A 56,263-nucleotide genomic window follows, 5' to 3' on the forward strand; every position below is an offset into this window, starting at 1 on the left:
CGCCGTACTCCCGAAGGGGTTCCCCGACCGTGCTGCCCTCGGCGCCGAGCCGGACCGCGGACTGCGCCAGCAGCGCCCCGAACACGACGGCGAGCGCGCCGACCAGGTAGCCGCGCCGCGACGGCGGCCGGTCCCGGCGGGGCAGGCGCGCGCCGGCGGCGTACCCGGTCAGCGCGCCGGCCACCGCGAGCGCCAGGCCGCCGAGCAGCGCCCGCCCCCAGCGGGCCTCGCCGGTCAGTGGCACCACCCAGCGGAAGAACGCCAGCGACGCGCCCAGCAGCACGGCCGTGACCGGCGTGGCGACGGCCACCGCGAGCGCGGGGCCGGCGACGCCGCGGCGGTGGGGCTGACCGGCCGCGACCAGGGCGGCGAGCACCGGCGACGCCAGCACCGGCCACCACAGCGCGGGAGCGAGCGGCGGGTCCTCCTCCCACCGGTGCGTCACCTCGAAGAAGAGCAGCGGGACCGGCACGGTCGCCAGCAGCCACGCCGCCAGGACGCCCGGACCGGGCCACCGAACGCTCATCCACCGATCCTCGCACGCCGTTCATCGACGCGACGGCGTGTGCCGTCCGAAAAGGATTGGTCACCGACGGTAGGATGCTGGCGAGACAGTCGAACTCCACGGGGGAAACGATGTTCGAGCGACTGGGCAGATTCGTCGTCGGCAAGGCGTGGTGGGTGATCGGCGGCTGGGTCCTCGCCGCGATCGCCGTGATCGTCACCAGCCCGTCGTTGAGCGACATCACCTCGGCCGACCAGGAGAGCTTCCTGCCGCGCTCCTACGAGTCGGTGCAGGCCACCGAGCTGGGTGCCAAGGCGTTCCCGCAGGCGGCCACCGCCACCGCCACCATCGTGGTCAAACGCGGCGACGGCACGCCGCTCAGCGCCGCCGACGAGGCACGGGTCGGGCAGCTCGCCGCCGCGCTCAAGGGGCGCGACATCCCGCAGACCTCCGGCTACCTGACCGGCCCGCCGGCCGTCGCGCCGGACCGGTCGGTGCAGATCATCTCCGTCGGTCTCGACGCCGAGACTCCGGGCGACCCGAAACTGCTCGACGCCGTACGCGACCTGCGCGCCGCGCTCGGGCCGGACCTGGCCGGCAGCGGCCTGACCGCCGGGGTGGCCGGCGACGTGGCCAGCTTCGTCGACAACGAGGACACGTTCAACTCGGCGTTCGCGATCGTCGGCGTCGCCACCATCGTCCTGATCATCGGGCTGATTCTGATCATCTTCCGCAGCCCGATCGCCGCGCTGCTGCCGGTCGTGGTGATCAGCGTGGTCATGTCCGTCACCACCGGGTTGGTCGCCGCCGCCGGCAAGGCGTTCGACCTCAACGTCAGCCAGGACCTCCAGACCATCCTGCTGATCGTGCTGTTCGGCATCGGCACCGACTACATCCTGTTCCTGCTGTTCCGCTACCGCGAACGGCTGCGCGCCGGCGACGACAAACGCACCGCGATGATCGTCTCGGTGCAGCGGGTCGGCGAGGTCATCACGTCCGCCGCCGGCGCGGTCATCGTCGCGTTCCTGGTGCTGCTGCTCGCCTCGCTCGGCTTCTTCGGCTCGCTCGGCCCGGCGCTCGCCATCGCCGTCGGCGTCATGCTGGTCACCTCGCTGACCCTGATCCCGGCGATCGTGTCGCTGCTCGGCCGCTGGGTGTTCTGGCCGTCGAAGGCGTGGCAGCGCCAACCGAAGGCGACGCTGTCCCGGCGGCTCGGCGCCGCAGTCGGCCGTCGACCCGCCGTGGTGGCCGCCGCGTCCGGAGCGCTGCTCGTCGCGCTCGCCGCCGGCGTGCTCAGCTACCAGGCCGACTACGACTTCAGCGCCGGCTTCCCGCAGGACACCGAGTCGGCACGCGCCGCCAAGGACCTCCAGCGCGGCTTCGCCGCCGGCGCGCTCGCGCCCACCGAGGTCTACCTGACCACCGGCAACGGCACCCCGCTCACCGACCAGCAGGTGAACGCGTTCGCCGCCGCGTCGGCCGACGCGCCCGGCGTGGCCCGGGTGCAGCCGGCCGAGCGCAGCACCACCGACCCGAGCGTCGCCCGGATCAACGTGCTGCTCGACGAGAACCCGGTCTCCAACGAGGCGATCGCCCTGGTCCGTGACGACCTGCGGGACGCGCTGCACGCCAAGGCCCCACAGGGCACGAAGGCGCTTGTCGGCGGCCCGACCGCACTTTTCGCCGACATCAACTCCGCCAACAACCGCGACCTGTCGGTGATCCTGCCGGTCGCCGCCGCCCTGATCGCGCTCATCCTCGGGCTGCTGCTGCGCAGCCTCGTCGCGCCGGTCTACCTGGTGATCGCCGTGCTGCTCAACTTCGCCGCCACGCTGGGCGCGACCGTCTACCTGTTCCAAGGGCTCCAGGGCAAACCCGGCGTCACGTTCCAGCTCCCGATCATCCTCTACCTGTTCGTGGTGGCGATCGGCACCGACTACAACATCCTCATGATCGCCCGACTCCGCGAGGAGGCCCGCGAGGGCCACGAACCACACCGGGCCGCCGCCATCGGCGTGGAACACGCCGGCCCGACCATCGCCGCGGCCGGGCTGATCCTGGCCGGCACGTTCGGGGTGCTGATGCTCGCGCCGATCTCGTTCCTCCAGCAGATGGGCTTCGCGGTGGCGATCGGGATCGTGCTGTCCGCGTTCGTCATGTCGATGTTCTTCGTGCCGGCGTTGACCGGGCTGATCGGGCACAAGGCGTGGTGGCCGGGGCACGGCGACGAGCGGCGCGATGGTGGAGGACGGCATGCGGAGGCAGCGATTGCCGCGCAAGTCAGACAGGAGATCGTCCGTTAGAAGCGTTCACGATCCGCGGTTCCGTGCCCAGAGCGTGTGAACAGACACGACAGTGCCTGTCGCTGCCAGCAAAGCCATCTCCCCCGCTTGTGTGTATACAACAGCAGCAATGATCAGCGTGCCCAGTAGCGCAACCAGGTCTAGGACCCGTTCGCTCGGCTTCGTGTCAGCGTGTCCTAGAGTGCGACGGCGGGCAGGAAGGGGGCTCTCGTTCGGCATGGGCCCGACTCCATCACGCGTTCGAGTCTGGTTTCAACTTCTCGAACGATTTCGAACATCTTCGAACGTTTCTGGATTAAGACCCGCGGTCGGCGGCGGCACTCGGCTTTGTCTGAGCGTGTCATCATGAATTAGGCTCAGGAAGTGACGCAACCCTCTCAGGCGGAGGCATTGCAGCAGCTCGCCGCGGATTTGAAGGCCTTCCACCTCGCTTGTGGACGCCCTAGCTATAAAGAGGTAAGCAGGGCGGCGCGGGCTGAGCAGCTATCGTTGGCCCCGTCAACGATCAGCACTATGCTCAACGGTAAGCATACTCCTAAGTGGGCGCAAGTTCAGACCTTTGTGCGAATTATCGTCAAGCTGCGAGACGGGCAGAACTTCTCTTCAGAAAGGTGTGAGGAGGAGGTTCGCGGTTGGCTTCAGCGTTGGACTTCCGCCCTGGCAGCTTCGCCTGCGCCACCAATCGTGGAATACAGCGGCACTTCCAATTCATCCTCTTCCTTTAGTCGTCCTGCCGATGCCAGTGGCGGTGCTGCGAATCGGGATGAGCGGCGGGCTGGGCGGAGTGTTAGTGGCGAACCTTCCGTCGACCCCGGGATTAAGCGGCCCAGGCGGATCGAGATTCTGGCGCCGCACTTGCGCAGCTTCCATAATTTTCTGAGCCAGGCGCTTTCCGCCAAAGACGAAGAGGGCAGAGTGTGGAGTGCTGCGAAGTATGGATGTTATGCATTCTACGACGTAAGTGGGGATGCGATTTGGATAGGCAGCACCACTGACCGCCTGCGTTCTCGTATTGCCCGGCATCTGACGAGCTTGCGTAGCGATGCCGTCGCTGCTGGCCTTCTTGATGTTCGAGAGGTGGCTGAGCTGGAGCTTTGGCCACTGTGGGGATTGGAGAAGGCTACTCGTCTTGATTCTGATGTTCGACAAGTATTGGCTTCTGTCGAGTCTCAAATCTATCGCCTCGCTGAGTTGCGCAATAATTCTGGGCCGCCGCTAAGTTCTCCGCCGTATGCGACGGGGCCGCAGGCGGAGATTCCGCCCTCTAGCCGCTTCGGGCTCCTCGATGAGCCTCTCTATGCCGAAATGAGTCATCCCGACGTTCGCATCAGGAGGTATGCCGAGAATCTGGCTCAACTCACGGCTGGCGTGCTGGAACGAGGTAGTACTAGTATGGAAACGAGGCGAGCTATTGTAATTCGAGCAAAGCGCTTGACTGCGGCTGTCGATGAGCGATTCCGGTATGTTGCAGGCGGGGATATCTCGAATTTTGATTGAAGTAGCGTGACGGGCAACAATTTTTGTTCGTGATTATATTATTGGTGGTTGTGATGCATGTCGGTCCCTTTGTTTGGTTGTCATTGTGCTTCGCTTGGGCAGTGTGAAGGCACGCGCCCGGGCGGTTGAATTAGGCGGCGATCGCCCGAGCGGAGGCGTACACGTCGGCAGGCAAGGGATGCCGCAACGCCCAGAGGATTCGCATCGGTCTGTCCCCGCCGTGCTCCCGGTACGTCATCGGCCCGGCGTACAGGTACGGAGGCGCGCCCAGATCGCGGTCGGCAACCCGCGTCTCCCGCACGAACAGGTGCACCGTCGAGCCCTGCGCGACGTGGTTGACGTACCGCCGTCCGGTCGCCGACGCCGCCGATGTGGTGCTCTGCGACTCCCACTGGAACAACCGATCGGTGATGGCCCGGTCCGCGTACATCGTGGTGGGGGAGTAGTGCTCCGCCGACTTGACCAGCGTGACGAAGAAAAGATCCGCCTGCTCGTCCGGCAACCACTTCACGCCCTCGCGCAGCGATCCCGGGTTCGCCATGCCGAACGCCGCGCACGCCTCGTTTCGGCTGTAGCGGGCGTGTACCCGCAGCGGCACCCGTCCCGAAGCCGGCCGCTCGGTGACGCGGTGAATCCGATCGCGCAGCACGTCGGCCACCTGCTGTAGCTCCGCGCATCGCGCCGGCTGCGCCCAGAGCCGCTTCAGCCGGGCGTCGCGCTCGGTCAGCGGCACCGCCGGCCCCCACAGGCTGAAATGCAGCATGTCGAGCAGCCGCCCCGACGGCGGCTGCTGGCCGGCCGCCACTCGACCAATCAGGTCCAGCCGATCGACGTCGTCGACATGCAGCATCCGCCCGATGGCCCGACCAAGGTCGCGGTCGTCTGGGTCGCCGCCCGATGCGTCGAGCCCGGCCAGGCGTCGCAGCCCGGCCCAACCGCCGAGGTTCGCCGACCGGTAGACATCCTCGATCTCCAGGCCGGTCTCGTGCAGGAAGTCGGACAGGCTGACGTCGCCGAGCTGCCGCAGCTCCGCCACCAACGCGTTCTTCGATGTGGGGAGCGCCGACTTCAGGTTGGCGAGCACGATGTCCTTCGCCACCCGGTCCAACTCGATGTGGCAGCCGCTGGGAAGGGACGGGAAGTCCTCCCGGACGGCCGACTCGACGGCCCGTCGGCTGACGCCGGCCAGTGCCCGCCAGCGTAGGTCGAAGCGGAAGTTGGCGTGTTGGCCGCCGATGAAGTCGAGGACGGTCAGGCACGGCTTGTCGTCGTCCAGCCGCAGTCCTCGACCGAGTTGTTGCAAGAAGATCGTGGCGCTCTCGGTGGGCCGCAGCATAAGGATCGTGTCGACCATCGGCAGGTCGACACCCTCGTTGAACAGGTCGACCGTGAACAGCACCCGCAGCTCCCGCTTCCGGAAGCGGTCGATCAGCGCGTGCCGCCCGGTGCGGTCAAGCGTCGACGTCACGGCCGCCGACGGCACGCCGTGGCGGGTGAACCAGTCAGCCATGAACTCGGCGTGCCCGATGCTGACGCAGAAGCCGAGCGCCCGCATCCGCCCCACGTCGGCGATACGGTTGACCGCCTGAAGAATGAGCCGCGCCCGAGCGTGGTTGCCGGTGTAGACGCCATCCAGGTCGCCCTTGTCGTAACCCTGCCCGCGCTTCCACCGCACCCGCGTCAGGTCCACCTCGTCATGCAGCCCGAAGTATTGGAACGGCGCGAGCAACTGCCGCTCCAACGCCTCCCACAGGTGCAACTCCACCGATGCGCGGCCGTCGAACCACCGACGCACGTCGCCGCCGTCGCTGCGGTCGGGGGTCGCGGTCAATCCCAGGAGTACGCGCGGCCGAAGCCGCTCCAGCAGGCTCGTGTACGTCGGCGCTTCAGCGTGGTGGAACTCGTCGACGATCACCATGTCGTACGCCTCGGGGTCGATGTCCTGCCGGTGCAGCGACTGGATGGACGCGAACACGTGCTTCCAGCCGTCCGGCCGGTCGCCGCCCACCAGGGTTTCGCCAAAGGTGCCATCGCCCATCACCTGGCGGAACACGGATCGGCTCTGCCGCAGGATCTGCTCCTGGTGCGCGACGAAGAGCAGCGAGTCGACCTGCCCGGCCCGCTGGAGCCGGCGGTAGTCCAGCGCCGCCACCACCGTCTTTCCGGTACCGGTCGCCATCACCACCAGGTTCCGCCAGCGCCCGTGTACCAGTCGCTCGGCGTCGAGGTCGTTCAGGACCTCCTGCTGGTACGGGAACGGCCGCACGTCGAGGTTCGCGATCTCGGTCGGTGCCTCGTCGGCGCGTTCCCCGCGCAGCGCGACGCGCAGCCGCTCGGCGTCCTGCGCCGGGTCGTACGCCTCGAACGCCGAGTCGTTCCAGTAATCGGCGAACGTGGCTTCGAACGTGTCGATGACGTGCGGCTGCTCCAGATTCGAGATGCGCACGTTCCACTCCACGCCGTCGATCAGCGCGGCCTTCGACAGATTGGACGAGCCGACGTACGCGGTGGTGGTGCCGTTGTAGCGCCGGAACAGCCAGGCATTGGCGTGCAGGCGGGTGGTCCGCGTCTCGTAGGAGACCTTGACCTCGGCGCCCAACTCCACGAGCCGGTCCAGGGCGCGCTGGTCGGTGGCGCCCAGGTAGGTGGTCGTGATGACGCGTACCCGGCCGCCTCGGTCGATCAGCTCCCTGATCGCCGGCTCGATGATGCGCAACCCGTGCCACTTGATGAAGGCGCAGAGCAGGTCGACCGCATCCGCCGACGCCATCTCGTGGCTGACCTCGTGCCCGATCCGCGGCTGGTGCCGACCGTTGACCAGCAGCGCGCCGGTGGAGAGCGGTGTGGCGGGGCGGATCGGAAAGACCGGCGCGGCCGGTGGGATGGGATGGGCGGCAATGGCGTGCAGGAGACGTTGGGCATCGGCCACCTGGTCGTCGGTGGTGACGGCACGAGGTTCGGCCTCAGCGATGTGTGCGGCGATGCGGTTCGCCAGGTCCACCTGTCGGGCCAGCTTGTTCTCGCCGCCGCCGACCGCCAGCAGCGCTCGTCGCGTGAGTGCCGCGATGTGGCGGGTCAGTAGTTCGTGCGAGTCGGAGGGATCGAGCTTCTCGTCTTGGACAAGCGCACCTTCAATGTCCCGAAGGCGCGCTGCCAACTCGTGCGTGACGATGTGTTCGTAGATTCCTGCATCGAGGCCCATCGCCGCACACAGTAGTGACAACCGAAGTCGCCGATGCCATCGAACCCGGCACAACGGTGTTCAACGTCGGACATCTGACGGAAGCTCATGCATCATTGACCGCAAAAAGGGCAAAAGTTGCTCTTCGCCTCGATGCGGGGATCGGCAGAGGCATAACATGAAGGGCCTTATTTGCGCTTATCTGATCGTAATCGAGTGGGAACCCGATGGTGACGAGTCTTGAGGTGTCCGCGACGCGAGCGTTAACGCGAGCCCTGAGTGCACTTTCCAGACGAATGCTTGTCGCGTGGCGCTCCGAAAGGCTTCGCGACTCGGCGCGGCCCGCATTGTCGGTGAAACTGTCGTCTGAGTTGCTGGAAGAACTCAGCGGAGATCAGCTTGCAGGGCTCCAGCGCTATGTATCGTCGCCGGACTTCGACGAAGTTGCCCTTCACGTGACTTTGGCAGAGTTGCTTCCCAATCAGGATCCGGACGAAGTGCGGTCTGCCGTGCGGTCTGAGATTGTCGAAGGTATTCGGCACTTCGCGAGCCTCGACGCGCGCCAGCGGCTGAGTATCGCGGATCTCCTGGAGGGCTCGCTTGGGGCGGCCGTCTCCGAACAGGCTGGCCGCTTTTCGCGGCCCCTTGTCGACGCGGCGTCCGCCGCCGGAGTGGCGCATCTGGCATCCATGGCCGCTCGTAAGGGCGAACTCCTGGCCAAAGTGGAAAATCTGCACGCATTCAATGATTTTGCAAGATCGCTGCAAAGTCAGGTTGTGGAGCTGCACGGGGAACTTCAACTTCCACACCTGGGTAACCGAAAGACGGTTCCCTACGATCAGCTGTATGTCGATCCTCCGCTCGAACCGCAGGAAGCGGGCGTGGCGGGGAGGCCGCTGCTGGAGCTACTCGCGTCGTCTCGGCGGCTGATAGTGCTCGGCAACCCCGGAGCTGGTAAGTCGACGATGGCCGCTAAGCTCGCCTTTGACACTGCTGCCGATTCTTCTGGAATCGGTAGTGAGCTGGTTCCGTTCCTGGTTGTTCTGAGAAATCACATGAACCGGCTTAGTTCGGGTGGTCGTACCTTGATCGACTATCTGAAGATATGTGCTGCTGACCCGCACAACCTCGTGCCTCCCGCGGATTCCATCGAGTACCTGGTGACGGTGGGTAGAGCGGTGGTTATTCTTGACGGGCTCGATGAACTGATCGAGGCGGAATTGCGCCGTCGCGTGGTTAAGCTCATCGAGGGTTTCGCCAGTGCATACCCGTTGGCGATCATTCTCGTTACTGCCCGGTCGGTCGGATACGACGACGCTCCGTTCAATTCCCGCCAATTCTCACATGCTCGCGTCTGCGACTTCGATGACGAGCGGGTGACTCAATATGTCCAGCGATGGTTCGCCTTGGATGAACATACGCCCGAAGCGGAGCGGCGCCGGTTGACCGAGAGCTTCCTCCGGGAGAGTTCGAGCGTGCCTGACTTGCGGCGAAACCCGCTGCTGCTGTCGCTCCTCTGTGGCATGTACTCATCCGAAGGATACATTCCCCAAAACATGGTGGAAGCGTACGAGCACTGCGCCCTTCTTCTCTTCAGGTATTGGGACAATCTGCGCGGCATCAAGGGTTCTTCGGAATTCCATGCGCGACTCCGAGGCGCGGTTCAGTATCTCGCCTTCGAACAGTTGGGGGGCGCGTCGAACTTTGGTTCGAGTAGTGCCATTCCTAGGCGTCGGGTGGTCGCTTCCATCGCCACGTACCTTACGGCCAAGCACTTCGATCACGATGAGGCGGTAAAGACGGCGGAGGAGTTTCTCGACTTTTGCACGGGGCGCGCCTGGATTCTTTCGGATGTCGACACCATCAACGGCCAGCCGGCTTATGGCTTCACCCACCGCACGTTCCTTGAGTATTTTGCAGCCGAGTACATCGTGCGGACCCGGGGGAGTCTCAGTGAACTGCACTCGTTTCTCCGGGACAGGATTTCAGGAGGTCGTTTCCATGTAGTCGGTCAGATCGTGCTTCAGCTATTCGACAGGGTAACCGACGACGGGGCCGACGAGTTGATCCGACTATTGATCGGTCGGATGCCGAGCGGCGAAGCCGGCGAAGCTGCCCTGGTGGCATTCGCTTGTCGGGCGCTTTCCCACGTCATGCTCTCACCTCACACCATGAAGATGATCATCCGGGCGGCGATCCTGATCGACGTGCGGGAGCGTCTCGCGCGTAGCGGGCACAGGTCCAGCCCGGCGCTCGGGGCTGGGGCGTCCTATGGGCTGCTGCAGTCAGCGATCAGTTCGGTCATCCTTGATGGGATGCCCGCTAACGCCCGCCACATCACCTCCGCGATCGAGACGGTACTCGCGGAATCCGATACATCGAGTGGGCTTGCCGCATTCATCGTCCAGGAGCTTTCGCGGCGAAAAGGTGCCATTGGGCGACCCTGACCGGGCCCACTGGTGGTATCACATCAGAAGCCCGGCTCGTTGTGCTAGCGGACGCAGCCCTGGCGTCGCCGCTCGTCTCTCCTTGGTCATGAGGTCCAGCAGGATCGCCCGGGCTTGAACGTTCGCATGTACCTGCTCGGCGGCTACCCGCTCGGCTTCCAGCAGGTGCAGCACCGCAGTGGACCTGTCCGCCGACGACATGAACGCGGCTGCGGCCAGGTCGATGTGCACCTGCGCCCGCCGCCCGACGATGATGGGCGGCAGCCGCGAGGTGTCTAGGCGTGACCCAAGTTCTAAGGCATGCTCGGCCTTCCGGGACCGGACGGCGGCGGAGACGGAATGGATGGCCACGTTCGTCGGGCCGAAGGCGGTCCACAGCCGGTTCCGTTCCGCGCCGAGGTCGGCTGCCAGCCGCTCGGCCCGCGACAGGTACTGGGCAGATTCTCTCGTGTCGTCCTGCCCGGCCGACATGACGGCGGCGAGAAGGAGCAGGGCTCCCTGTGCTGACAGCAGGTCGGGATCGGCCGTCGGGTTGCCGGCGGCGAGGTGGTCGATGCTGCTGCGCGTGATCTCCTCAGCTTCACCTGCTCGGCCGGGCATCCGCAGGAGGCCGCACGCGGCCTGGTATGCCGCGATCGCCACGAGAGCCTGGTCGTCGCTGATTCTCGCGGCGATCGCTGCTCGGTCGGCACTGAGCAGCGCGGTTTCTCCGTCGCCGACCTTGGCCGCGAGCTTGGCTGCCGCGAGGTAGCCGGCGGCGAGTAGGCGGAAGGCATCCCTGGTTTGGTGCCCCGAGGGGTCGTTGGTCAGTTCGGTTGCCTGGCGTAACACGTCAGGCAGCAGGCGGGCAGCAGATGAGTAACTCGCCCGTTGGTAGAGATCGTGGATTCGCCGGACGGACCGTCGAAGCTGGGCGAGGGACTGGGCTGGCTGGGCCGGCGGCGTGAGGTAGTCGGTCAGGAAGCTCCGCACGCCACTCAAAAGCTCTGGCCGGGCAGCACTCGCGCTGTTGGCGTCGTGGTCCTGAGTTCCGTCTCCCATAGCCTGCCCTCGGCGCTTGGCCACCGAAACGTCGGCGAGCATGTCGTCGACTTGTTCGAGCGTAACGCCCAACGCGAAGGCGATCCGGGTTCTGTGCCAGGGATGCGGGTCCGTCTCGGCGTTCTCCCACCTCACCACCGTGGACCGCTCCACGCCCAGGATGTCGGCCAAGCGCTCCTGGCTGTATCCCAGCGCCTTGCGGCGCTGGCAGAACCGGTGCCGCTTCAAAGTCATGCTCGGCCTCCCTCCGTTCTGTCGTCAATGTAGTCACAGTGCGTTGAGCTGGTGGGGCGGCGTATGCCTCATTTCTGCGTCATACGGGCTCCGTCGGCGCTGTAGTTCCGCGTCTCTTCGCGCTCGAAGCTGGTGGCACGGCCCGGGGCGGGTGCTGGCTCCGGCGGTGCCGCGCCCCCGATCGTGGCTTGACCGCCGCTCCCGCCCGCCCCGGCGCCGCTACCCAAAACCCCGATTCCGGAGGCGCCCACCGATGCCCGCCGTACCCGTCGACTTCCCCACCTGGCCCCGCTCGCCACCCAAGACCCGCCGACCGTGCGCGCCCCGGCGTCGCCAAGCCACCCCACGTCCGTCCCGTACCCGGGTCACGTGACGGCGTACGCGGCGGGCGTGGGGCGGCTGTCGTGATCGACGAGACGGCGGGTCGGTTCTGGGCGGCGATGCAGGACCGCTGCCCCGGTCAGCTGCCCGAGCGGGACGCTGCGCTGCTGCACGCCACCCTGCTGCGCCTGCTCGACGGCGGCGAAGACCGGTCGGCGCGCCTGGCGTCGCTGCGGGTACTCGGCTGCGCGTACCGCGATCTCGGTTGGCGGCCCTGGCACGCGGCGGCGCTCGGCGGCGCGTTGCTGGCCGTGCCCGGCGTGCGGTGGCGGCGGGTGTGGCGGCTGGTCGAGCGGACCGCGGCCCGGGTGGGTGACGGCCCGGCCTGGTGGCCGGCCGAGGTGGTCGACCACGATCGCGCCGCCGAGGGCGTCGCGGCGCTGACGGTACGCCCGTGGCGGCGGCTGCCGCACCGGCCCGGCCAGGCGGTGCCGGTGTGCACGCCCCGCCACCCTGGACGGTGGCGGTGGCTGTCGCCGGCCAACGCGCCGCGTGCGGACGGCACCGTCGAGTTCCATGTCTGCGCCGTGCCCGGCGGGTCCGTCTCCGGCAGCCTGGTCCATGGGGTACGCCCCGGCGAGCTGCTCCACCTCGGCGCGCCCGCCGATTCCGGGCTGGAGTTGGCCGGTGGGGACGACGATCTGCTGCTGGTGGCCGGTGGCACCGGGCTGGCGCCGCTGCGCGCCCTGGTCGAACAGGTCGCTGGCGCATCGACTCGTCGGCGGGTGACGCTGATCGTCGGGGCGCGCACGTTCGCCGACGTGTACGACGCGATCGCGTTGGACAAGCTCCAGCAGGCGTACGACTGGCTGACCATCGTGCCGGCGTTCTCCGACGACCCGGACGCTGAGCCGGCCGAGCAGGGCACCGCGATCGGCCTGGCGATCCACCACCACCGGCCCGGCCAGCACGTGTACGCGTGCGGGCCGCCCGCGATGCTCGCCGCCGCCCGCCGCTGGCTGCCCATCGCCGGCGTGCCCGCCGACCGCCTGCACCTGCCCACGCTCGGGCAGCGATGACGGGCCGGCCGCCGCATCGTGAACATCGAAAATCGACGTGGCGAAAGTGCAGGCCGCAATTGGCAGTCGGAAAGAACCGGCGCTGGAAATTCCACCGCAGCGGTCACCGATTGCGCGGCGGTGAAAATATCGGCATGGCGACAGGTGTGTGCGCCGCCACCCCTGGTGATCAGGGAAGATGCCTTCCTATTCTGGGTGGACAGAGGGGATTATCAATGTCTAGCGGGGGTGTGGAATGGCGATTTCACGTGCGTACCGAATGGTTTCGGCCGCCGTCCTCGGCGTTTTCCTGATCGTTTCCGGCGGCCCCGCGCCAGGGATGGCGGCGGCGAAGCGCGAGATGACCGACTACCTGGCGGCGCATCCGGGTGGGGTGCCGGTGAGTGCCAACGAGATCAGCTACGGCGACGGCGCGGTGCTGGTCACGCTGCGCGCACCCGTCGGGGCCTACGCACTGGCCGACTGCCCCTACGGGTGGTACTGCTTCTACGACCGGCCCAACTTCGGCTATCCCCGGGGCAAGCTCTCCGACTGTGGTCGGCAGAACCTCGCGACGTGGCAGTGGCAGTTCCGGGTGGCGTCCGCGCACTACAACATCTCCAGCGGATCGGTCACGTTCTACTACGGCACCACCGCGTTGTTCAGCGTCGGCGCCGGCAACCGGGTTCGTGCCGACGCCGCGCCCTATCGGGACTGGGCCAACTACGTCAACCGCCCTTGTTAGTCGGCTTCGGATCGGCGCACGGCCGGTCGACGATGGTCGAGGTTCGCCCGCTGTCCAGGAACAGGTAGGAGGCGAGCGTCTCGTTGCCGGCGCCGATCTTCTCGTGACTGAGCAGCCGGCCGGTCTTCTCGTCGAACTGCAACGTCTCGCGTTGACCTTCGCCGTTGTCGGCGCTGATCGCGTACCCGTCCCGGCCGGCGCGGTCGGGGTAGCTGCCACTGTCGATGGTGCCCTCGGTCCTGGCGAGCAACCGCAGCAGCGTCACCCGCTGCGGCACCGAGAGCGGCCAGAACCGGTGGAACTCGGCGACCAGTTCCAGCAGACCGGCCGCGTTGCGCAGCTCCGGCGACTTCGCGTCCAGCAGGCTGGCGACCTGCGCGCGCAGTTCGGCCGGATCCTCCGACGGCGCTGGCGGCACGTCGGTCAGGTCGCTCGGGCCGAGCGCGGAGACCTTCGCCCGGGACCGCCGGCCGTGCTCGACGGCCTGGACCGTGCGTCGACCGGTGCCCTCCCGGGTCCACCAGAACCGCTCCTCGCGGAACCGGTCCGGCCTGTCCGAGTGCGGCTCGAGGTCGTTCGGTGACCACACCCGCAGGCAGATGTGGGCGTACCGGCCCCGGCTCGGCGGCTCCGACCGCTGCGCCACCCGGGCGGCGATCCGGTCGAGCTGCACGCCCGGGCCCACCGGCTCGAACGGTGTGCCCGCACGGTCGTCGTCGCGGCTGGTCGGCGGCGTCTCGGTCCGGTTGGACGGCGTCACCGGCGGCCGGATGCCCCGGTCCGACGGGCCTTCCGCCGCCATCAACGGCAGGAGGCTGGTGCCGAGCACGGCGAGGGTCACCGGGACCATGATCCGACGCCGGGTGCCGTTCCCGGCCGATGGCCGGCTGGCGCGTGCGCGCCACATCCCGCCGACCAGGTCCGCCGCGGCATTCCGGTTGCGCTGCGGGGGCAGCTTCCCGACCGGGCCCGGGTCGAGGGCGGGGGCCGCGTTGCGCGGCTGAGCCGGCATGGCGCGGTGCCGCCCCGGTCTGCCCGGATCGTGCCCCTCGCCGGGATGCTGGTACCAGCCGGTGGGCCGGGACGTGTCGAGTGGCCTGGGCGACGGTACGCCGACGCCGGAGGGCTGCGGTGTCACCGTCCGGTGGTGCTCCTCGCGGTGTGCCTCCACCAGGTGAGCGGCCAGTCGGAAGCACCACCGGGCGGCGTCCGGCCGCACGTTGTCGTAGGTGGTGGCGACGAGTGCCTGCACGGCCAGGGACAGCCGGAACTGCGTACGCCACTCCGGCCGCCAGTTGCCGTGCTCGGCGTACGCCACGCCGGCGTCGTGCGTGAGCCGCACGATGTCGGCCAGCGCGCGCGGCAGTTGGCTCGGCGCGGGCTGGTCCGGCCGGACCAGGTAGCGCAGGAGCGGCTCGGCCTGTCGGGGTGGCAGGCCGGGCGGCCACGCACCGTCCGGACCGGGGCGTGGTGCCACCCACCGCAGGACCATGGACATCAGCAGGGCCGCCGGGTCGCGGGTCAGCGACGCCAGGCTCTCGTACGACTCAAGGTCGATCATGAAGAACGTGTGGGGACGGGGAGTGCCGTCGACGGTCGCCGGGATCAGCAGATTCCCGCCGTGCAGATCGCCGTGGCTCCGGCCCCGCAGGTAGCTGATGAGAAGGGAGCCGAAGAGCCCGCCCTGCTCGGCCAGCCGTAACGGGTTCGGCAGCATCCTGCCGTCGATGTCCAGCCAGTCCCCGTCCAGATCGCCGAGTTCGAGCCCGGCGGCGGCCGGGCGGATCGCCCCCAGCGCCTTCGCCACCGTCAACTCGCGCTCGACGTATTGGCGCACGGTGGCGGAGGCGGTGGATGGCCCGCCCCTTCCCGTCGGCGGGTTCCAGAGCGTCAGCAGGGCGACAAGCGCCCTCCGGTGGGCCGCGACGAGGAGATCGTCCTCCTCGATCTCGTCCATGGCGACCACCGGGTCGCCGCCGTTCGCCACGTCCTGGAAGGAGAGGTGGCGACCGTCGCCGACCGGATGCCAGCCGTGGTGTTCCCTGACCATGTGCCGCTCGGCGAAGCCGGGCGCGTCGTTCCGCGCCTGGATGTGCCGGCCCGACTCCGGCGGGCCGTCCCCGCCCACGGGATGCACCTTGACCAGCTTCTTGTGCTCCTTGGTGAGCCCCGAGCCGGTGGGGATCACCAGACTGGCGGGGAACGCATAGGCGCCGGTGTATCCGCGTAGGGGTGCGTCCTGCTTCAGCGCCCGCGCGGTGCCGCCTTGGCCGGCCGCCCATTCCCGCAGTGCCGCCAGCACGGGCGCGTCCTGCCGGAGCCACCGCGGTGTGGCATCGAGACCTTCGTCCATCGTGGTCGTTGAACTTTCTGCTGATGAGGGATGTGGTCGGAACTTGAGTCCTGGCTCAACCTACCGGAACTCCGACGAAGCATCCGCTAACTCACGCCTCAGGGCGAAAGTGTACTTATCGGTAGTTCAGTGATCACGGTAAGATGTGATCAAGAAGCGGAAAGTAACATCTAGCGGCGTAGATGTAAGCTCGGGGCGGCGGACCGGGAGGTTGACGTGACGGACCGGACTGATTCCCTGCTCAGGCGTCAGGTCGACCCGGCCATGATGTCGCTGCTGCGGTCCATGTCGGTCTGCCACTCCCGCGCCCAACGCCTCGACGCGCTGCGCACCACGGTCTCCGTCGTCATCGCCGGCGCCGGCGCGACAGTCGCCTTCACCGGCGTGTCGGCCACCGCCGTCACCGCGCTCGGCGCGCTCTGGGCCGTGGTCAACGCGCTCGGGCTCGCCTCCTGGTCACGCGGTCAGCTCCGGCGGGCCGCCACCATCCAGGAGATGTTCGACGTCGACCTGTTCCGCCTACCGTGGAACGCGGTGACGGCCGGCGACCGGGTCGCCGCGCACGAGATCAGCCGGCTCGACCGCGCGTTCCGGGGGCACCGAGCGCTACCTGCGCGACTACTACGAGATCCCGGAACTGCCCGCCCCGTACGACGTCCTCGCCTGCCAGCAGCAGAGCCTCGGTTGGGGCGCCCGGCTGCGCCGCCGCTACGCGTACACCGTGCTCGTCGCGGTGGCGACCTGGACGGCGGTCGGCGTCGGCTACGGGGTGCTCGCCGGCCTGACCGTGGCGCACCTGCTGCTCGCCTGGTTCGTGCCGTCGCTCGGCGCGCTGCTGCTCGGCGTCGAGATCTACCGGGGGCAGCGCGAGATCGCGGTCGAACGCGACCGGGCCATGACCATCGTCGAGGGCCACATCGCCTCGGCCGTCCGCGACCCGGCCGCTGACGCCGGTGACCTGCTCACCGTGGCCCGCCAGGTGCAGGACCTGCTCTTCCGCAGCCGCTGCACCCAGCCCCGCGTGCCGAACTGGTTCTTCCGACGGTTCCACGCCGCCGACCGGGTCGACTTCCAGTCCACGATGGTCGGTCTCGGCCAGGTGCTGCACCCGCCCGCCCCGGCGACCCGACTCGACGGCTGAGCGCGGGGCCGCGCGGGGCCGCGCGGAGCGCCCGACGTCGGTACCCTCCTCCGGTGCCGCACACCGAAGACCTGCTGGCCGGGTTCACGCCGGCCCGGGCGTACACGAAGGATGTCGTCGCCGACGCGCCCGCCGCACCCGGCGTGCACCTGGTGCTCGACGGCGGCGTGGTCGCCTACGTCGGCCGCACCGGCAACCTGCGCGCCCGGCTGCGGCAGCACCTCACCGGCAACCGTGACTCGTCGGTGCTGCACGAGCAGGTCGGCCAGCTCCTCGACACGCCGGGCCGCGCCGCGACCCGCGACGACATCGCCGGGTGGCTGGGGCGGTGCGAGGTCCGCTGGCAGGAGACCGACAACCCCGAGGGTACGAAGGAAGCACTGGTGCTGGCGCTGCGTCCCCGTTTCAACCGTCAGGTGCCCCGCTCCCGCTGATGTTGGAGATTCACTTCAGTTCGCGAAACTCGAAGGCGCCACCGATTTCACGCTGGCTATTCTGAGTGCTCGATTCGTGACTCTGAGGAGTTGATGATGGCTGGTCGATGGGAAGCCGAACCCGCTGCGACGTTCGCCCGTCGGCTCGGACGATCCGCCGCCGAACTGGGCGAGAGCGGCGGCACGACCACCTGCCCCGACATCTGGGAACTTTCCAACGGTGACGTGGCCGTCATCGGCCGTGACCTCACCACCGCGTACGACGGACGCCTGCCGGAGGGTGTCAGCGTCGGTCCCGACGAGCGACTGGTCGTCATTCCGCGCAGCATGATCCGGGCCGCCAAGCCGGACATCCCGGATGCGTGACCTGCTGCGGGCGGCGTCCGCCCGACAACTGAGTCTGCCCGAGTACGAGGCCGACTTCTACGCCACGGTGGAGACCGTGGACGAAGTGATCCTCAAGACCGAACGGGCCCAGACGTTCCGGGAGCCGGACAGCCCCAGTTGGGAGGCGTTCGCGGCCGGTCGATGGGACGACGCGCTGCGGATCGCCGCTCAGCCCAATCCCGAGCTGGCCCAGTTCTTCGCCCGCCTCGACGAGCTGGGCTCGGGGCTGCACCGGCTGAGGATCGTGGAGCTTCCCCTGACGCCATACCTGATCTGGGAGCTGAACTTTCTCCGCTACCGCGCCCAAGCGGGTGAGCGGATCGGCGTGCTCGTCGCAGAGGCCGTCGCGGAGCGGGAGCGGGACCATGGCCGGATTCCCGAGCTGATGGTGGCCGGCAGCCGGGCCGTCTACGACGTCCGGTACGACGAGACGGGGCTTCCGGTCGGCGCGGACAAGGTCGTCGAGCCCGGGGTCGTCGAGGGCTGCAAGTCCCAGATTCTGGCGATGCTCGATCAGGCCGAGCCGTTCGAGTCGTTCTTCCGTCGGGAGGTCGACGGCCGGACGCCCTCCACCGCCCACCTGTAGTAGCCTGCCCGCACCAGCGACCGTGAGGCAGGCGTGCCCCGACTGCGGATGGTCACCGGCCTGGCCCGTCGATCGGCGGCGCCAACCGCGCTGCTGCTCGCGGTGCTGGCCATCCTCGCCGCGGTGCTCTTTACGCCGATCGGACTGCTCTGGATCGGGGACCGTCCCGGCTACGACTGGCCCCTGCTCGGCAACGTCGGCCAGGCCTATGGTGCCGCCTCCGCCATCCTCGCCGCTCTTGCGTTGATCGGCGTGGTCGTCTCCCTGATCGTGCAGGCGCGGGAGGCCAAGGCAGCTCGGGAACAGGCGCTCCGCGCGTTGCACACCGACCTGCTCAAGATGGCCATCGACGACCCCGGGCTGCTGGAGTGCTGGGGCCCGATCGAGGAGTCGACGGATCTGCGCTGGTTCCGTAAGCACGTCTACAGCAATCTGATCGTCACCCACTGGCAGCTCATGTGGGAGGTCGACGCGCTCAGCGAACCCCACCTGGAGGTGCTGGCCGACCAGTTCTTCGCGGGCGCCGCCGGGCGACGTTTCTGGGCGGAGGCGAGGGGCCCGCGCATGAAGGCCGAGACGTCGCGGCGGGCCCGTCGCTTCACTCTGGTCATGGACCGGCGCTACCAGATGGCCGTCGCGGCGGGCCCGGCAGCCGACGCGGCGCGTGCCGTGCCGGAGCCGAGCGAGCCGGAGCCGCACCGTCCCGCTGTCTACCTCGTGAGAGGTGCCGTACTCGGCGGGGGAGCGGTATTCGCCGCTCACCACCTGCTGCGGCGGCTCACCGCTCGTCGGGATTCGCGGTAGCGGGGCGGGCCGCGCGCAGCGCGTCGACCACCACCGCCCACCGGCTCGGCGTCATCTCGTCCGGGGACCGCAGCACGTCCCCGTCGTGCACCACCACCCCCGCCTCCCGCAACAGCCGTAGATTCGGCCCGTACGCCGGATGCGCGGCCAGCGCGGCGTTCACCCGGGGGAAGACGTGGATCGGCAGCCCGGTGCCGAGCAGTTCGTTGAGGATGCCCAGCGCCAGCGTGTCGCTCGCGCCGGCGGCCCACTTGTTCAGCGTGTTGAAGGTGGCCGGCACGACCGCGGCGGCGTCGGCGGGCGGGTGCGGCTCGGGGTCGCCGGGGCGACGCCACTCGACACGTACCGGATGACCGGTCTGCGCGGCGAGCGCGTCGCGGTCGAGCCAGCTTGCCGCGATCGGGGTGGCGATGAGGCAGACCCGCCACCCGTCGGCGGCGAGCAGGTCGGCGAGTTCGCCGATCCGCTGGGCCGGGGGAGCGGCGCAGACGACGAGGTGGAGCACCGGCGCGTCACTCATGCCCGCAAGTCTTACCCGGAAACGCTCCCGCCCGAGCACCGTCGGTGGATGCTCGGGCGGGTGAGGTGTTAGGCGGGGGCCCCGCCTATACCGAATGCGTTAAAAGGGGGCCCCGCCTTTCTGGGTTACGCCGTTGACCTTGAGGGTGTACGGGGCGTACTGCTGGACCTGCTCGGTGGGCTCGTCGTAGGCGACCACGGCGACCACCTTCGGGAAGAGCGCGAGCAGCGCGAGCTGCGCCCGGTTGAGCGTCAGGCTCGACTTGCCGTTGAACTCGAACTGCCAGGCCAGCGAGTGCTTCTCGTCCAGCCCGATGAGCCGCACGTTCCAGTTGTGCACCGCGACCGGCTTGATCTCGGTGGGCGAGTCGAACGCGGCGAGGCTGCTGCCGTCGCTGACCGTGGTGCCGCCCAGCGTGACGTCGTCGACGAGCAGGCCGCCCTCGTTGACGCCGCCGTCGCTGACGTAGCGGAAGCCGAGCAGGATGTTCTTGCCGGCGTACGCGGACAGGTCGAAGCTGTGCGGCTCGAAGCCGTCGGTGGTGCCGTTGAGCGCCGGGCCGAGCGGACCGTCGGTGGTCTTGTCGCCGGCGACCGCGGTGTAGGTGGCGCCGCCGTCGGTGGAGACCACCACGTAGCCGTAGTCGAAGCCGACCTCCGCGCCGTACTTGGCGAGGAAGCGCAGCGTCGGGTCGGCGGTCGGCACGGTCACCGGGGTGACCGCGGCGGCGTCGGTGTTGTCGGCGTTGCCGGAGAACAGCACCGGGTTGCCGGCGCGGTCCGGGTCGTTCGTCACGACGGTCCAGGCCAGCGGCAGCGCCGGCAGCGTCTTCGCGCCCTGGAACGACAGCGACCGCAGGTCACGGCCGCGCAGCACGGTGCCGTCGGCCTTGGCCAGCGGGACGTAGTCGGCGCCGTTGGGCGCCGCGCCGGGCGTGGCGTACGCGGCCGGGTTGGCCAGGTTGACGGTGGAGCGCAGGCTCTTCGTGGTCACCCGGCTCTTCGGTACGCCGAGCATGATGCCCGTGCGCGACTCCCCGACGATCTTGTCGACCAGCGTCATGGTCTGGTAGTCGTGGATCACCTGGTACATGTTCTTCGCGCCCTCGGCCTTGAGCGCGGCGTCCAGGCTGGCCAGTCCCTGCAGGTCGGCGTCGTTGTGCAGCCGGTGCACGATGTCGTTGCCGTAGCGGTCGTACAGGAACTGGATGAACGCGTACGCGTTGCCGTAGTCGGCGAGCACCGCGTTCGGGTTCGGGCTCTCGCCCCACAGGTTCAGCGAGTTCTCCGGGCCGCCGCAGTCGCGCGGGTTGGCGTTGTACGGCGTCTGCACCGTGCCGAAGCCCTGCTGGCAGTAGAGGTGGCTGTCCGCGCCCCGGTCGAAGACGGTGGCCTTCGTGTCCACGTACCCGGTGAGCGTCTGCGCGAAGTCGGACAGGCCCTCGTTCATCCAGGTGGTCTCGAACGGGTCGCTGTAGTAGTGCGCCAGGTGCTGCCACTCGTGCGCGAACGTGCCCTCGTAGCTGAACGGGCGGGCCGGGCGGCTGGTGCACAGGTCGCCGGTCGGCTCGTCCGGCGGGTTCGCGCCGGTGCGGTGCAGCCAGTCGAACGCGTCGACGGTCATCACGTTCCGGTCGAACAGCTCGTTGAGCTGCGCCGAGAAGAAGCCGGCGATGTAGGTCGGGGCGGCCGGGAATTCGTAGTAGTTGTCGTCCCGGACGTTGTCGATCAGGGTGACCGTCTTGTTGCCGCCGCCGGTGTAGTCGCCGCCGTTGCCCTGCGCGTCCGGCGGGATCTGGGCGTTGCTGCCGTCGCGGTCCGGCGGCCGGCTGAACGCCACCGTCTCCTTCGGGTACATGTTCGTGTCGAACTCGTGCACGAAGCTCTGCACCTGCGCGTCGGTGATCTGCGTCGACGTGGGGATCTGGTTGCGGCAGTCGTCGGCCGGGAACGCGATGTCGTTGGCGACCCACACCTCGACGTTGTCGCCGACGCCGCGCAGCGTGTAGTCCTTGCGGTAGTAGCTGCCCTGGAAGTCGTCCATGCCGAGCCACTGCCGGACGGTGCCGACCGGCGGGGTCGGCGCCGCGGCGGCCTTCGCGCGGGCCTGGGCGCGCTTCTGGTAGCGGGCCGGGGTCTTGACCGGCTTGCCGTCGAGCGTGAAGTCCTTGCGGGTCAGCTCGCGGGTGTCGTCGACGACCGGCTTGGCCTTCGCCTTGGCCGGTGCGGCGGATGCGGCCGTCGCGGGCAGGACGCCGAGGAACGGTAGGACGAGTGCGATGGCTGCGGTACCGGCGATCCGGCTGCGTGCCATTGGCCCCCCTTGTCGGGTGTGCGGAATCCGGCCGACGGGGTCACCGTCGCGTGCGCCGGAGGACATTCACGTCGTTCGTACGCCACACTGTTGCCTTTGGCAACCAGTCGAACGTGTTAAGAAGGGGCCCCGCCTCTACCGGATGCGTTAAGAAGGGGCCCCGCCTTGCAGGTCGTGGAGAGTGTGCTGCGTGACGTGCGCGAGGGCGCGCACCGGGGCGTCGTCGTGGACTCGCCGCCGGGGGCGGGGAAGTCCACGCTCGTGGTGCGGGCGGCCGCGGAGCTGGCCGTCACCGGGGACCCGCTGATGATCGTGGCGCAGACCAACGAGCAGGTCGACGACCTCATCGACCGGCTCGCCCGGCGGGCGCCCGAGCTGCGGATCGGCCGGCTCTCCGCGACCGACTACCGGCCCAGCGAGCGGGTCACCGGCCACGGGACGGTCCGGGTCGCGGCGAAGGTCGCCGACCTCGGCGGGCCGGCCGTCACCATCGGTACGGCGGCCAAGTGGGCCACCGTGCCCGAGGGTTCCTGGCCGTGGGCGATCGTGGACGAGGCGTACCAGATGCGGGCGGACGCGCTGCTGCGCGTGGCCGGCCGGTTCGAGCGGGCGCTGTTCGTCGGCGACCCTGGGCAGCTCGACCCGTTCTCCGCCGTCGAGACCGCCCGCTGGACCGGCCTGACCTGGGACCCGATGCAGTCGGCGGTGGCCACGCTGCTGCGGCACAACCCGGACCTGCCGGTACACCGGCTGCCGGTGTCGTGGCGGCTGCCGGGCTCCGCCGCGCCCGTGGTGTCCGCCGCGTTCTACCCGTTCACCGGCTTCCGGGCCGGCACCGGCCCGGCCGACCGGGCGCTGACGTTCACCGGGGCCGGTCCGGGTGACGCCTACGACGCCTCGGTCGAGCTGGCCGCCGCGACCGGCTGGGCGTTGCACGAGCTGCCGGCGCGACACACCGTGCGTACCGACGCCGAGGCCGCCACGGCCTGCGCGGAGCTGGCGCTGCGGGTGCTGGCCCGCGGCGCGGTCGCGGTCAGCGAGGCGGCGCCGGGCGGCGCGCCGGTGACCGCGGACCGGATCGCCGTCGGCGCCGCGCACCGCGACCAGGTCGCGGCCATCCGGTCCCGGCTGGGCACGGCCGGCGCGGGCGTCACGGTGGACACCGCCAACCGGCTCCAGGGCCGGGAGTACGACGTGACGATCGTGCTGCACCCGCTCTCCGGCCGGCGCGACGCGACCGCGTTCCACCTGGAGTCGGGGCGGCTGTGCGTGCTGGCGTCCCGGCACCGGCACGCCTGCGTGGTGGTGGCCCGGGCCGGCATCGGCGAGCTGCTCGACGCGTATCCGTCGACCGAGCGGGTGCACCTGGACGTGCCGGTGAAGTTCCCGGACGGGTGGGAGGCCAACCAGACCGTGCTCACCCACCTGGACGCGCACCGGGCCTGAGTACGCGCACCCGGGTACGCGCACGGGTCGGAAACGACGGGCGGGCCGGCCGGGCGGTCCGTTCGGATCTTCCGGCGGGGGCGGGCGGTGGGCAGGATGGCCGGGTGCATCCTTACGACCCGTACCAACAGCAGCCGCCGTATGCCGCGTACTACCCGCCGCAGCCGGAGGAGGACGGGATCAACTGGACGACGGTCCTCTGGGTCGCGGTGCCGGCGCTGCTGGTGATCCTCTGCTGTGCCGGGTGCGTGGTCTCCGGGTTCGCCGGGGCGTTCATGGAAGGCTTCCAGGAGGGCTACTCGTCGTCGTAGGCCGGCGGGTCGCACCTCGACGCGCGCGGCTGGCGGTGGTGCGTTAGACAGGGCGCATGACCTTGAGCGTGCTGCCCTGGCTGGGCGGGGCCCTGGTGGCGGTGGCCGCCGGGTTCCTCGCCACGGTGCTGCCCCGGCGCCGCGAGCGTGACCGGGGCCGGCGGGTCGCCTGGTCGTCCGCGCGGGCGGCGATCCACGACGCCGCCGTCAGCCGGGACGCGGCCACCACGCCGGTGCCCGAGGCGGACCGGTTGCTGGCCCGCGCCGAACTGCTCGCCGCCGCGCGCGACGGCGGCGCGGACGCGGCCCGGGAGGCGACCGCGCACGCGCGTCGGGCCGACGAGCTGTGGCGGGCCGGCCGATGAGGGTACGCCGGGAGCTGCTGCGCTGGTCCCTGCTGGCCGTGGCGGCGGCGCTGCTGGCGGTGTTCCTGGTGGCGCAGCGGCAGAGCGTCGACGTCAGCTACGGGCGTTCGCCGTCGTCCGCCTCGCTGCCGGAGGAGGGTGCCGCCGGGGAGTTGAGCGACGCGACGGTTCCCTCGGTGGCGGAGATGACCGCGCTGGTCGCGGCCGATCCGGTGGTACGCCTGCCCGGCGCGACCGCGCGCTGGGACACCGCCCGCGTCCGGGCCGCCATCGGCGGTGACGACACCCGCATCCTGGTCGCCCCGCCGGGGCTGGACGAGGCGGAACGCCGGCGGGTCAAGGACGTCGAGAACGCCGCGATCCGGATCGTCGGCACCGAGGTCAGCGGCGGGTTCTACGTGGCCACGGCGGACGACCTGCCGGGCTGGCGGGCGCAGTTCGCCACCGGTGACGTCACCGGGCAGGTGCTCGCGCTGCTCGCCGGGCTCCGCAAGCAGCCGTCCCCGCCGGACCGCGACGACCTGCGCTGGCGGGAGCCGACCACCGCCGAGTTGGCCCCGGTGACCGCCGCGCTGCGGGCCACCGGCCGGTACGTCGGGTCCGGTGCCACGCTGCCCCGGCTGCCGGAGCGGACCGCCGGGGACGCGTTCCCGGACGGGGCCTGGTTCGTGGTGCTGCCGGCCCAGCCGTACGGGGCGCCGCTGCCGGCGTACGGGCCGGCGTTGCACCGGCTCGCCCCGGAGCGGCCGGTGGTGGTGATGTACGGCGGCTGGATCGAGTACCACGGTCCGGGCGCGGCGGACTTCGCCGAGGTGGCCGGCGCCAGCTTCTACGCGCAGTACGGCGGCCGGCTCAGCCGCTACGCCTATCCGCAGCTCAACGTGCTCGGCGCGTACCTGGCCCGGGTCACCGACGTGCGGTACGCGGGGCTGTTCGACAGGCCGCTGCCGTACCGGCCGTTCGACCCGCTGCGGGTGGCGTTGCCGGCGCTGCCGTGGCTCTTCGCCGGCTGCGTGGCCGGCTTCGTGGTGCTGTCGATCCGCACCGTGCGCGGCGCCGGTCGGGGCCGGCCGGACGACGTTGGGCCGGGCGGCACGCCGGCGCGGCTGGCCGGGCTCTCCGCGCTGGCCGTGGAGCTGTCCCTGCTCACCGACGCGCGCAGCGACCCGGCGCTGGTGCGGGGTGTCGGCCGGCTGCGCGCCGCCCGGTACGCGCTCGACGACGGGCTGCCGGACCGGCACGTACGCGGTCTGCTGGCGGACGCGGCGGCCGAGCTGGACGGCGTGGCCCGGGACGTGCGGATGCCCGGCTACCGGCCGGACGTCTACCTGCGCGGGAGGCTGTCGTGACCGGCACCGAGCGTCGGCGGGCCGGCACCGCGCGCGGGCGGGCCGGCACCGCGCGTCGGAAGGTCGGCACCGCGCGTCGGCAGTCCGGGACCGCGCGCCGGCGGGCCGGGACCGCGCGCCGGCCGGTGGGCACCGTGCGCCGGCTGCTGGGCCGGCTGGTCGGGACCGCGTTCGGCCGGGCGGTGCTGGCCTGCCTGGTGCTGGCCGGCTGGGCGCTGTGGACCGGCGGCCTGTTCGACGGGCCGGCCGCCCGGCAGGTACGCGCCTCGTCGGTCTACGCCGCGCCCGGCGTGGAGCTGGACCGGGCCGCCGCCGAGCGGGTCATCGGCAACCGCCGGCTGGTGGTGCTGATGATGCGGCCCGGCAGCGACCTGTCCGAGGCGTGCGACGACACCGAACGGGCCACCCAGGGCACGCTGGTGCTGGCGATGAGCCGGGACGGCGACGACTGGGACACGTACGGCTGTTCCCGCCTCGGCGGTGACAGTCCGCGCGACGTCGGCCGGTCCGTGGTGGTGGAGACCGTGATCGGCCAGGGCACGGACGCGTTCGTGGACCGGCCGGTCGAGGCGCTGAAGGTGATCGTGCTCAACTACGACCGGCTGGTCCGCACCGGCCTGGTGCCGGACGGCGCTCGGACCATCAGCCCGTCGTTGCCCCGCTACCTGCTGGCCGGCGGTGCGCTCGGCGGCGTGGTGGCCGGCGCGGCGGTGCTCTGGTTGGGTGGCCGGCGGGCCGGCCGGCTGGCCGACGCGCGGCGGGCCGGGCGGGACGCGCGCGCCGACGAGCGGGCCGCGTTGGGCGCGGCGACCGCCGTGCTCGCCCAGCAGATCATCGACCTGGACCGGGCCGGCGGGCCGGGCGGGTCGGCGTACCGGCGGCTGGCCGGCGACTACGTCGGGCTGCTCGACGAGGTGTCCGGATCGGACGCCGGGGACCCGGCGGTGGGCCGGCTGCGGGAGCGGGTGGACGAGTTGAGCCGGCGGGCGGCGGAGCTGGCGGACGACGCGGCGGTCGCCGGCGCTCCACAGTCGACGCGGACGCGCGGACGGGGCCGGCGGTGACCCGCCGGCCCCGTCCCCGGAGCGTCGTCAGCGCCCGGCGGCGACCACCGTGGCGGCCGGCCAGCTGTCGCTGAAGATCTGGGCGGGCGTGGCGCTGCGGGCGGCGAAGCCGAACAGCGAGTCGACCCGGGCGGCCTCGGCGGAGCTGGGGTACGGGTTGGTGCAGCTGGTGCCGGCGCTGCCGCCGGACATCAGGATGGCGCAGTTGCCGTTGTAGTTGTCCGGCAGGCCGAGGATGTGGCCGATCTCGTGCGTCATGATGCGCAGCGGCGAGTACTGCTGGGCCTGGTTGTAGTCGATGACCACGCGACCGTTGCCGAGGCTGGTGCGCTGGGCGTACGACCCGCCGCCGTAGGTGTAGTAGATCATCAGGTTCGACCCGCACTGGGCCATGTTGATGTTGTTGGTGTAGTTGTTCCAGATCGACGCCGCCTGCACCGCCGTGCTGGCGAACGGGCCGGCCTGGCTGGTGTTGTAGCAGACGTTGCGGACCGCGGCGGAGGCCGGTGCCGGGTTGACGGCGACCGCGCCCAGCGCCGTCAGCGTCACGGCCGCGAGGGTGGCGAGGATCCGGGACAGCTTCGGCGTACGCATGGTTCACACTCCTGGGGGATGGGGGGTGTGCGGACGCCGACAGCCTATCGATACAGATCGATCGATATCAAGGTCTGTCAGGTGGCGGCGTGCGGATCGGCCGCGTTCAGCTCGGCGACCACCCGGTCGTACTCGCCACGCGCCGCCGCGTGCCGGAGGAACTTCACGCGCTCGACCTGGATCTCCGTGGCGTCCGGTTGCGCCTCCAGCAACGCCACCACCTCGGCCACGAACTCGTCCAGCGGCATGGCGAACTCGCTGCTCTCCTGTCCGGGCAGCAGCCCGGTCCGCACCGCCGGCGGCACCAGCTCCACCACCCGTACGCCGGTCCCGGCGAGCTGGAGCCGGATCGACTCGCTGAGCATGTGGATCGCGGCCTTGGACGCGTTGTAGCTCGGGGTGACCCGCAGCGGCACGAACGCCAGCCCGGACGAGACGGTGACGATGGTGGCGTCCCCGCGCTGCCGCAGGTGCTCGACGAACGCGCCGATCAGCCGGATCGGGCCGAGCACGTTGGTGGTGATCACCTCCTCCGCCGAGGCGAGGAACGTCTCGGGCGAGCGCCAGTCCTCGATCCGCATCACGCCGGCCATGGCCACCACGACGTTGAGCTCCGGGTGCCGGGCCAGCACCGTCTTCGCCGCCGCCGTGACGCTCGCCGGGTCGGTGGTGTCGATCGGCACGGTGTCCAGGCCCGGGTGGGTCGCGGCGATCTCGTCGAGCAGTTCGGTACGCCGGCCGCCGACGATCACCGTGTTGCCCCGGTCCCGCAGGGCGAGCGCCAGCGCCAGGCCGATCCCGCTGGTGGCGCCCGGAATGAAGATGGTGTTCCCGGAGATGTCCATGCCGCCAGCATGGCCGGTCCGTGGTGGCCGGGGCAGAGTTCCGTGATCGGGGGATCCCGGATCCCTGGTTCGCGTCGCCCGGCGGCGGATACTCGGATCATGGACCGGATCGCCCTGGCCGACTTCCTCCGCCGCCGCCGCGAGGCGCTGCGCCCCGGTGACGTCGGGCTGCCGCCGGGGGCCCGGCGGCGGGCCCCCGGCCTGCGGCGGGAGGAGGTCGCCGCGCTCGCCGCCATGTCCACCGACTACTACACCCGGCTGGAGCAGCGGCGCGGCCCGCAGCCCAGCCCGAACCTGCTCGCCGGGCTGGCCCGGGCGCTGCGGTTGACCGGCGACGAACGCGACTACCTGTTCCGGGTGGCCGGGCACAGCCCGCCCGAGGCGGTCTCCACCGCCACCCACGTCGCGCCGGCGCTGCTGCGGGTGCTGGACCGGCTGGCGGACACGCCGGCGCTGATCCTGTCGAACCTGGGGGAGACGCTGGAGCAGAACCGGTTGGCCGCCGCGCTGCTCGGCGAGCGGACCGGCCACACCGGGCCGGCCCGCAGCGGGATCTTCAGGTGGTTCACCGACCCGGCCGAGCGGGCCCGCTACCCGGTCGACGACCACGACCGGCAGAGCCGCGCGCAGGTCGCCAACCTGCGAGCCGCGTACGGGCAGATGGGTCCCCGCTCCCGCGCCGGTGAGCTGGTCCGGGTGCTGCGCGCGGCCAGCGACGAGTTCGCCGGGCTGTGGGAGCGGCACGAGGTGGCGCAGCGCTACGCCGACCACAAGACGCTGATCCACCCGGAACTCGGCCCGATCGAGCTGGACTGCCAGGTGCTGTTCACCGAGGACCAGTCCCAGGCGCTGCTCGTGCTCACCGCGCCGCCGCGCAGCGAGGGCGCGGAGAAGCTACGACTGCTCGCCGTGCTCGGACACGAGCACTTCCCAGCGTGAACCGGGCACAGGAACGGCTATTCACGCCGCCGGGAATCCCCGGTTTTGGTGTCAACCTCCCGTCACGCAGGGTGTTCTGCTGATCTCCTCCGGTCGATAGCGTCGGGCCACTGGCCGCCGACGAAGGGCCGAGAATGGACAACAACGGACACCCGCTCGACCGCAGGCGACTCCTCGCCGGCGCGGCGGCGGCCTCGACGCTCACCCTGACCGGCCTGGCCGTCGCGCCCACCCCCGGCGCCGCCGCGGCCCCGGCCGGCGCCGGCACGCCGCTGGTGACCCGGGACCGGATCGCGACCGCCGCGTTGCGCGCGCCCGACGGCTCCGCGCCGGCGGTCCGGATCCGGGCCGACTTCCACGACCGGCTCGCCGCCTGGCTGGCGTTCTGGTCGGCGAACTCCCCCCGCGCCTGGAGCGCGCCGACGCAGGTGGTCGCCCGGGTCGCGCCGGCCGGCGACGCGCTGGACCTGCACGCGGTCCGCTACCGCCGCGACGACGAGCTGCGGGCCGGCTTCGCCGCCGTCCGGCGGGACGCCACGCACCTGGCCACGTTGGCCAGCCTGCACCACCACTTCCCGAGCGTGCGCGTCCAGCCGGACGGGACGATCCGGATCGGCGACGGGCCCGCCGGCTTCACCGGCGCGCCGGAACAGGTCGCCTTCGCGGTCGCCGCCTGCCGTGGGCTGTGGGGCGACGCGGCGGCCACCGCCGATCGCTGGCGGGAGCACGCCGGCCGGGTCCTCGCCCGCGCCGGCCGGCCCGCCGATGCCGCCTCGCACGCCGGCTGGGCGGCCTTCACCCGGACCAGCCTGCGTCGCGGGCTGGGCACCGAATCGTACGAGTGACCGGAGGAAACAGATGTCCCGCAACGAGTTCCGCTTCGTGGTCGACGGCGTCGACCTGACACCCGACCAGCAGACCCTGATCGCCGGCGAGATCCAGAAGGCCGGCCTGGCCGCGCTGCGGACCGCCAACGCCAAGCTCGTCAACCCGCTCACGCTCGGCCACGGCAACATCAAGCTGCGGCCCGAGTGGTACGGGCTCTGGGTGCTCGACGGCGTGCTCGCGCAGGACCTCGGCCAGAAGATCAACGACATCGGGTTCTGGATCCAGCGGTGACCGACGCCGCCCGATCGGCCGGCCCGCCGGAGCGGATGTGCCCGAGCACGCCGGCGTCCAACGCCACCGTGTTCCTCGGCATGATCACACCGGCGGGCCGGGTGGCCTACGTGACGCCGGCCGTGCCGGCCGAGGTGGCGCTCGCCGGGGCCGACGACTCCGACGGGCCGATCGAGTCCCGGGTCCGGCTCGCCGGCCCCTGCGTCACCTCGTCCTGCGGCTTCTGGACCGGCTCGCACTGCGGCCTGGGCGCCCGGATGGCCGCCTCGTACGCCGAGACCGCCCCGCCGGCCGAGGAGACGCTGCCGAAGTGCGCGATCCGGCGTACCTGCCGGTGGTTCGCCGAGCAGGGACCGGCGGCGTGCCCGGCCTGCTCGCACGTGGTCACCGACGCGCGGTGAACGCGGGTGGCTGCTTGACCCGGCCACGCACAGCCGCTGATCCTCGCGGCCGTGTCGTTCGCCTCCGCTGCCGGAGCGGTCAGCCGGCGGACACCTGGTGTGACCCGTCGCGGACCCGACGGTAGCGCTCGTAGATCACGCGGGAGCTGAACGTCTTGGTCTCGACCAGGTCCAGCGGGATGTCGGCGGTGACCGGCGGCAGGTACGGCGTGCCGCCACCCACCATGACCGGACACCGGTACATGCGCAGCTCGTCGACGAGGCCGAGCTCGATCGCGGCCCCGGCCAGCACAGTGCCGCCGATCGAGACGGGCTTGTCGGTCGCGTCCAGCGCCATGGCGATCTCCTCGGCCACCGACGCCTTGGCGAGCCGGGCGTTGCCCTGGACGTCATCGAGCGTACGGCTGAAGACGACCTTCGGCAGGTCGCGCCAGGTGTCGGCGAACGCGGCCCCGATCTCGGTCTCGCGCATCGCCGGATCCGTCTCCCACACCAGCATGTTCTCGTAGAGCCGGCGGCCCAGCAGGTAGCCGCCGAGCTGGCCCACCTCCGCGTGGTGGAAGCGGATCAGCTCATCGTCGGGGCCCGCCCAGTCGAACGAGCCCGCACGGTCGGCGACGAAGCCGTCCACCGAGACGCTCATCGAGTACATCAGCACAGATTCTCTCCTTCTCCGGTCGTATCCGGACCACAGCCTGACACACCGGGACGATGTTCTGACGCCGTGAGACCGCGGCGTCGCCGCCTGTCGGACCGGTCGACTAGCGTCGGGAGGTCATGGAGCCGCGGTTCGGCGAGGAGATCATCGGGCGGGATCACCCGGCCGGGTTGCTGCGCGCCGAGGTGGCGCGCGTGGTCGACAGCCACGGCGGTCTGGTGCTGGTCACCGGTGAGCCGGGCATCGGCAAGACCACCCTGGTCTCGGCCGCCGCCGACGAGGCCCGCCGGCGCGGGGCGCTGGTGCTCGGCGCCGCCTGTTGGGACTCCGACACCGCCCCCGACTACTGGCCCTGGGTGCAGGTGCTGCGCCGGCTGGCCCGGGCCACCGGCGACGCCGCGCCCGCCAGGGAGGCCGCCGACGCCGGGCTGGCGGCTCTGCTCGGCGAGCGCGCCGCCGACGACGACCCGGTCGAGCCGGGTGACGACGGCGGCCGGGACGAGTTCGCCAGGCACGACGCGGTGACCGGCGCGCTGGTCGCGGTCGCCCAGCACCGGCCGGTCGTGGTGGTCCTCGACGATCTGCACTGGGCCGACCCGGCGTCGTTGCGGCTGCTCCGGTTCGCCACCCAGCACACCTGGTTCGAGCGGCTGCTGGTGATCGGCACCTACCGCGACGCCGAGGTGGAGGCCGACGACCACCGGCTGCGCCCGCTGCTGCTGCCGTTGGCCGCGAAGGCCACCACCGTCACGCTGACCGGCCTGGGCCGCGACGAGGTGGCCGCGCTGATCCGCCGCACCGCCGGCCGGGAACCGGGCGCGGCGCTCGTCGACGAGGTGCACCGCCGCACCGGCGGCAACCCGTTCTTCGTCGAGCAGACCGCCCGGCTCTGGCACACCGACGGCCTGGCCGACACCATCGCCCCCGGGGTACGCGAGGCGGTGCGGCGCCGGCTCGACCAACTACCCGCCCCGGTGGTCGAGGCGCTGACCGTGGCCGCCGTGCTGGGGCGCGAGTTCCACCGGATGACGCTGGCCGCCTGCGTGCCCGCTCCGGCCGCGCAGGTCGACCGGCTGCTCGACCGGGCCGCCGCCGCCCGGCTGGTGCTGTCCCGCGGCGGTGGTCGGTTCGCCTTCGTGCACGACCTGGTCCGGGAGACGCTCTACGACGGGCTGCCCGAGCATGAGCGGCACGCCCGGCACGCCGCCGTGGTCCGGGCCGTCGACCGCGCCGACGACGCGCTCGCCGGCCGGCCCATCGCCGCCGACCTGGCCCGTCACGCCTGGCTCGCGGGCCCCGAGCTGGATCCGGTACGCGCCGGTGACCTGCTGCTGGCCGCCGCGCGCGACGCCGGCGGCCGGCTGGCCGTGGAGGAGTCGGTACGGCACTTCCGGCGCGCGCTGAGCCGCACCGACGAGCCGGTCCGGCGGGTCCGGGTGCTGTTGGAGCTGGCCGGGCTGCTGCACCACGCCGGCACGTCGGGCGAGGCCGAGCAGTTTCTCGTCGACGCCGCCGCGCTGGCCCGGGGGCTGGCTGAGCCGGCCGTGCTGGCCCGGGTGGCGCTCACCGTCCACAGCCAGCACTCGGCCACCCGGCGTCGGCTCGACGCCGACGCGCTGGTGCGGGAGGCGTACCAGCGGTTGATCGGCCCGCCCGAGCCGGAGCGGTCGACACGTGCCCTGGTCACCGACCTGATCACCGCGACCGAGACGCTCGCCCGGCACGGCCGGGACGACGAGGCGCTCACGTTCAGCCTGTGGGCCCGCCACGACACCACCTGGGGGCTCGGCACGGCCGAGGAGCGGGCCGTGGTCACCGCCGAGATCCGCGAGGTGGCCCGCCGTGGCGGCGACCGGGACACCGAGCTGTGGGCCACGTCGTTGCGCTGGGTGGCGCTGCTGGAGCTGGGTGACCCGGCGTACCGGGACGAGCTGGCCGCGTTCGTCGCCGGTTGCCGGGCGGGCGACGTGGCCCGGCAACGGATGGCGGCGGCCGTGGACAGCGGCATCATCGCCGCCTTCCGGGGCGACTTCGCCGCCGCCGACGCGTGCTACGCCGAAATGGAGGGCTACGGCGAGTGGGAGCACTCCGACCACGCCTTCATGGCCCACCACCTGCGCTGGTCCCTGCTTCTGCTGCGCGGCCGGCTCGCCGAGGCCGAGGCCGTGCTCGACCGGCCCGGCGCGGCCAACCATCCGCAGGTGGAGCTGCTGCGGGCGATCACCGCCGCCGAGCGCGGCGACGCCGACACCGTGCTCCGGCTGGTCGGCGGCATCGAGGCCGCCGGCACGGCGTACCCCCGGCCGGTGTCGGCGCTGTGGCTGCGGCTGCGGGCCCAGGCGGCGGCCGTGGACGGCGACCCCCGCCGTTGCGCCGAGGCCCGGGCGGCCCTGGCGCCGCACCGCGGACGGTGGATGGTCGCGTTGTTCGGCTGCGACATCGGCGGCCCGGTCGACCTCTGGCTGGCCACCGTGGACGCGGCGGAACGGCGGTGGGACGACGCGGTCGCCGGCTACGCGGCGGCCCGGGCCGCCGCCGACCGCCTGGGCGCCCGCCCCTGGTCGGTGCTCGGCCGGGCCGGGCTGGTCACCGCGCTCGTCGGGCGCGGCGGGCCGGGGGACGCGGCCGAGGCGGCCCGGCTGCGGGCCGGGACGGTGGCCGAGGCGCGGGAGCTGGGCATGGTCCAGGTGGTCGAGCGGCTCACCGCGGCCGACCGGCCGGCTCGCTTGCGGGCCCCTGACGACGGCGCGGGCGTGCCGACGTTTCGGGCCGGCGCGCCGGTCGGGTCCACGACGTCGGCCACGTCAGGTGTCGCCGGTCGGGACGGGCTGCGGGGCGGTCCCGGTGTCAGTGGTTGGGCCGGCATGACGGTCGGTGCGGGCACGCGCGTCCGATCCGGTTCCGTGGCCGGTGGCGGCCCTGACGCGGAGGCCCACGGTGCCGACGCGGGCCGGCCTGCGTTCTGCCTGGACGGGTCGGTGTGGCGGCTCGCCTACGCCGGTGTGGTGGTGCACCTGCCCGACGCCAAGGGCCTGCACGACCTGCGGCTGCTGCTGAGCCGGCCCGGTGTGGACGTGCGCGCGGTCGAGCTGCTCGCCCCGGCGGCCGGTGCGGAACTGGTCGCCGCCCGCCGCCTCGGCGCCGACCCGGTGCTCGACGACGAAGCGAAAGCGCGCTACCGGCAGCACCTGCGGCGGCTCGACGACGAGATCGACCGGGCGGCGCTGCGCGACGACGCGCGGTGGCTGGCGGCCCTGGACGCCGAGCGCGCGGCGCTGCTCGACCAGTTGCGCGCCGCCGCCGGGCTGGCCGGGCGCAGCCGCCGCCTCGGCGACCAGGCCGAGCGGGCGCGCAAGGCGGTGACCGGCCGGATCCGGGACACGCTGCGCCGGATCGAGCAGCGGCACCCGGTGCTCGCCGCCCACCTGCGCGAGTCGGTCACCACCGGCGGCACCTGTCGGTACCTGCCGGCCGAGCCGGTGCCCTGGCGACTCTGAGCCCGGCCGGTGTTCCCACGCCGGGGCGGCGGGACCCGGAGCGTCCGGGCCCCGCCACCCCCCGGGTCAGCGCCGGTTGTAGCGGCGCATGGTCAGCGTGCCGAACACCACCACGAACCCGGCGCTCCACAACAGCAGCCACATGGTGTTCGTGGCGTCCGTGGCGCCGGCCATCGCGGCCCGGACCGAGGCGACCAGATGGGTCACCGGGTTGACCTTGACGAACGCCTGCAACCAGCCCGGCATGGTGGCCGGCTCGACGAACACGTTGCTCAGGAACGTCAACGGGAACAGCACCATCATGCTGACGCCCATCACCGACTTCTCGCTGCGCAGCACCAGGCCGAAGAACGTCCACACCCAGGAGAACGCGAACGAGAAGACCACCAGCAGGCCGATGCCGGCCAGCACGCCGAGCAGCCCTCCGTCGGGACGGAAACCGAGCACCAGCCCCACGGCCAGGATGACCACCGCGGCCAGGACGTACCGCAGCACGTCGCCGAAGATCATGCCGACCAGCGCCGCCGGCCGCCACACCGGCAGCGTCCGGATGCGGTCGAAGACGCCCTTCTCGATGTCGTTGTTCAACCCGACCCCGGTGTACATGGTGATCATCACGACGCTGGTGACCATGATGCCGGGCAGGAAGAACTGGAGGTACGCACGCGGGCTGTCGGCGAGCGCGCCGCCGAACAGGTACGTGAACATCAGCACCATGATGATCGGGAACGCGGTCACGTCGAACAACTGCTCCGGCACGTGCTTGATCTTCAGCACGGCCCGCCAGCCGAACGTCAGCGACGCCGACAGCGGGCCCGGTGGCGCCGGTCGCTCCCCGGGGGCGAGCACGGTGGCCAACGCCTCGGTGGAGGGCACGTAGACGGACGGGGCCCGCCCGGTGGTGGTCGCGGTGTCGCTCATCGGGCCGCCTCCAGCTCGTCGTCCCGGTCGTCCGCCGCGACGGCCGGGTGGTCGGTCAGGGCCAGGAACACCTCGTCCAGGCTGGGCTGGCCGAGGGAGAAGTCGTCCACCACGATGCCGGCCCGGGCCAGCTCGCCGAGCGCCCGGGCGGCCTGCTCACCGGCCTCCAGGTCGGTGCCGTCCTCGCCGACCCGGGCGGTCAACGCCACCGGGTCGGCGGCGAGCTGCACCGGCACGTTCAACGTCGTCCGCAGCACCTGCTCGGCCCGGGGCCGCTGCCCGGCGTCGCGCAGTCGCACGTGGACGGTGCCCGACCCGACCGACGACTTCAGCTCGCCCGGGGTGCCCTCCGCGATCACCCGGCCGTGGTCGACCACCGCGATCCGGCCGGCGAGCTGGTCCGCCTCGTCCAGATATTGCGTAGTCAGCAGCACCGTGGTGCCGTGCGCCACCACCGCCCGGACGATCTCCCACACCTGGTTGCGGCTGCGCGGGTCCAGCCCGGTGGTCGGCTCGTCCAGGAACAGCAGGTCCGGCGTGTTCAGGATGCTCGCCGCGATGTCGATGCGCCGCCGCATCCCGCCGGAGTACTTCTTCACCTGCCGGCCGGCGGCCTCGGTCAGCCCGAACGCGGCGAGCAGCGCCTCGGCCCGCTCCCGCGCCGCCGGGCGGCCCAGCCCGAGCAGCCGGCCCAGCAGGACCAGGTTCTCCGCGCCGGTGAGGTCCTCGTCGAGCGAGGCGTACTGGCCGGTCAGGCTCATCCGGGCGCGGACCGCGTCGGCCTCGGTGACCACGTCGTGGCCGAAGACCCGGGCCGTACCGCCGTCCGGACGCAGCAGCGTCGCCAGCACGCGTACGGCGGTGGTCTTGCCGGCGCCGTTGGGCCCGAGCATCCCGTAGACGGCGCCGGCGGGGACCCGCAGGTCCAGACCGTCGAGCGCCCGGGTCGAGCCGAACGACCGGGTCAGGCCGTCGGCCTCGACGGCCAGCCCGGTGTTCCGGTTATTCATGATCACTACCTCTCTCCATGGATGGTTCCCCGCAGGCGTACGGGCGGGCCGCCCGACCCTCGCGCAACGCCAGACCCCACCAGCACAGCTCGTCGAGGAGCACCCGGACGTCCTGCCGGAGCCGTTCCTCGACGTGCCCGTCGGGCAGCCCGCCGTCGAGCAGGTCGACGCCGACGGTGTCCCGCACGGTGGTGGCGTGCAGCGCGGTGAAGACGGTCCGGAGCTGCTCGACCGCGTACCGGCCGACCGACCGGTAGCCGTACGAGACGAAGCCGACCGGCTTGGCCTGCCACTCGTCGTACGCGAAGTCGATCGCCTGTTTCAACGAGGCCGGGAAGCTGTGGTTGTACTCCGGGGTGACCACGACGAACGCCTCCGCGCGCGCCACCTGCGCGACGAACTCCCGGATCGCCGGCGTGGGCTCGGCGGGCAGGGCGGCCGGGAAGTCGTACCCGGCCAGGTCGATCTCCCGCACGACCAGCCCGGCGCGGTGGCGGGCCTGGTCGGCGAACCACCCGGCGATCCGGTCGCCGACCCGGCCTTCCCGGGTGCTGCCGATGAGCACGGCGAGCCGTAACGGTGTCATGCCGCCCCTCCCTCGCTGCCGGCCTCGACCGGTAGGCGCCAGACGGCCCGCCAGATCGGATCTGGCGGGCCGTCTCGTCGGGGGTGTCTGGTCGAATCGGCAGATGACCGAGGTACGCATTCTCCGCTGGAGCACCGAAGACCTGGCGTTGCTACGGGCGCTGAACAGTCCCGAGGTGCGGGCGCACACCGGCGGCCCGGAGACCGACGAGCAGGTGCGTGCCCGCCACGAGCGCTACCTGCGCGGGCCGGGCCCGCGCAGCGGGACCATGTTCTCGGTGGTCACGCCGGACGGGACGAAGGTGGGCAGCGTCGGCTTCTGGGCGCGTGACTGGCGCGACGAGCCGGTGTACGAGATGGGTTGGGCGGTGCTCCCGGCCCACCAGGGGCGGGGGCTGGCGACGGCGGCGGTGCGTGCGGTGGTGGCGGCCGCCTCGGCGGTGGGCGACCGGCGCTTCGCGCACGCGTACCCGTCGGTGGACAACCCGGCGTCGAACGCCGTGTGCCGCAGGGCCGGGTTCACGCTGCTCGGCCCGACGGAGTTCGAATACCCGCCGGGGCACCTGATGCGCTCGAACGACTGGCGCATCGGCCTGACGCGCTGACCCGGCCGGCCGGTCAGTGCGCCGCGTCCAGTCGCGTCCGCTGCTCGGCGGTCAGCTCCAGGTCCACCGCGGCCAGGGCCTCCTCCAACTGGGCCACCGAGGAGAAACCGACGAGCGGGATCGCCGGCACGTCGCCGCCCATCAGCCAGGCCAGCACCACCTGGTTGACGGTGGCGCCGGTCTCGGCGGCCACCGCGCGCAGCGCCGCCAGCCGGGCCGGCGTGCCGGGCAGCGCGTACGCCTCGCCGAGCCGCTCCGGCTTCGCGTACGCGCCCTTGAGCAGCGGGGAGTACGCGACCAGGGTGAGCCGCGGCTCGGCGCGCAGGTAGCTGACCACATCGGGGCCGGCCCAGCCGATCTGGCCGTCCGGGTCCAGTTCGCTCGGCTGGTCCACCCGGGGCGGCAGGTAGCTGCGGTGGTACTGGAGCACGTCGTAGCCGGGCAGCCCGGCCGCCGCCGCGAGGGCCCGGGCCCGCTCGACCCGCCAGGCGCGGTGGTTGCTCGCGCCCAGCAGCCCGACCGTGCCCTCGGCGACCAGCTCCGCGAAGCCCTCCACCGTCTCGCGCAGCGGCACGGTCCGGTCCTCGATGTGGGCGTAGAGCAGGTCGATCCGGTCGACCCCGAGCCGTTCCCGGCTGCGTTCGGCGGACTCGCGGATCACCTTGGCGGACAACCCCTCCGGGTTGTCCCGGTAGCTGGTGCCGGGCGCGAGCGGGCGGGCGCCGAGCTTGGTGGCGAACACGATCTCGGCGCCGATCCCGCGGCTGCGCCGCCAGCGGCCGAGGAGCGTCTCGCTCTCGCCGCCCTGGCCGCCGTTCTGCCAGAAGGCGTAGTTGTTCGAGGTGTCGACGAACGTGCCGCCGGCCTCGACGTACCGGTCGAGGATGGCGTAGGAGGTGTCCTCGTCGGTGGCGGTGCCGAACAGCATCGCGCCGAGGCTGAGCACGCTGACCTCGCGGCGGGTGGCCGGATCGGTGCCGATGGTGCGGTGACGCATGTCTGGGTCCTCCCCGTCGGAGCGTTTCCGCCACCCTGCCCCTTCGAGCGCGCGCGAAGTCAAACCCCGGCCAGGGGGCGGCCGACGAGCCAATCGGGGAGCGGGTCGGCACGGCGACACCATTCGCGCACCGTCGAATCATTGGCGCGTACCGGCGGTGGTGGTCTGCAATGGCAGGGCAACGACGCCCGCCTCGGCGGGTGGCGCGGAACCAGGAGGCGGCGGGCCGGTCAAACGGGGGTCGGCCCGCCGCACGGGCGGAGGAGGGGCCGTGTCGGCCCCTCCTCCGGCCGGTTCAGTCCGGTACGTAGTCGAACGTGTCCGGGTTGGGGCCCTGCCGGCCGGCCTCGCCCTGGTCCAGGCTGCCGAGCCGGTCCATGGTGGCGTCGTCGAGCGTGAAGTCGAAGATGCCGAAGTTCTCCTCGATCCGCTTCGGCGTGGTCGACTTCGGGAAGACGATGTCGCCGCGCTGCACGTGCCAGCGCAGCACCACCTGGGCCGGGGTCCGCCCGACCTGCTCGGCGACGTCGACCACGGTCGGGTCGTCGAGCACCTTGCCCTGCGCGATCGGCGACCACGCCTCGGTGCCGATCTGGTGCGCCCGGTCGTACGACCGCACCTCCTCGTTGCCGAAGTACGGGTGCGCCTCGACCTGGTTCACCGCCGGCACCACGTCCGCCTCGGCGGCCAGCCGCTCCAGGTGCGCCACCTGGAAGTTGGACACGCCGATCGACCGCACCCGGCCGTCACGTTGGAACTCCTCCAGCACCTTCCAGGTGGAGACGAAGTCGCCGTCGTAGAGCGTGGGCAGCGGCCAGTGGATCAGGAACAGGTCGAGGTAGTCGAACTTCATCGCCCGCAGCGACCGCTCGAACGCCTTGCGGGCGTCGTCCGGGCGGTGGAAGCCGTTGTTCAGCTTGCTGGTGACGAAGATATCGCCCCGGTCCAGGCCGGAGGCGCGCACCGCCTGCCCGACCTCGGCCTCGTTGCCGTACATCTGGGCGGTGTCGATGTGCCGGTAGCCGATCTCCAACGCCGTGCCGACCGCCCGGGCGGTCTCCCCGGGGTCGATCTGGTAAACCCCGAAGCCGAGCTGCGGGATGGAGTTGCCGTCGTTGAGCGAGATGTCCGGAACGCTGTGGGCGGCCATGTCGTGTCTCATCTCCGATCGTCCGGGATGCCCGGAAGCGCTTCCACGCGGCTCCCGGGCCGTGCCACCCGGGGTTCCTACCCGCTCGGCGGGCGTCCTCACGGCCGTCGGCGGGTGATCTGGGACAAGCCGTCAGCCCCAGATGGACCGCGCCCACTCGGGGTGGTCGACGAACGGATTGCGGTTGCCCTGCCAGCGCTCGTAGATGCGTTGGTTGCGGCGCTGCTCGAACGAGTCCGGCGGGTCCTGTTCGTTCCAGGCGAGCAGCTTCGACAGCCGGCCGAGCCGGGGCGTGGTCCCGTTGGCCACCGAGTCGTTCGGCTCCAGGTCCGGCCAGCCGTCGTCGCCCTCGTACCGGATCGCCATGTAGAGGATCATCCGGGCGACGTCGCCCTTCACGGCGTTGCGCGGCTCGAACGAGTCGGCGTCGGTGTAGCAGCCGGGTGCCTCGGCCACCGCGCTGCCGCCTGCGTCGAAGTCCTTGTTGCCGCGCAGCGAGTTGACCGACACGTCCTCCGGTCGCAGGTGGTGCACGTCGGTGCCGGGGCCGGTGGCGGTGCCGAAGTCGCCGTGCGACTTGGCCCAGACGTGCTCGCGGTTCCAGTCGTTGACGCCGCCGCCGTTGCTGGTCTTGCTCTGCGAGCGCCCGCTGTAGAGCAGGATGACGTTGGCCGGGTTCGCCGGGTCCTGGTCGGTGTCCTTGAGCGCGTCCCACACCTGGTCGTACGTGAGCTTCGTCTGGGTCCTGATGATGGTGTGCAGGGCGGTGCGCAGCGCCGGCCCGGTCCTGCCGGTCGCGGCGGCGTAGTAGTCGGTGGGCGAGGCGGTGCCGGTCGGGCTCGGGGTCGGGCTCGGGGTGGTCCCGCCGCCGAGGCTCATCGCGGTCGGGTTCTTCAGGCCGCCGTGGCTGAAGTACGCGGTCAGGGTGCCGGTCGCGGTCACCTGCCGGCCCCGCAGGGACGGGTTGGCGAGCAGCCCGAAGGTGCTCCGCCAGGCGGCGGTGACCTGCACGTACAGCATCCGGCCGGTGCCGGTCTCGGTGGCCTGGTCGGCGATCGCGATCGCGGTGTCCGCGGTGAAGCCGGACGTGATCACCGTGTTCGTCGCGGTCGGTTGGCCGATGACGTAGCCGGTGACGGTGGCGGCGCGGCCGTCCTGGGCGGCCAACGCCTGCGCCACGGTCAGCGTGGTGGCCGCCGACGCGGCGTGGGTCACCGCGAGTGGGGTCGCGACGGTGACGGTCAGCACGACCGCCGCGATCAGCCGCCCGGATCGCGAGCGGGTGACGCTCCTCATATTCATGACCAGCGATGCTATTCGGTGTCGGGTGAACTCCGGGAGATCACGGCGACAACTTTCCGTCCCGACCGGCCTCGAACAGCACCGGCCAGGGCCGGGCCGACGGGGCGACGAACGCCGTCCCGGCCGGCGTCTCCGCCGTGGCCAGCACCTCGGCGGCGAGCCGGCCGAACATCGGCGCTGCCGGGTGCGCCGCCCGGTTCGGCCAGCCGGCGGAGATCCGCCGGGCCAGCGGCGCGCCGACGAGCGGTCGCCAGGCGATGCGCGGTTCCCGCCGCGCCAGGGCCGCCGGCTCGACGGCCACCGCCCCACCCGCCAGGAGCAATCCGAACAGGAACTCGGGGTTGCGCGCCGGGCGGACCCGGGGCGGGACGAAACCGTGCTGCCGGCACACCGTCAGCAGGTGCTCGTGCCAGCCGGGGGCGGTGGCCGGTGGCGCGGTGACCAGATCCAGGCCGGCCAGGTCGGCAAGCGCGACCGTACGGGCCCGGGCCAGCGGCGAGGTCCGGGGCAGCAACGCCCCGACCGGCACGTCCACCGGCTTCCCGAACCGCAGTCCGGCCTCCTCGACCGGATGGTGCAGCAGGCCGACGTCCAGCCGTCCCTCCGCCAGCATCCGCCGCTGCTCGGCGCTGGTCAGCTCGTGCAGATCGAGGTCGAGTCCGGGTGCGCGGGCGGCCAGCCCGTCGAGCAACGCGCGCACCGTCACGGCCGGGGTCTCCGGGGGTACGCCGGCGCGCAGCACACCGAGCGTGCCCCGGCGCACCTGGTCGGCGAGGTGGCGCAGTCGGCGTTCGCCGGCGAGCAGGTCGTCCGCCTCGCCGAGCAGCAACTGGCCGGCGGTGGTGAGACGGACCTGCCGTTGCGACCGGTCGAAGAGTGTCGCGCCCAGCTCCTGCTCCAGCCGCCGGATCGACTGGCTCAGCGGCGGCTGCGCCATCCCCAGCGTCTCGGCGGCCCGGCCGAAGTGCAGCTCCCGGGCGACCACCACGAAGTGCCGCAGGTGTCGCAGCAGGTCCACCCGCGCACCCTAGCGTCCGCGCTGGTTACCGTGTCGGGGTGGACGCGACGCAACGGGTCGGGGAGATCTTCGGACGGGCCGGGCTGAGCGGGTGCCTGCACGTCGCCGACGTGGACGACCCGTCGCGCGAGGTGGCGCTGCGCGCCGACGAGCAGATCGTGATCGCGTCCGTCTTCAAGATCCTGCTGGTGCTGGAGTTCGCCCGGCAGGTCACCGCCGGCCAACTCGACCCGGGCGAGCGGGTGCTGGTCGGCGCCGCCGACCGGCTGGGCGGCTGGGGAGTGGCCGGCTGCGCCGACGACGTCGAGGTCTCCCTGCGCGACCTCGCGTACTTCGCCATGTCGGTGAGCGACAACACGGCCGCCGACCTGCTGCTGCGCCGGGTCGGCCCGGACGTGCTGCCGATGCTGGCCGCGGAGCTGGACCTGCCGCGTACCCGGATCGTGGGCGGACCCCGGCAACTGGTCGAGACGATGCTCGCCGACGTGGGCGCGCGTACCGAGGCGGACTTCGCGCGGATCTTCCCCACGCTGCCGCCGGAGCGGGTCCGGGCCATGCGGGTCTTCGACCCGGACCACACCACCTCCAGCACCGCCCGCGAGCTGACCCGGCTGCTCGGCCTGGTGTGGCGCGACGAGGCCGGCCCGGCGGAAGCCTGCGCGACGGTCCGGGAGCTGATGGCCCGGCAACTCTTCTGGACCCGGCTCGCCGCCGGCTTCCCGCCCGCGGTCCGGGTCGCCGGCAAGACCGGCACACTGCCCGGCCTGCACCTGGAAGCCGGCGTCGCGGAGTACCCCGACGGCGGCCGGTACGCCGTCGCGGTCCTGGCACGCACCGAGCGGCTCAGCACCCGCCGGATCGACGCCGACCTGGCCATGGGGGAGGCCGCCCGGGCGGCGGTCGAGTCGTTGCGCTGATCCTTCGGACCGGCGACCCGGTGTGCACCCGCTCCGACCTGCGGTGATATCGGAACGGATATCGATCCTTCCGTCGCTCGATCTTGGACGCCGCGGCCGGTGCGGTGGTGGAGTGGGCCTACCGATCCACCGATCCCTGAACGGGGAGGACGACCTGTGCCCGAGAACCAACAGTCCCGCTACGCCCGCCGCCGCTTCCTGCGCGACACCGCCGTCGGCGCCGCCGCGGTCTCCACCGCCGGGCTCGTCGCCGGCACCCCGGCCCAGGCCGCTCCGAGCGCCCCGGCGGGCCGGCCCGCCGGCCGCGCCGGCGCGGTGAGCTTCCGCTGGTGGGGCACGGCCGGGTGGCGGATCGACATCGGCGACCGGACCGTGCTTGTCGACCCGTACCTCAGCCGTTTCGACACCGGCCTCTTCCGGGGGGCGTTCCAGCCGGACACCGCGCTGACCGTGGCCGCCGACGTGGTCGACCGGTTCGCCGACCGCGCCGAGCACATCCTGGTCACCCACACCCACTGGGACCACTTCAACGACGTGCCGCACATCGCCGCCCGGACCGGCGCCCGGGTCCTGGGCACGCTCACCGCCTACCACCTCGGGCTGGCGTACGGGCTGCCGGCCGGGCAACTCGCCCCGGTCAAGGGCGGCGAGGTGCTCGACTTCGACGGGTACACGATCGAGGTGGTCGGCTCGCTGCACAGCCGCAACGCGGCCTGGTCGATGGCCTTCCCCGGGGTCCGGGTCAGCCCGCCGCCACGGCCGACGAAGATCTCCGACCTGCCCGAGGGGGACACGCTGGCCTACCAGATCCGGGTCGACGGCGGGCCGTCGGTGTTCTTCATGGGCGCCAGCGACCTCGACGAGCGCAACCTGGCCGGCCTGGCCCCGGACGTGGCGATGATCGCCTCCGCCGCCACCACGTCCGTGGCCGACTACGTGCCCCGGCTGATGGCCGCGCTGGACCACCCGAGGACCGTGGTGCCGGTGCACTGGGACAACTTCGAGACCCCGCTGACCAACCCGCCGACGGTCGCCGCCACCGACCGGGCTCGCCTCGACGCCCTGATCGCCGACGTGCGTCGGGTCTCGCCGCGCAGCCGCGTGGTGGTGCCCGAGTACCACACCGCGTACCGGTTCTGACCGGTCGCGCTCAGCCGGCGGTCAGGTCGCGCAGCGCCAGCACCGACTTCCAGTTGCGCGCCGTCGCCACCACACCCAACGTCTTCTCCAGGTACGCGGTGGTGAACTTCGTCCGCCCGTAGTTGCCGGCCGGGTAGTGCAGGTGCAGCTCCCGGCCGACCACCGCGTACGCCATCTCCTCGCCGGCCGGCACGGCCAGCTCGCGGACCCGGGCCGGGTCCGGCGCGGCGGACAGGAACACCACCAGCACCCGGGTCGGGTCGTCCTGACGCCCCGCGTACGGGCTCGCGCCGGCCAGCGCGGCCAGCTCGCCGCCGTCGCGGACCAGCACCGGCACCCGCAGGCCCAGGTCGTCGGCGAGCCGCGTCGCGATGCCCTCGGCGAGCACCTCGTCGCGGGTCGGGGGCGCGGTGAACACCACGTTGCCGCTCTGGAGGTACGTCTTGACGTCGGTGTGACCGAGGTCGGCGACGACGCGACGCAGGTCCGCCATCGCGAGCCGGGTGGCGCCGACGTTGACGCCCCGCAGCAGGGCGGCGTAGCGGGTCATGACCCGCAGCCTAGGTCAGGCGGACGCCAACCGGGCGTAGACGTCGCCGGAGCGACCCGCCGGCCGGTACGTCTCCAGCAGCCGCACCAGCCCGGCCGCGTCGAGCCACTCGTCGGCGGCGAAGCGCATCGTCTCCACCGGGGAGTAGTTGTAGCGGTAGCCGCCCGCCGACGCGCCCAGCCGCTGCACCTGGTCGAGCACCGCGAGCGCCGCGTCGTGCGCCGGTGGGAGGTACTCGAAGGAGAGCGCGCGCACCGGCCGACTCAGCCCGGCCAGCACGTCCCCCTCGAAGCCCTCCACGTCGACCTTGCAGAACGCCGGTACGCCGTGCTTGGCGACCAGGTCGTCGAGCGTCACCACCGGCACCTCGACCGAGCGGTCCCACCGCACCCCGGCGAAGCTCGGGTCCGCCGTCACCGAGTCGATCCAGGACGACGACATGGTGGACACCGTCGGCGTCGCGGACGACAGCTCCAACCGCGCCCGGCCGGCGCGGGCGCCGACCGCGGTGGGTTCGATGGCCACGTCGTCGTCGCGCCCGAATGCCAGGCGCAGCACCCGCAGGCAGTCCGGCTGCGGCTCGACCGCGACCACCCGCGCGCCCAGCCGACGCCAGGTGCGGACCCGGCCACCGACGTGGGCGCCGATGTCGAAGCCGAGGTCGCCGGGGCCGAGGAACTGGCCGTAGAGCCGGCGGGCCCGGCGGTGCTTGGCCGGCTGGCCGTGGTAGATGGCCAGGGACCGGGTGATCCCCCAGGTCCGTGCGAGCATCGTCACGCCGTTCCTAACTGTGAGTCCTGGACTGCGGGCCGAACGCCCGCAGGAACCGGTCGCGGAACTCCTCCATCGGCCAGACGGGGGCGTTCGGGTCCGGGTTGAGGCCGGCCCGCCAGCCCCACGCGGCGACCCGGTCGAGCACGGCCGGGTCCTTGGCCACGATGGTGATCGGCACGTCCCTGCCGGCCCCCTCGCCGGTGACCGCCCGGGCCGGCTGGTGGTCGCCGAGGAACACCAGCACGAGGTTCTCGTCGCCGTAGCGTTCCACGTAGGAGACCAGGGTGCGCAGCGTGTAGACGATGGAGTTCCGGTAGGCCTTCCGGGTGCCCTCGTCCGCCCGGTCGGCGCGGTTGGTGCCGGCGAAGACCGATCCGTCGCCCAGGTCGTCCCAGTCGACCAGGGGCGGCACCGGCGACCACGGGAGGTGGCTGGAGAGCAGCGGGATCTCGGCCATCACCGGGGCGTGCCCGGGGGCCCGCTCGGCGCGCTGGAAGGCCGCCAGGGTGAACTGGTCCGGCGGCGAGGAGAAACTGAACGTCGGCCCCCGGTAGCCGAGGTCACCGGCGCCGTAGACCTTGTCCGGGGCGAAGAAGTCGGCCTCCGGCCAGGCCCGGGTGAGGGCCGGCATGACGAGCGACGTCCGCCATCCGGCGCGCTTGAACGCGCCGTTGAGCGTCAGGCGGTCGCTGCGTACCAGGTTCGTGTAGCGGAGCTGATTGTCGGCCCGGATGCCGGACATCAGCGTGGCGTGCGCCAGCCAGCTCCCGCCGCCGGTGGTGGACGAGGTGAGGAACGCGGTGCGGCTGCCGTAGCCGGCCGCGGTCAGCCGGCGCGTCCCCTCGTCGAGGACGGCGTCCACCTCCGGGGCCAGCTCCGGGTCCTCCACCGCCACCCGGCCGTAGCTCTCCACGAACGTGACCAGGACGTCCTTGCCGCGCAACCCGGTCAGCAACTGGTCGCCGGGGGTGTCCCGGAACGGGTCGCCGGCGAGCTGGGAGCGCAGCCGCTCCTGGTCGTGCAGCCCGGCGTTGACCTGCCGGGTGCGGTCGTACACGCCGGCCGCGACCGTGCCGGCGGCGATCGGCAGCCCGGGCACGAGCTGCGCGCCGAGCACCGCGCAGGTGACCCAGGCCGCGCCGAGCGCGGTGGCGACCCGGGCGCTGACCCCCCGGTGGCCGGCGACCAGCCGGGCCAGTCGCCGCACCGACAACGTCACCAGCACCGGTACGGCGACGACCGCGGCCACCGCGGCGACCACGGCCCCCACCTGGGCGGCCCGCCCGTACGACTCGGCGAGGAACTCCGCGCCGGCGGCCAGGAACGCCCAGTCCGCGATCAGGTCGAAGCGGCGGTCCAGCACTGTGGAGAAGCCGAGGTCGGCGATCTTCAGGACGAGCACCAGGCCGAGCAGCGCGCCGAGCACCGTGGCCACGATCCGGCGGGGTCTCGGCGGCAGCGCCAGCAGCAGGGCGACCGCGATCAGCCCCTCCACCGGGATGCGGAGGAACGCGGCCGGGGTGAGGTCGTTGACGTCGGTCGGCAGGATCAGGGCGACAAGCGCCAACGCGGCGGCCAGCACGGTGACGGCCTTGCGCCGGAGACCGTCCGTCGAGGTCGGGTCGGGCCCGGCGGTCGGGGTCGGGTCGTCGTCGGTCACGGCCGCCGACCGCCGACCTCGGCGCGTCCGACGAGCACCGGAGCGGCGGGCTCCCAGCCGGCCCGGCGAGCCGCCGGCACGGGGGAACGCACCACCGCCGGACGGGCCGGCCCGGTGCGGACGGCCGGCGTGCGGTGCCGCCACCGCCAGCGCACGTCCCGGCCGAACGACTCGACGAGCAGTGCCAGCGCGCCGACGAGCACCGCGACGGCCAGCGCCGTCGGCAGCACCTCCGCCGCCACCACGGCCAGCGCGATGCCCTGGACCGCGGCGACCGTCTTGCGCCAGTAGCGCGGTGGCAACGGACCGTTCAGCCAAGGCAGCAGCCAACCGGCCGCGACGAAGGCGTACCGCATCGCGCCGATCACCAGCACCCACGGGCCCACCTGGTCGGCGACGTGGAGGCAGAGCACCAGGACGAGGAAGGAGTCGACCTCCATGTCGAACCGGGCCCCGAGCGCGCTCACCGTGCCGGTGCGCCGGGCCACCTGCCCGTCCACCCAGTCGAGCGCGAGCGCCACCGTGGTGAGCCCGACCAGCACCGCGACCGGGGTGGGCCGGCTGAACGAGTCCACCACCAGCGCGGTCACGCCGCCGGCCAGCGTCGCCCGGGTCAGCGTCACCCAGTCGGCCGGCCCGAGCCGGCGCGCGCCAGCGCGGCTCAGCCCGTGCCCGAGCGCGGTGAGCAGCACCACTCCGTAGACGAGACCGGCCAGCCAGCCGGCCCGGCCCAGGCCGACGGTGCCGGCGATTCCCGCCAGCACACCGAGCTGGAGGATCGTCCCCGCGAATGGATCAGTCCGAACCACTGACACTGTGCCTCCGAATTGCGCGCGTACGACCCACCGGTGTGTACGCAGAACATGCCCGAACGGTTCGCTCTGATACCGAAAACGCACGATCAAGAGTGCACGTCACATCGGGGCGCCCGCTCGGCCGGGCGGGCCGAGGGCATTCGTGTCGGGGCGGGTCAGCGGGTCAGCGGGTCGGGTCAGCGGGGCGCGTCAGCGGGTCAGCGGGGCGGCACGTCGGCCGGGTCGCCGTCGCGGCCGGCCAACGCCGAGCGGCGGTAGCCGTACAGCGCGTAGACGACGGCGCCGAGCAGGAACCAGACGCCGAAGCGCAGCCAGGTCACCGGGTCGAGGAACGTGATCAGCCAGATCGAGAACACCACGCCGATCGCCGGCACCACAGGCATGCCGGGCAGCCGGAACGCCCGGGGTGCGTCCGGTCGGCGGTAGCGGAGCACGATCACCGCCACGCAGACCACCACGAACGCCAGCAGGATGCCGATGTTGGTCAGCTCGGCGGCCTGCCGGATCGGCAGGAAGCCGGCGATCAGCGCCGAGGCGACACCGACGATCCAGGTCACCCGGCTGGGCACCCGGCGCACCGGGTGCACCTTGGCGAACCAGGCCGGCAGCAGCCCGTCCCGGCTCATCGAGAACCACACCCGGGTCACGCCGAGCATGAACGTGAACATCACCGTGAGGATGCCGATGATCGCCCCGACCGCGATCACGCTGGCCAGGCCGGAGAGCCCGACCGAGGCGAACGCCGAGGAGAAGCCGCTCTCCGGGTCGATGTCCCGGTAGTTCTGCATGCCGGTGAGCACCAGCGTGGCCAACACGTAGAGCACCATGGAGATGGCCAGCGACCAGATGATCGCCTTCGGCATGTGCCGGCGGGCGTCCCGCGACTCCTCGGCGGCGGTGCTCATCGCGTCGTAGCCGAAGACCGCGAAGAACACGGTGGCCGCCCCGGTGATCGCGCCGCCCACGCCGAACGGGAAGAACGGCGAGTAGTTGCCGGTCTTGACGTGGAAGAAGCCGACCACGATCACCAGCAGCACCACGACGACCTTCAACCCGACCACGAACGTCTCGAACCGCGCCGCGGCCTTGATGCCCCGGTTGAGCAGGTACGCGATGAGCAGGCAGAGCGCCGCCGCGAACAGGTCGACGCGGTGCCCGTCGCCGGTGCCCGGCGCGCCGAGCATCCAGGCCGGCAGGTCGGCGCCCAACTGGGTGACCAGGAAGCCGAAGTAGCCGGAGATGCCGATCGCCACCACCGCCACGATGGCGGTGTACTCCAGCAGCAGGTCCCAGCCGATGAACCAGCCGACCGCCTCGCCCAGCACGGCGTAGCCGTAGGTGTAGGCCGAGCCGGCCTTCGGGATCATGCCGGCGAACTCCGCGTACGACAGCGCGGCGGCGGCGCTGGCCAGGCCCGCGATCAGGAACGACACCAGCACGGCCGGGCCGGCGGTCTCGTTGGCCACCGCGCCGGCGAGCGCGAAGATGCCGGCGCCGATGATGCCGCCGACCCCGATCGCGGTGAGCTGCCACAGGCCCAGCTCGCGGGCGAGCCCCTCCTCGGTCTCGTCGGCGATCTCCTCCACCGGCTTACGCCGGAAGATGCCCCGCCCAACGGTCATGGTGACCCCTCCCGCCGTGCCGCCACGCTCCCGAGCCGTGGTCACGCCGCGACACGCCGCGGTCACGCCACGGCACGACGGTAAGCCCTCGCGCCGAAGATCGCAGCCCGTGGCGGTCAGGTGGCGCGCAGTGGCGGCAGGCCCAGCGCGGCGCGTACCCGGGTCGCCTGCCGGACGCCGTCGTGCGCGGCGGCGGCCCGGGTCGCCCGGCGCAGCTCGGCGGCGTCGGCGGCCCCGGCCGCGAGCCGCCACTGCCGCAGCGCCACCTCGTGTTCGGCGAGCAGCGCCGCCATCGGCGCCTGCGCGGCGGCCGGCCAGCGCACCGCGCGCAGCTCACCGGCGCAGGCGAGGTTGGCGTCCACGACCGCCCCGGCCCGCTCCCGCAGCGTCCGCCACGGCCGGCCCGCCTTCTCGGCCTCGGCCAGCTCGTCCCGGGCGATGTCGTACGCCGCCACCGCGGCCAGGTAGCGCCCCTTCGCCTCCTTGACCGTCAGCGGCACCACCGGGCTCGGCGTGGGACTCGCCGGCGAGGGAAGGGCGACCTGTTTCGTCTCGCCGCCGCAACCGCCCAACAGCAGGACCACCACCAGAACCGACGCGAGCCGGCAACGCGCAGAACCTCCCATCGCCCGAGTGTAGAGCCCCTCCTCCCGCCCCCTGTTTCACGGAAAGAGTGGCTATTCCGCGTCCGACAGCCACTCTTTCCGTGAATCAGCGCGGGGGTGGGGTGGGTGGGGTGGGTGGGTGGGGGGAGGGACGAGCCGCCAGTACTGGCGGCTTCCCTTGTCTCGCACCACGACGCCGAGCCGGGCCAGCTCCTCGTGCAGCTCCCGGACCTCGGCGCCGCGGCTGTCCTTCAGCGCCCGCTCCCGGGCCCGCAGCAACGCGTCCGCGCCGGCCGGCAGCCCGGGCAGCTCGGGCACCCAGCGCCGGTACGCGTCCCGGTGCGGGTCCTGGTCGACCCAGGGCCAGCCCTGGCCGGCGAACGCCTCCCGCAGCCGGCTGGCGCTCAGGTCGGACCGCTCCCGGGCCAGCTCGCCGCCGGCCCGGTCCAGCAGCACGAGCGCCCTGCCGTCGACGAACACGCCGGCCACCTCGGTCCGGGCGATGTCCCGGCCGTGCCCGTCCCGGTGCAGTCGCACCGCCCGGCGCCCGACCGTGACCCGCAGCCGCTCCCGTACGCCCACCACGGCCAGGGCCAGGCCCGCCACCGCCGCCACGCCCGCGCCGAGCGGGTACGACCGCTGGTCCGGCCACCTGTCGAGCAGCGCGAACACGTCCTGGAAGGGGAACCAGGCAAGCCCGGCGATCCAGCCGGACAGGGCGGTCAGCCCGGCGCCCAGTCCCGCGCCGAGCAGCGGGAACCCGGCCCACATCACCACCAGCTCGCCGACCCCGCCGTCGACCACGACGTCGCCGGGTTCCCGGTCGGCCACGGTCAGGACACCTCCCGCCGCATCGTGCGGATCAGGCCGGCGGCCAGCGGCACGACCATCCAGACGGCCAGCGAGACACCGAGCCGACCCCACTGCCCGGCGGTCACGTCCGGGGTGAGCAGCGGCGCCATGGTGACCGAGGTGTCCAGCCAGCCGGCCGGCTCCCGCAGTGCCTTGATCATCGCCGACAGCACGCTCCACACGGTCGGCAGCAGCAGGTAGGTGACGATGGCCAGCGGCGTGTTCAGCAGCAACAGGCCGAACCCGGCGCCCATCAGCACGTTCGCCACCTGGAACACCGCCGCGTACGGCAGCAGCTGCCAGTCGAACGTCCACGCGCCCGCCCCGCCGGTGGCCTTGGCGGCGAGCGTGCCGGCGGCGGCGACGGCGAGGCTGACCAGTACCGAGGCGAGCGCGGCCAGCACCACCGCGGCCAGCTTGGCGACGATCACCCGCTCCCGGCGGGGCACCAGCGCGAACGTGGTCAACGCGGTGCGCTGCGACCACTCGCCGGTGATGGAGAGGATGCCCAGCACCGGCAGCAGCAGCCCGACCGGCAGCAGCGACGGCGCGAAGAACGCGGTGAACGTCTGCTCCGGGCCGTCGACGACGAAGAGCTGCACCACCACGATGGCGACGGCGATCAGCCCGATGCTGATCAGCAGCCAGCGGCCGGCCCGGGTGTCGGTGAGCTTGCGCAGCTCCACCCCGGTCAGCCGGGCCAGCGAGGGGCCGGCGGCCGGCTCGTGCCGCGTCGGGGCGGCGGTGGGAACGGGCGTGGTGGCGGTGGTCATCGGACGGCCTCCCTGGTCGACGCGCCGGCGGTGAGGGTGAGGAAGAGCTGCTCCAGGCCGCCGCTGCCGGCCGGACGCAGTTCGGTGAGGACCAGTCCGGCGTCGGCCGCGGCCTGACCGACGGCCTCCGGCTCGGCCCGGACCACGAAGCCGCCGTCGGTGCCGACGGTGGCCGGCAGCGCGGCGCGGTCCAGGGTGAGGCGCAGGGCGTGCTGGTCGCGGGCGCGGACCAGCGTGCCGGCGCCGGCCAGCAGCTCGTCCTTGCCGCCCTGGGCGACCACCCGGCCACCGCCGATCACCACCAGCCGGTCGGCCACCGCCTCGACCTCGCGCAGCAGGTGCGAGGAGAGCAGCACGGTGCCGCCCCGGTCGGCGTAGTCGCGCAGCAGGCCGCGCATCCAGTAGATGCCCTCCGGGTCGAGGCCGTTGGCCGGCTCGTCGAGGATCAACACCCGGGGGTCGCCCAGCAGCGCCAGCGCCAGGCCGAGCCGCTGCCGCATGCCCAGGGAGTACGCGCCGACCCGGCGCCGTGCGGCGGTGTCGTTCAGCCCGACCAGGTCCAGCTTCGCGGCCACCTGTCCCCGCTCCACGCCCATGGTGCGGGCGGCCAGGGTGAGCGTCTCCCGCCCGGTGCGCCCGGCGTGCTGGGCCGAGGCGTCGAGCAGGACACCGATCTCCCGGCCCGGGTTGGGCAGCGCCCGGTAGGGCCGGCCGGTGATCGTGGCCGCGCCGGAGCTGGGCGGTGTCATCCCGCAGATCATGCGCATCGTGGTGGACTTGCCGGCGCCGTTCGGGCCGAGGAATCCGGTCACCGTGCCCGGTTCACACCGGAACGTCACGTCCTCGACGGCCGTGTGTGGGCCGTACCGCTTGGTCAGGTGGTCGACTTCGATCATGCCGAGAAGCCTGCCGGGGCCACCCGGTGCCCCGCTGCGGCCGACGGTCGTCGCCGGCACCGACCGAGGTTCACCGCAGGCGTCGACTTTGGTAGCTGGCAGCCGGTCCGGACGGCTCCCTAGCATGGGGTGGGTGAGCAGCGCTGTCGTCCCCGATCATCCCTGGCTCCTGCCGGGCTCCCTGGTGCCCGCGCGGGCCGCCCGCCGGACCCCGCGGGACTGGTTCGTCGACGGCCTGCTGTTCCTGATCGCGCTGGGCTGGGTGCTCCTCGCGCACGACGACGCGGTGAGCGGGCGACCGGAGTTCGCGCTCAACGCCGGGCCGAGCTGGCTCGCCGAGATCGACCTGTTCGTCGGTCTGCTCGCCGCCGCCGCGCTCTGGTTGCGCCGCCGCTGGCCGGTGGGGCTGGCGGTGGCCACCGCGCCGCTGACGCTGTTCTCGGTCACCTCCGGGGCCGTGCTGCTGGTCGTCCTGTTCACCGTGCTGGTCCACCGACCGCTGGCGGTGGGGCTGACGCTGGTCGGCTGGCATCTGGCCACCGCGCTGCCGTTCATCGCGGTCCGCCCCGACCCGGCCATGCCGTTCTGGGCCGCCGTGGCGTGGACCGTGCTCTTCATCGGCATCGTGGTGGCCTGGGCGCTGTTCGTCCGGGCCCGCCGCCAACTGGTGCTGTCGCTGCGCGACCGCGCCGAACGGGCCGAGGCCGAGCAGCAGCTCCGGCTGGACCAGGCCCGGAACCTCGAACGCGGCCGGATCGCCCGGGAGATGCACGACGTGCTCGCCCACCGGATCTCGCTGCTCAGCCTGCACGCCGGGGCGTTGGAGTTCCGCCCGGACGCGCCCCCGGAGGAGGTCGCCCGGGCCGCCGGGGTGATCCGGGCCAGCGCGCACGCCGCGTTGCAGGACCTGCGCGAGGTGATCGGCGTGCTGCGGGCCGAGACCGGCTCCGAGGCCACCCCGGAACGGCCGCAGCCGACGCTCGGCGACGTGCCGGCGCTGGTAGCCGAGAGCCGCGACGCCGGGGTACGCGTCAGCGTGATCGACGAGGTGACCGAGCCGGCCGGGGTGCCGGCGGCGATCGGGCGCAGCGCGTACCGGATCGTGCAGGAAGGGCTTACCAACGCGCGCAAGCACGCGCCCGGGGCGGTGGTGACCGTTCGGCTGGCCGGCGGCCCCGGCGAAGGGCTGGCGGTGGACATCCGCAACCCCTGGCCGGTGGGCGGGCCGGCCGCCGCGATCCCCGGCACCGGCACCGGCCTGGTGGGGGTCGCCGAGCGCGTCACGCTGGCCGGCGGACGCGTCGACCACGGGCGCAACGCCGACGGCGACTTCCGGCTGGCCGCCTGGCTGCCCTGGGCCTCCGCATGAGCGAACGCACCGAGCGGAGCGAGGGCCGTGAGGGCATACCTGGTCCGCCCCGCCCGATGAGCGGGCCGGTGCGGGTGCTGATCGTCGACGACGACCCGCTGGTCCGGGGCGCGCTGTCGATGATCCTCGGCGGCGTACCCGACCTGGCGGTGGTGGGCGAGGCGACCGACGGCGTCGAGGTGCCGGCCGCCGTCGCCGCGTACGCCCCGGACGTGGTGCTGATGGACATCCGGATGCCCCGGGTGGACGGGCTGGCCGCCACCGAGGCGCTGCGGGCGACGGCGGAGCCGCCCGAGGTGCTGGTGCTGACCACGTTCGACGCCGACGAACAGGTGCTGCGCGCGTTGCGGGCCGGGGCGAGCGGCTTCCTGCTGAAGGACACTCCGCCGGCCGAGATCGTGGCGGCGGTACGCCGGGTCGCGGCGGGCGAGGCGACGCTGTCCCCGGCGGTGACCCGCAGACTGATCGCGCACGTGACCGCCGCCGCGCCGGCGCCCGCCCGGGATCCCCGCCGCGAGCGGGCGGTACGGCTGCTCGGCGAGCTGTCCGAGCGGGAGCGGGAGGTCGCGCTGCTGCTCGGTCGGGGCCGGACCAACGCGGAGATCTCCGCCGAGCTGTTCATGAGCGTGGCGACCGTGAAGGCGTACGTGTCGCGGCTGCTCACCAAGCTCGACCTGAACAACCGGGTGCAGGTGGCGCTGCTGGTCCAGGACGCCGACCTGGTCTGACGCGGTGTCGGGCAGGCCCGGTCGATGGGATTGAACTGTCGCCGGTGTCCGGCCGTACCAGTGGGCGAGGATGTGGTGCGGCCGGTCCGCCGCACCGCTGCCGAGCTGCGGGAGGCCTGCCGTGCGTGTTGGTGAGCAGTCGACGGATCCCATCGACAAGGTCCTGGGCGAGGTGCCGATGCCGGCGCCGTTGACACCCGAGGACGTCCGCATCGCGGTCCGGGCGGTGGTGGTGCACGCCGCCGAGGAGTGGCCCGCGGGGCCGAAGTGCCGCAACGACGGGGCGGCGTTCCCCTGCCGGTTGCACCGTTGGGGGCGCCGGGTGCTGGCGACACACGGCCTCAACGAGCGCCAGATCGACGCGCTGATCCGGCACGGCAACCCGTTCGTGCACGTGCCCTTCCCGTTCGTGCTGACCGGCCCGTCGGCGGCCCGGCCGGCCGTCCAGGCGGCCCGCCCGGGCGCGACGCAGACTGCCCGGCCGGGCGCGGGTCAGGCGGCCCGGCCGGGCGCGGCCCCGGCCGCCCGGCCGGTCGCCGGCCAGGCGCGTGGCCCGGTCCCGCGGGTCGTCGCACCACCGGTGCGGCCCGGCCTGCGGCCCGCCGCCGCACGGCCGGCCCCCGCGGCCCGGCCGCGCTGGCCCCGGGCGAGCTGACCCGGGGCGAGCTGACCCCGGGTACGGGTCGCGGCCGGCGCGCCGTCGGCCGCGCCGGTCATCCGGGCGGCGGCCCGACGCGGAGCACCCCCCGGCCTCCGCGCGGGCCCATCGGCCGGCGGCCCGACGCGGGGCGCCCCCACCCCCCGCGTCGGGCCGTCGTGCGTCCGGATCAGTTGATGCCGCAGTCCGGGGCCGACCAGTCGGTGGTGTTCGCCGACTTGTCCCGGGTGTTCTCCCGGCGCGAGTCCACGTGCGTGTGGTCGTCGTGGTCCGGGTAGCCGGGGCCGTAGATGCCACTGAAGCCCTGGTCCCGGGCCGACCGGGCGATCTCGCAGAGGGTCCGGTCCCGAGAGGTCAGGTCGGCCGCGTTGCCGTACAGGTGCTGGCTGTCGGCGGCGCCGCCGACCTGCCGGTTGCAGGCGATGCTGCGGAATCCGCTGGTGACCTGGAGCGGCTTGTCGCCGAGGCTGCGCCGCAGCGCCTCCAGCTTCCACATGGTGCGTACCGCGTTCTCCCGGGTCGCGGACGACGAGAGCGGGCCCCCGCCCCACCCGCCCTTGCCGCAGCCGTTGTCCAGCTCGGCGTAACTGAAGTGCTTCGGGGTGCAGTCGTTGTCCTGGAGGTCGTAGATCTTGGCGAAGGTCCGTGGCCCGGCGATGCCGTCGGCCCGTAGTCCGTACGCGGACTGGAAACGCTTGACCGCGGCGGTCGTCTCCGGGCCGTACCGGCCGTCGACCCGGACGATGCCGGCGTACCCGGCCCAGCCGGCCACCCGGATCTGGAGCTGCCGGACGTCCTCGCCCGAGCGCCCCTGGGACAGGGTGCGGGGCCAGGTGTAGCAGCCGTCGGCGTGGGCGG

49 protein-coding genes and 2 pseudogenes (2 of these 51 cut by a window edge) are annotated in these 56,263 nt (G+C 72.2%); 26 read left to right on the top strand and 25 right to left on the bottom strand.

Annotation, left to right across the window (positions count from 1 at the left end; genetic code table 11):
* Positions 1-526, bottom strand: partial view of a hypothetical protein gene (locus tag ACLQ2W_RS08660; RefSeq protein WP_425785930.1) — the 5' portion only. Its footprint begins 464 nt before the window's first position; the window shows 526 of its 990 coding nt (coding positions 1-526); the start codon lies at positions 524-526; the stop codon falls past the left edge of the window.
* A gap of 110 nt (positions 527-636) precedes the next feature.
* On the opposite strand from ACLQ2W_RS08660, the gene ACLQ2W_RS08665 reads away from it, so the two are divergent.
* Positions 637-2,808, top strand: a complete 2,172-nt coding sequence (locus ACLQ2W_RS08665) for an MMPL family transporter (RefSeq protein WP_425785931.1) — start codon at positions 637-639, stop codon at positions 2,806-2,808.
* A 513-nt stretch (positions 2,809-3,321) separates the two neighbouring features.
* Positions 3,322-4,305 (top strand): hypothetical protein, encoded by a 984-nt coding sequence (locus ACLQ2W_RS08670; RefSeq protein ID WP_425785932.1) that lies wholly within the window; start codon positions 3,322-3,324, stop codon positions 4,303-4,305.
* Positions 4,306-4,435: 130 nt separating this feature from the next.
* Here ACLQ2W_RS08670 and ACLQ2W_RS08675 read toward each other — a convergent pair whose 3' ends face one another.
* A complete protein-coding gene (locus ACLQ2W_RS08675) occupies positions 4,436-7,507 on the bottom strand; it encodes a DUF3427 domain-containing protein (RefSeq protein WP_425785933.1) in 3,072 nt (1,023 codons plus the stop codon).
* A gap of 275 nt (positions 7,508-7,782) precedes the next feature.
* Between ACLQ2W_RS08675 and ACLQ2W_RS08680 the strand changes: the two genes are divergently transcribed.
* Positions 7,783-9,933 (top strand): NACHT domain-containing protein, encoded by a 2,151-nt coding sequence (locus tag ACLQ2W_RS08680; RefSeq protein WP_425785934.1) that lies wholly within the window; start codon positions 7,783-7,785, stop codon positions 9,931-9,933.
* Between the two features lie 18 nt (positions 9,934-9,951).
* On the opposite strand, the gene ACLQ2W_RS08685 is transcribed toward ACLQ2W_RS08680, so the two are convergent.
* Positions 9,952-11,208: a helix-turn-helix transcriptional regulator gene (locus ACLQ2W_RS08685; protein WP_425785935.1), complete on the bottom strand. Its 1,257-nt coding sequence runs from the start codon at positions 11,206-11,208 to the stop codon at positions 9,952-9,954.
* Between the two features lie 404 nt (positions 11,209-11,612).
* Between ACLQ2W_RS08685 and ACLQ2W_RS08690 the strand changes: the two genes are divergently transcribed.
* Both ACLQ2W_RS08690 and ACLQ2W_RS08695 read left to right on the top strand, forming a co-directional pair.
* Positions 11,613-12,608 carry an FAD-binding oxidoreductase gene (locus ACLQ2W_RS08690; RefSeq protein WP_425785936.1) on the top strand — a complete coding sequence of 332 codons (996 nt, stop codon included), beginning with the start codon at positions 11,613-11,615 and terminating at the stop codon, positions 12,606-12,608.
* Between the two features lie 340 nt (positions 12,609-12,948).
* Positions 12,949-13,332: a hypothetical protein gene (locus tag ACLQ2W_RS08695; protein WP_425785937.1), complete on the top strand. Its 384-nt coding sequence runs from the start codon at positions 12,949-12,951 to the stop codon at positions 13,330-13,332.
* Here ACLQ2W_RS08695 and ACLQ2W_RS08700 read toward each other — a convergent pair.
* On the bottom strand, positions 13,316-15,634 hold the full coding sequence (locus tag ACLQ2W_RS08700) for a hypothetical protein (protein WP_425785938.1): 2,319 nt from the start codon (positions 15,632-15,634) through the stop codon (positions 13,316-13,318). The genes ACLQ2W_RS08695 and ACLQ2W_RS08700 overlap by 17 nt on opposite strands.
* Before the next feature lie 336 nt (positions 15,635-15,970).
* On the opposite strand from ACLQ2W_RS08700, the pseudogene ACLQ2W_RS08705 reads away from it, so the two are divergent.
* The 5 genes and pseudogenes from ACLQ2W_RS08705 (at position 15,971) to ACLQ2W_RS08725 (ending at position 19,037) form a co-directional block, all read left to right on the top strand.
* Positions 15,971-16,826 (top strand): annotated as a pseudogene (locus ACLQ2W_RS08705) (S-4TM family putative pore-forming effector).
* A 53-nt stretch (positions 16,827-16,879) separates the two neighbouring features.
* On the top strand, positions 16,880-17,260 hold the full coding sequence (locus ACLQ2W_RS08710; RefSeq protein WP_425785939.1) for a hypothetical protein: 381 nt from the start codon (positions 16,880-16,882) through the stop codon (positions 17,258-17,260).
* A 96-nt stretch (positions 17,261-17,356) separates the two neighbouring features.
* Complete coding sequence (locus ACLQ2W_RS08715) at positions 17,357-17,626, top strand: hypothetical protein (protein ID WP_425785940.1); 270 nt, start codon at positions 17,357-17,359, stop codon at positions 17,624-17,626.
* The gene (locus ACLQ2W_RS08720; RefSeq protein WP_425785941.1) at positions 17,619-18,233 is read left to right on the top strand and encodes a DUF6879 family protein; all 615 of its coding nucleotides are present in this window, start codon (positions 17,619-17,621) and stop codon (positions 18,231-18,233) included. Before ACLQ2W_RS08715 ends, ACLQ2W_RS08720 begins: the two co-directional genes overlap by 8 nt.
* Positions 18,234-18,266: 33 nt before the next feature.
* Entirely contained in the window at positions 18,267-19,037 is a 771-nt protein-coding gene (locus tag ACLQ2W_RS08725; protein ID WP_425785942.1) for a DUF6082 family protein, read from the top strand.
* Here ACLQ2W_RS08725 and ACLQ2W_RS08730 read toward each other — a convergent pair.
* Positions 19,012-19,557 carry a flavoprotein gene (locus tag ACLQ2W_RS08730; RefSeq protein ID WP_425785943.1) on the bottom strand — a complete coding sequence of 182 codons (546 nt, stop codon included), beginning with the start codon at positions 19,555-19,557 and terminating at the stop codon, positions 19,012-19,014. The genes ACLQ2W_RS08725 and ACLQ2W_RS08730 overlap by 26 nt on opposite strands.
* A gap of 99 nt (positions 19,558-19,656) precedes the next feature.
* Complete coding sequence (locus ACLQ2W_RS08735) at positions 19,657-21,870, bottom strand: choice-of-anchor J domain-containing protein (RefSeq protein ID WP_425785944.1); 2,214 nt, start codon at positions 21,868-21,870, stop codon at positions 19,657-19,659.
* 165 nt (positions 21,871-22,035) lie between these two features.
* On the opposite strand from ACLQ2W_RS08735, the gene ACLQ2W_RS08740 reads away from it, so the two are divergent.
* The 5 genes from ACLQ2W_RS08740 to ACLQ2W_RS08760 all read left to right on the top strand — a co-directional run bounded on the left by ACLQ2W_RS08740 (position 22,036) and on the right by ACLQ2W_RS08760 (position 26,405).
* A complete protein-coding gene (locus tag ACLQ2W_RS08740) occupies positions 22,036-23,316 on the top strand; it encodes an AAA family ATPase (RefSeq protein ID WP_425785945.1) in 1,281 nt (426 codons plus the stop codon).
* Positions 23,317-23,420: 104 nt separating this feature from the next.
* Positions 23,421-23,627 carry a hypothetical protein gene (locus ACLQ2W_RS08745; RefSeq protein ID WP_425785946.1) on the top strand — a complete coding sequence of 69 codons (207 nt, stop codon included), beginning with the start codon at positions 23,421-23,423 and terminating at the stop codon, positions 23,625-23,627.
* A gap of 56 nt (positions 23,628-23,683) precedes the next feature.
* Positions 23,684-23,992 carry a DUF6403 family protein gene (locus tag ACLQ2W_RS08750; protein ID WP_281936219.1) on the top strand — a complete coding sequence of 103 codons (309 nt, stop codon included), beginning with the start codon at positions 23,684-23,686 and terminating at the stop codon, positions 23,990-23,992.
* Complete coding sequence (locus tag ACLQ2W_RS08755; protein WP_425785947.1) at positions 23,989-25,341, top strand: hypothetical protein; 1,353 nt, start codon at positions 23,989-23,991, stop codon at positions 25,339-25,341. Before ACLQ2W_RS08750 ends, ACLQ2W_RS08755 begins: the two co-directional genes overlap by 4 nt.
* Entirely contained in the window at positions 25,338-26,405 is a 1,068-nt protein-coding gene (locus ACLQ2W_RS08760) for a hypothetical protein (RefSeq protein WP_425785948.1), read from the top strand. The genes ACLQ2W_RS08755 and ACLQ2W_RS08760 overlap by 4 nt, the downstream gene beginning before the upstream one ends.
* A gap of 27 nt (positions 26,406-26,432) precedes the next feature.
* On the opposite strand, the gene ACLQ2W_RS08765 is transcribed toward ACLQ2W_RS08760, so the two are convergent.
* A complete protein-coding gene (locus ACLQ2W_RS08765; RefSeq protein ID WP_425785949.1) occupies positions 26,433-26,999 on the bottom strand; it encodes a snapalysin family zinc-dependent metalloprotease in 567 nt (188 codons plus the stop codon).
* A 77-nt stretch (positions 27,000-27,076) separates the two neighbouring features.
* On the bottom strand, positions 27,077-27,844 hold the full coding sequence (locus ACLQ2W_RS08770) for an SDR family oxidoreductase (RefSeq protein ID WP_425785950.1): 768 nt from the start codon (positions 27,842-27,844) through the stop codon (positions 27,077-27,079).
* Positions 27,845-27,943: 99 nt separating this feature from the next.
* On the opposite strand from ACLQ2W_RS08770, the gene ACLQ2W_RS08775 reads away from it, so the two are divergent.
* From ACLQ2W_RS08775 to ACLQ2W_RS08790, 4 genes are all read left to right on the top strand, one after another.
* Positions 27,944-28,783: a helix-turn-helix transcriptional regulator gene (locus tag ACLQ2W_RS08775; protein ID WP_425785951.1), complete on the top strand. Its 840-nt coding sequence runs from the start codon at positions 27,944-27,946 to the stop codon at positions 28,781-28,783.
* A gap of 134 nt (positions 28,784-28,917) precedes the next feature.
* Positions 28,918-29,628, top strand: a complete 711-nt coding sequence (locus tag ACLQ2W_RS08780) for a hypothetical protein (protein WP_425785952.1) — start codon at positions 28,918-28,920, stop codon at positions 29,626-29,628.
* A gap of 13 nt (positions 29,629-29,641) precedes the next feature.
* Positions 29,642-29,902: a hypothetical protein gene (locus ACLQ2W_RS08785; RefSeq protein WP_425785953.1), complete on the top strand. Its 261-nt coding sequence runs from the start codon at positions 29,642-29,644 to the stop codon at positions 29,900-29,902.
* Entirely contained in the window at positions 29,899-30,303 is a 405-nt protein-coding gene (locus tag ACLQ2W_RS08790; RefSeq protein ID WP_405092635.1) for a hypothetical protein, read from the top strand. The genes ACLQ2W_RS08785 and ACLQ2W_RS08790 overlap by 4 nt, the downstream gene beginning before the upstream one ends.
* 79 nt (positions 30,304-30,382) lie before the next feature.
* Here ACLQ2W_RS08790 and ACLQ2W_RS08795 read toward each other — a convergent pair whose 3' ends face one another.
* Positions 30,383-30,955: a dihydrofolate reductase family protein gene (locus ACLQ2W_RS08795; RefSeq protein ID WP_425786040.1), complete on the bottom strand. Its 573-nt coding sequence runs from the start codon at positions 30,953-30,955 to the stop codon at positions 30,383-30,385.
* A 125-nt stretch (positions 30,956-31,080) separates the two neighbouring features.
* Between ACLQ2W_RS08795 and ACLQ2W_RS08800 the strand changes: the two genes are divergently transcribed.
* Positions 31,081-34,458, top strand: coding sequence for an AAA family ATPase (locus tag ACLQ2W_RS08800; protein ID WP_425785954.1), 3,378 nt, complete (start codon positions 31,081-31,083; stop codon positions 34,456-34,458).
* 66 nt (positions 34,459-34,524) lie between these two features.
* Here ACLQ2W_RS08800 and ACLQ2W_RS08805 read toward each other — a convergent pair whose 3' ends face one another.
* The 3 genes from ACLQ2W_RS08805 to ACLQ2W_RS08815 are packed head-to-tail and all read right to left on the bottom strand — an operon-like array spanning position 34,525 to position 36,975.
* A complete protein-coding gene (locus ACLQ2W_RS08805) occupies positions 34,525-35,379 on the bottom strand; it encodes an ABC transporter permease (RefSeq protein WP_425785955.1) in 855 nt (284 codons plus the stop codon).
* Positions 35,376-36,389: an ATP-binding cassette domain-containing protein gene (locus ACLQ2W_RS08810; RefSeq protein ID WP_405092639.1), complete on the bottom strand. Its 1,014-nt coding sequence runs from the start codon at positions 36,387-36,389 to the stop codon at positions 35,376-35,378. Before ACLQ2W_RS08810 ends, ACLQ2W_RS08805 begins: the two co-directional genes overlap by 4 nt.
* Positions 36,382-36,975 (bottom strand): NADPH-dependent FMN reductase, encoded by a 594-nt coding sequence (locus tag ACLQ2W_RS08815; protein WP_425785956.1) that lies wholly within the window; start codon positions 36,973-36,975, stop codon positions 36,382-36,384. The genes ACLQ2W_RS08810 and ACLQ2W_RS08815 overlap by 8 nt, the downstream gene beginning before the upstream one ends.
* Before the next feature lie 103 nt (positions 36,976-37,078).
* On the opposite strand from ACLQ2W_RS08815, the gene ACLQ2W_RS08820 reads away from it, so the two are divergent.
* Positions 37,079-37,579, top strand: a complete 501-nt coding sequence (locus ACLQ2W_RS08820) for a GNAT family N-acetyltransferase (protein WP_425785957.1) — start codon at positions 37,079-37,081, stop codon at positions 37,577-37,579.
* A 13-nt stretch (positions 37,580-37,592) separates the two neighbouring features.
* Here the strand turns inward: ACLQ2W_RS08820 and ACLQ2W_RS08825 are convergent, their stop codons facing one another.
* The 4 genes from ACLQ2W_RS08825 to ACLQ2W_RS08840 all read right to left on the bottom strand — a co-directional run bounded on the left by ACLQ2W_RS08825 (position 37,593) and on the right by ACLQ2W_RS08840 (position 42,046).
* The gene (locus ACLQ2W_RS08825) at positions 37,593-38,576 is read right to left on the bottom strand and encodes an aldo/keto reductase (protein WP_425785958.1); all 984 of its coding nucleotides are present in this window, start codon (positions 38,574-38,576) and stop codon (positions 37,593-37,595) included.
* Between the two features lie 295 nt (positions 38,577-38,871).
* Complete coding sequence (locus tag ACLQ2W_RS08830; RefSeq protein ID WP_405094150.1) at positions 38,872-39,726, bottom strand: aldo/keto reductase; 855 nt, start codon at positions 39,724-39,726, stop codon at positions 38,872-38,874.
* A gap of 132 nt (positions 39,727-39,858) precedes the next feature.
* The gene (locus ACLQ2W_RS08835; protein ID WP_425785959.1) at positions 39,859-41,028 is read right to left on the bottom strand and encodes an endonuclease; all 1,170 of its coding nucleotides are present in this window, start codon (positions 41,026-41,028) and stop codon (positions 39,859-39,861) included.
* A gap of 40 nt (positions 41,029-41,068) precedes the next feature.
* Positions 41,069-42,046: a LysR family transcriptional regulator gene (locus ACLQ2W_RS08840; protein ID WP_425785960.1), complete on the bottom strand. Its 978-nt coding sequence runs from the start codon at positions 42,044-42,046 to the stop codon at positions 41,069-41,071.
* 38 nt (positions 42,047-42,084) lie between these two features.
* Between ACLQ2W_RS08840 and ACLQ2W_RS08845 the strand changes: the two genes are divergently transcribed.
* Together ACLQ2W_RS08845 and ACLQ2W_RS08850 are read left to right on the top strand one after the other, a co-directional pair.
* On the top strand, positions 42,085-42,963 hold the full coding sequence (locus tag ACLQ2W_RS08845) for a serine hydrolase (protein ID WP_405092645.1): 879 nt from the start codon (positions 42,085-42,087) through the stop codon (positions 42,961-42,963).
* A 156-nt stretch (positions 42,964-43,119) separates the two neighbouring features.
* Positions 43,120-44,103 (top strand): MBL fold metallo-hydrolase, encoded by a 984-nt coding sequence (locus ACLQ2W_RS08850; RefSeq protein ID WP_425785961.1) that lies wholly within the window; start codon positions 43,120-43,122, stop codon positions 44,101-44,103.
* A 10-nt stretch (positions 44,104-44,113) separates the two neighbouring features.
* On the opposite strand, the gene ACLQ2W_RS08855 is transcribed toward ACLQ2W_RS08850, so the two are convergent.
* The 8 genes and pseudogenes from ACLQ2W_RS08855 to ACLQ2W_RS08890 all read right to left on the bottom strand — a co-directional run bounded on the left by ACLQ2W_RS08855 (position 44,114) and on the right by ACLQ2W_RS08890 (position 52,650).
* Positions 44,114-44,653 (bottom strand): DUF1697 domain-containing protein, encoded by a 540-nt coding sequence (locus tag ACLQ2W_RS08855; protein ID WP_425785962.1) that lies wholly within the window; start codon positions 44,651-44,653, stop codon positions 44,114-44,116.
* Between the two features lie 15 nt (positions 44,654-44,668).
* Positions 44,669-45,424: an FkbM family methyltransferase gene (locus ACLQ2W_RS08860; RefSeq protein ID WP_425785963.1), complete on the bottom strand. Its 756-nt coding sequence runs from the start codon at positions 45,422-45,424 to the stop codon at positions 44,669-44,671.
* Positions 45,425-45,437: 13 nt separating this feature from the next.
* Positions 45,438-47,902: pseudogene (locus ACLQ2W_RS08865) on the bottom strand (CDP-alcohol phosphatidyltransferase family protein).
* A 197-nt stretch (positions 47,903-48,099) separates the two neighbouring features.
* A complete protein-coding gene (locus tag ACLQ2W_RS08870; RefSeq protein ID WP_425785964.1) occupies positions 48,100-49,524 on the bottom strand; it encodes an amino acid permease in 1,425 nt (474 codons plus the stop codon).
* Positions 49,525-49,640: 116 nt separating this feature from the next.
* The gene (locus ACLQ2W_RS08875) at positions 49,641-50,150 is read right to left on the bottom strand and encodes a hypothetical protein (RefSeq protein ID WP_425785965.1); all 510 of its coding nucleotides are present in this window, start codon (positions 50,148-50,150) and stop codon (positions 49,641-49,643) included.
* Between the two features lie 51 nt (positions 50,151-50,201).
* On the bottom strand, positions 50,202-50,960 hold the full coding sequence (locus ACLQ2W_RS08880; protein ID WP_425785966.1) for a YqeB family protein: 759 nt from the start codon (positions 50,958-50,960) through the stop codon (positions 50,202-50,204).
* 2 nt (positions 50,961-50,962) lie between these two features.
* Complete coding sequence (locus ACLQ2W_RS08885) at positions 50,963-51,754, bottom strand: ABC transporter permease (RefSeq protein ID WP_425785967.1); 792 nt, start codon at positions 51,752-51,754, stop codon at positions 50,963-50,965.
* Positions 51,751-52,650: an ABC transporter ATP-binding protein gene (locus tag ACLQ2W_RS08890; RefSeq protein WP_425785968.1), complete on the bottom strand. Its 900-nt coding sequence runs from the start codon at positions 52,648-52,650 to the stop codon at positions 51,751-51,753. The genes ACLQ2W_RS08885 and ACLQ2W_RS08890 overlap by 4 nt, the downstream gene beginning before the upstream one ends.
* Positions 52,651-52,783: 133 nt before the next feature.
* Between ACLQ2W_RS08890 and ACLQ2W_RS08895 the strand changes: the two genes are divergently transcribed.
* From ACLQ2W_RS08895 to ACLQ2W_RS08905, 3 genes are all read left to right on the top strand, one after another.
* On the top strand, positions 52,784-54,019 hold the full coding sequence (locus ACLQ2W_RS08895) for a sensor histidine kinase (RefSeq protein WP_425785969.1): 1,236 nt from the start codon (positions 52,784-52,786) through the stop codon (positions 54,017-54,019).
* A gap of 56 nt (positions 54,020-54,075) precedes the next feature.
* Positions 54,076-54,747: a response regulator gene (locus ACLQ2W_RS08900; protein ID WP_405092654.1), complete on the top strand. Its 672-nt coding sequence runs from the start codon at positions 54,076-54,078 to the stop codon at positions 54,745-54,747.
* Between the two features lie 121 nt (positions 54,748-54,868).
* Positions 54,869-55,402: a hypothetical protein gene (locus ACLQ2W_RS08905; RefSeq protein WP_425785970.1), complete on the top strand. Its 534-nt coding sequence runs from the start codon at positions 54,869-54,871 to the stop codon at positions 55,400-55,402.
* A gap of 172 nt (positions 55,403-55,574) precedes the next feature.
* Here ACLQ2W_RS08905 and ACLQ2W_RS08910 read toward each other — a convergent pair whose 3' ends face one another.
* A protein-coding gene (locus ACLQ2W_RS08910; RefSeq protein ID WP_405092656.1) for a D-Ala-D-Ala carboxypeptidase family metallohydrolase crosses the window boundary here: on the bottom strand, positions 55,575-56,263 show its 3' portion. 88 nt of this gene lie beyond the right edge of the window; 689 of the gene's 777 nt are visible here — the last part of the coding sequence; its start codon lies beyond the right edge, outside the window — the gene reads right to left on this strand; its stop codon occupies positions 55,575-55,577.

It is taken from the genome of Micromonospora sp. DT227 (genome assembly GCF_049841835.1).
GTDB lineage: Bacteria > Actinomycetota > Actinomycetes > Mycobacteriales > Micromonosporaceae > Micromonospora.

Excerpts from the sequence above, each read along its gene's own strand:
- ACLQ2W_RS08675 (WP_425785933.1), bottom strand. The coding sequence starts at position 7,507 with ATGGGCCTCGATGCAGGAATCTACGAACACATCGTCACGCACGAGTTG.
- ACLQ2W_RS08730 (WP_425785943.1), bottom strand. The coding sequence starts at position 19,557 with ATGAGTGACGCGCCGGTGCTCCACCTCGTCGTCTGCGCCGCTCCCCCG.
- ACLQ2W_RS08855 (WP_425785962.1), bottom strand. The coding sequence starts at position 44,653 with ATGACCCGCTACGCCGCCCTGCTGCGGGGCGTCAACGTCGGCGCCACC.
- ACLQ2W_RS08815 (WP_425785956.1), bottom strand. The coding sequence starts at position 36,975 with ATGACACCGTTACGGCTCGCCGTGCTCATCGGCAGCACCCGGGAAGGC.
- ACLQ2W_RS08695 (WP_425785937.1), top strand. The coding sequence starts at position 12,949 with ATGACCGACTACCTGGCGGCGCATCCGGGTGGGGTGCCGGTGAGTGCC.
- ACLQ2W_RS08735 (WP_425785944.1), bottom strand. The coding sequence starts at position 21,870 with ATGGCACGCAGCCGGATCGCCGGTACCGCAGCCATCGCACTCGTCCTA.
- ACLQ2W_RS08890 (WP_425785968.1), bottom strand. The coding sequence starts at position 52,650 with ATGATCGAAGTCGACCACCTGACCAAGCGGTACGGCCCACACACGGCC.
- ACLQ2W_RS08755 (WP_425785947.1), top strand. The coding sequence starts at position 23,989 with ATGAGGGTACGCCGGGAGCTGCTGCGCTGGTCCCTGCTGGCCGTGGCG.
- ACLQ2W_RS08775 (WP_425785951.1), top strand. The coding sequence starts at position 27,944 with ATGGACCGGATCGCCCTGGCCGACTTCCTCCGCCGCCGCCGCGAGGCG.
- ACLQ2W_RS08780 (WP_425785952.1), top strand. The coding sequence starts at position 28,918 with ATGGACAACAACGGACACCCGCTCGACCGCAGGCGACTCCTCGCCGGC.
- ACLQ2W_RS08900 (WP_405092654.1), top strand. The coding sequence starts at position 54,076 with ATGAGCGGGCCGGTGCGGGTGCTGATCGTCGACGACGACCCGCTGGTC.
- ACLQ2W_RS08825 (WP_425785958.1), bottom strand. The coding sequence starts at position 38,576 with ATGCGTCACCGCACCATCGGCACCGATCCGGCCACCCGCCGCGAGGTC.
- ACLQ2W_RS08860 (WP_425785963.1), bottom strand. The coding sequence starts at position 45,424 with ATGCTCGCACGGACCTGGGGGATCACCCGGTCCCTGGCCATCTACCAC.
- ACLQ2W_RS08835 (WP_425785959.1), bottom strand. The coding sequence starts at position 41,028 with ATGAATATGAGGAGCGTCACCCGCTCGCGATCCGGGCGGCTGATCGCG.
- ACLQ2W_RS08810 (WP_405092639.1), bottom strand. The coding sequence starts at position 36,389 with ATGAATAACCGGAACACCGGGCTGGCCGTCGAGGCCGACGGCCTGACC.
- ACLQ2W_RS08750 (WP_281936219.1), top strand. The coding sequence starts at position 23,684 with ATGACCTTGAGCGTGCTGCCCTGGCTGGGCGGGGCCCTGGTGGCGGTG.
- ACLQ2W_RS08800 (WP_425785954.1), top strand. The coding sequence starts at position 31,081 with ATGGAGCCGCGGTTCGGCGAGGAGATCATCGGGCGGGATCACCCGGCC.
- ACLQ2W_RS08820 (WP_425785957.1), top strand. The coding sequence starts at position 37,079 with ATGACCGAGGTACGCATTCTCCGCTGGAGCACCGAAGACCTGGCGTTG.
- ACLQ2W_RS08670 (WP_425785932.1), top strand. The coding sequence starts at position 3,322 with ATGCTCAACGGTAAGCATACTCCTAAGTGGGCGCAAGTTCAGACCTTT.
- ACLQ2W_RS08785 (WP_425785953.1), top strand. The coding sequence starts at position 29,642 with ATGTCCCGCAACGAGTTCCGCTTCGTGGTCGACGGCGTCGACCTGACA.
- ACLQ2W_RS08680 (WP_425785934.1), top strand. The coding sequence starts at position 7,783 with ATGCTTGTCGCGTGGCGCTCCGAAAGGCTTCGCGACTCGGCGCGGCCC.
- ACLQ2W_RS08770 (WP_425785950.1), bottom strand. The coding sequence starts at position 27,844 with ATGGACATCTCCGGGAACACCATCTTCATTCCGGGCGCCACCAGCGGG.
- ACLQ2W_RS08665 (WP_425785931.1), top strand. The coding sequence starts at position 637 with ATGTTCGAGCGACTGGGCAGATTCGTCGTCGGCAAGGCGTGGTGGGTG.
- ACLQ2W_RS08765 (WP_425785949.1), bottom strand. The coding sequence starts at position 26,999 with ATGCGTACGCCGAAGCTGTCCCGGATCCTCGCCACCCTCGCGGCCGTG.
- ACLQ2W_RS08870 (WP_425785964.1), bottom strand. The coding sequence starts at position 49,524 with ATGACCGTTGGGCGGGGCATCTTCCGGCGTAAGCCGGTGGAGGAGATC.
- ACLQ2W_RS08830 (WP_405094150.1), bottom strand. The coding sequence starts at position 39,726 with ATGGCCGCCCACAGCGTTCCGGACATCTCGCTCAACGACGGCAACTCC.
- ACLQ2W_RS08715 (WP_425785940.1), top strand. The coding sequence starts at position 17,357 with ATGGCTGGTCGATGGGAAGCCGAACCCGCTGCGACGTTCGCCCGTCGG.
- ACLQ2W_RS08805 (WP_425785955.1), bottom strand. The coding sequence starts at position 35,379 with ATGAGCGACACCGCGACCACCACCGGGCGGGCCCCGTCCGTCTACGTG.
- ACLQ2W_RS08795 (WP_425786040.1), bottom strand. The coding sequence starts at position 30,955 with ATGTACTCGATGAGCGTCTCGGTGGACGGCTTCGTCGCCGACCGTGCG.
- ACLQ2W_RS08685 (WP_425785935.1), bottom strand. The coding sequence starts at position 11,208 with ATGACTTTGAAGCGGCACCGGTTCTGCCAGCGCCGCAAGGCGCTGGGA.
- ACLQ2W_RS08875 (WP_425785965.1), bottom strand. The coding sequence starts at position 50,150 with ATGGGAGGTTCTGCGCGTTGCCGGCTCGCGTCGGTTCTGGTGGTGGTC.
- ACLQ2W_RS08885 (WP_425785967.1), bottom strand. The coding sequence starts at position 51,754 with ATGACCACCGCCACCACGCCCGTTCCCACCGCCGCCCCGACGCGGCAC.
- ACLQ2W_RS08720 (WP_425785941.1), top strand. The coding sequence starts at position 17,619 with ATGCGTGACCTGCTGCGGGCGGCGTCCGCCCGACAACTGAGTCTGCCC.